This is a genomic window from Agromyces humatus, assembly GCF_021228295.1.
Taxonomy (GTDB): Bacteria; Actinomycetota; Actinomycetes; order Actinomycetales; family Microbacteriaceae; genus Agromyces; species Agromyces humatus.
The window spans coordinates 55,152-110,086 of record NZ_JAJQPD010000012.1; the positions used below are offsets into that span (position 1 = coordinate 55,152).

Annotated in this window: 57 protein-coding genes and 3 tRNA genes (2 of these 60 cut by a window edge); 29 read left to right on the forward strand and 31 right to left on the reverse strand. The window is 70.1% G+C overall.

The window, feature by feature from the left end:
* Positions 1–963: the 5' portion of an ABC transporter ATP-binding protein gene (locus LSF15_RS17115; RefSeq protein ID WP_232499777.1), read on the reverse strand. It extends 138 nt beyond the left edge of the window; 963 of the gene's 1,101 nt are visible here — the first part of the coding sequence; the start codon lies at positions 961–963; its stop codon lies off the left edge, out of view.
* 271 nt (positions 964–1,234) lie between these two features.
* On the opposite strand from LSF15_RS17115, the gene LSF15_RS17120 reads away from it, so the two are divergent.
* The 3 genes from LSF15_RS17120 (at position 1,235) to LSF15_RS17130 (ending at position 3,381) form a co-directional block, all read left to right on the forward strand.
* Positions 1,235–2,161 carry a DsbA family protein gene (locus tag LSF15_RS17120; RefSeq protein ID WP_232499778.1) on the forward strand — a complete coding sequence of 309 codons (927 nt, stop codon included), beginning with the start codon at positions 1,235–1,237 and terminating at the stop codon, positions 2,159–2,161.
* A 78-nt stretch (positions 2,162–2,239) separates the two neighbouring features.
* Positions 2,240–2,312, forward strand: a tRNA-Thr gene (locus LSF15_RS17125).
* A gap of 1 nt (position 2,313) precedes the next feature.
* Positions 2,314–3,381 carry a DMT family transporter gene (locus LSF15_RS17130; RefSeq protein ID WP_232499779.1) on the forward strand — a complete coding sequence of 356 codons (1,068 nt, stop codon included), beginning with the start codon at positions 2,314–2,316 and terminating at the stop codon, positions 3,379–3,381.
* Here LSF15_RS17130 and LSF15_RS17135 read toward each other — a convergent pair.
* Positions 3,365–3,913 (reverse strand): nitroreductase family protein, encoded by a 549-nt coding sequence (locus LSF15_RS17135; RefSeq protein ID WP_232499780.1) that lies wholly within the window; start codon positions 3,911–3,913, stop codon positions 3,365–3,367. The two genes, LSF15_RS17130 and LSF15_RS17135, sit on opposite strands and share 17 nt — an antisense overlap.
* 2 nt (positions 3,914–3,915) lie before the next feature.
* Positions 3,916–4,317 carry a peptide-methionine (R)-S-oxide reductase MsrB gene (msrB, locus tag LSF15_RS17140; protein ID WP_232499781.1) on the reverse strand — a complete coding sequence of 134 codons (402 nt, stop codon included), beginning with the start codon at positions 4,315–4,317 and terminating at the stop codon, positions 3,916–3,918.
* A 210-nt stretch (positions 4,318–4,527) separates the two neighbouring features.
* Between msrB and LSF15_RS17145 the strand changes: the two genes are divergently transcribed.
* From LSF15_RS17145 to groL, 4 genes are all read left to right on the forward strand, one after another.
* The gene (locus LSF15_RS17145; RefSeq protein WP_232499782.1) at positions 4,528–4,824 is read left to right on the forward strand and encodes a DUF3263 domain-containing protein; all 297 of its coding nucleotides are present in this window, start codon (positions 4,528–4,530) and stop codon (positions 4,822–4,824) included.
* 30 nt (positions 4,825–4,854) lie between these two features.
* Positions 4,855–5,397, forward strand: coding sequence for a LytR C-terminal domain-containing protein (locus LSF15_RS17150; RefSeq protein WP_232499783.1), 543 nt, complete (start codon positions 4,855–4,857; stop codon positions 5,395–5,397).
* A 226-nt stretch (positions 5,398–5,623) separates the two neighbouring features.
* Positions 5,624–5,827: a cold-shock protein gene (locus LSF15_RS17155; RefSeq protein WP_232499784.1), complete on the forward strand. Its 204-nt coding sequence runs from the start codon at positions 5,624–5,626 to the stop codon at positions 5,825–5,827.
* Positions 5,828–6,036: 209 nt separating this feature from the next.
* Positions 6,037–7,656 carry a chaperonin GroEL gene (groL, locus tag LSF15_RS17160; protein ID WP_232499785.1) on the forward strand — a complete coding sequence of 540 codons (1,620 nt, stop codon included), beginning with the start codon at positions 6,037–6,039 and terminating at the stop codon, positions 7,654–7,656.
* A gap of 186 nt (positions 7,657–7,842) precedes the next feature.
* Here the strand turns inward: groL and LSF15_RS17165 are convergent, their stop codons facing one another.
* The 4 genes from LSF15_RS17165 to LSF15_RS17180 all read right to left on the reverse strand — a co-directional run bounded on the left by LSF15_RS17165 (position 7,843) and on the right by LSF15_RS17180 (position 11,535).
* Positions 7,843–8,133: a WXG100 family type VII secretion target gene (locus LSF15_RS17165; RefSeq protein ID WP_232499786.1), complete on the reverse strand. Its 291-nt coding sequence runs from the start codon at positions 8,131–8,133 to the stop codon at positions 7,843–7,845.
* Positions 8,134–8,253: 120 nt separating this feature from the next.
* Positions 8,254–10,083 carry a sensor histidine kinase gene (locus LSF15_RS17170; RefSeq protein ID WP_232499787.1) on the reverse strand — a complete coding sequence of 610 codons (1,830 nt, stop codon included), beginning with the start codon at positions 10,081–10,083 and terminating at the stop codon, positions 8,254–8,256.
* 31 nt (positions 10,084–10,114) lie between these two features.
* The gene (locus LSF15_RS17175) at positions 10,115–10,807 is read right to left on the reverse strand and encodes a response regulator transcription factor (RefSeq protein ID WP_231048755.1); all 693 of its coding nucleotides are present in this window, start codon (positions 10,805–10,807) and stop codon (positions 10,115–10,117) included.
* A 59-nt stretch (positions 10,808–10,866) separates the two neighbouring features.
* Positions 10,867–11,535: a helix-turn-helix transcriptional regulator gene (locus tag LSF15_RS17180; protein WP_232499788.1), complete on the reverse strand. Its 669-nt coding sequence runs from the start codon at positions 11,533–11,535 to the stop codon at positions 10,867–10,869.
* 154 nt (positions 11,536–11,689) lie between these two features.
* Between LSF15_RS17180 and folE the strand changes: the two genes are divergently transcribed.
* Genes folE through LSF15_RS17200 form a run of 4 tightly spaced genes read left to right on the forward strand, consistent with a single transcriptional unit; the run spans position 11,690 to position 15,240 of the window.
* Positions 11,690–12,352, forward strand: a complete 663-nt coding sequence (folE, locus tag LSF15_RS17185) for a GTP cyclohydrolase I FolE (RefSeq protein WP_232499789.1) — start codon at positions 11,690–11,692, stop codon at positions 12,350–12,352.
* 1 nt (position 12,353) lies between these two features.
* A complete protein-coding gene (locus LSF15_RS17190) occupies positions 12,354–13,598 on the forward strand; it encodes an NAD(P)/FAD-dependent oxidoreductase (protein WP_232499790.1) in 1,245 nt (414 codons plus the stop codon).
* Positions 13,595–14,521 carry a dihydropteroate synthase gene (gene folP, locus LSF15_RS17195; protein ID WP_372460056.1) on the forward strand — a complete coding sequence of 309 codons (927 nt, stop codon included), beginning with the start codon at positions 13,595–13,597 and terminating at the stop codon, positions 14,519–14,521. Before LSF15_RS17190 ends, folP begins: the two co-directional genes overlap by 4 nt.
* Positions 14,518–15,240, forward strand: a complete 723-nt coding sequence (locus LSF15_RS17200; protein WP_232499791.1) for a pyrimidine reductase family protein — start codon at positions 14,518–14,520, stop codon at positions 15,238–15,240. Before folP ends, LSF15_RS17200 begins: the two co-directional genes overlap by 4 nt.
* Before the next feature lie 58 nt (positions 15,241–15,298).
* Here LSF15_RS17200 and LSF15_RS17205 read toward each other — a convergent pair whose 3' ends face one another.
* The 3 genes from LSF15_RS17205 to LSF15_RS17215 are packed head-to-tail and all read right to left on the reverse strand — an operon-like array spanning position 15,299 to position 19,126.
* Positions 15,299–16,942 carry a DNA repair helicase XPB gene (locus LSF15_RS17205; protein WP_232499792.1) on the reverse strand — a complete coding sequence of 548 codons (1,644 nt, stop codon included), beginning with the start codon at positions 16,940–16,942 and terminating at the stop codon, positions 15,299–15,301.
* Between the two features lie 32 nt (positions 16,943–16,974).
* Complete coding sequence (locus tag LSF15_RS17210) at positions 16,975–18,840, reverse strand: helicase-associated domain-containing protein (RefSeq protein WP_232499793.1); 1,866 nt, start codon at positions 18,838–18,840, stop codon at positions 16,975–16,977.
* 10 nt (positions 18,841–18,850) lie between these two features.
* On the reverse strand, positions 18,851–19,126 hold the full coding sequence (locus LSF15_RS17215; protein WP_232499794.1) for a multidrug ABC transporter ATPase: 276 nt from the start codon (positions 19,124–19,126) through the stop codon (positions 18,851–18,853).
* 209 nt (positions 19,127–19,335) lie between these two features.
* Here LSF15_RS17215 and LSF15_RS17220 point away from each other — a divergent pair, with 209 nt between their 5' ends.
* Positions 19,336–19,716, forward strand: a complete 381-nt coding sequence (locus tag LSF15_RS17220; protein WP_232499795.1) for a cold-shock protein — start codon at positions 19,336–19,338, stop codon at positions 19,714–19,716.
* A complete protein-coding gene (locus tag LSF15_RS17225; RefSeq protein ID WP_232499796.1) occupies positions 19,709–20,440 on the forward strand; it encodes a DUF3027 domain-containing protein in 732 nt (243 codons plus the stop codon). The genes LSF15_RS17220 and LSF15_RS17225 overlap by 8 nt, the downstream gene beginning before the upstream one ends.
* On the opposite strand, the gene LSF15_RS17230 is transcribed toward LSF15_RS17225, so the two are convergent.
* Together LSF15_RS17230 and serC are read right to left on the reverse strand one after the other, a co-directional pair.
* On the reverse strand, positions 20,413–20,679 hold the full coding sequence (locus tag LSF15_RS17230; RefSeq protein WP_232499797.1) for a DUF2530 domain-containing protein: 267 nt from the start codon (positions 20,677–20,679) through the stop codon (positions 20,413–20,415). The two genes, LSF15_RS17225 and LSF15_RS17230, sit on opposite strands and share 28 nt — an antisense overlap.
* Before the next feature lie 5 nt (positions 20,680–20,684).
* Positions 20,685–21,800, reverse strand: a complete 1,116-nt coding sequence (gene serC / locus LSF15_RS17235) for a phosphoserine transaminase (protein WP_232499798.1) — start codon at positions 21,798–21,800, stop codon at positions 20,685–20,687.
* A 71-nt stretch (positions 21,801–21,871) separates the two neighbouring features.
* Here serC and LSF15_RS17240 point away from each other — a divergent pair, with 71 nt between their 5' ends.
* From LSF15_RS17240 to LSF15_RS17255, 4 genes are all read left to right on the forward strand, one after another.
* On the forward strand, positions 21,872–22,564 hold the full coding sequence (locus LSF15_RS17240) for an iron-dependent transcriptional repressor DtxR (protein ID WP_232499799.1): 693 nt from the start codon (positions 21,872–21,874) through the stop codon (positions 22,562–22,564).
* Between the two features lie 397 nt (positions 22,565–22,961).
* Positions 22,962–23,642, forward strand: a complete 681-nt coding sequence (locus LSF15_RS17245) for a C40 family peptidase (RefSeq protein WP_232499800.1) — start codon at positions 22,962–22,964, stop codon at positions 23,640–23,642.
* Positions 23,643–24,007: 365 nt separating this feature from the next.
* Positions 24,008–24,505: an HNH endonuclease gene (locus LSF15_RS17250; RefSeq protein WP_232499801.1), complete on the forward strand. Its 498-nt coding sequence runs from the start codon at positions 24,008–24,010 to the stop codon at positions 24,503–24,505.
* A gap of 191 nt (positions 24,506–24,696) precedes the next feature.
* Positions 24,697–25,614, forward strand: coding sequence for a CHAP domain-containing protein (locus tag LSF15_RS17255; protein WP_232499802.1), 918 nt, complete (start codon positions 24,697–24,699; stop codon positions 25,612–25,614).
* Between the two features lie 232 nt (positions 25,615–25,846).
* Here the strand turns inward: LSF15_RS17255 and LSF15_RS17260 are convergent, their stop codons facing one another.
* Complete coding sequence (locus LSF15_RS17260; RefSeq protein WP_232499803.1) at positions 25,847–26,968, reverse strand: lactonase family protein; 1,122 nt, start codon at positions 26,966–26,968, stop codon at positions 25,847–25,849.
* Positions 26,969–27,041: 73 nt separating this feature from the next.
* On the opposite strand from LSF15_RS17260, the gene LSF15_RS17265 reads away from it, so the two are divergent.
* Positions 27,042–27,113: transfer RNA gene (locus LSF15_RS17265), tRNA-Arg, on the forward strand.
* A 58-nt stretch (positions 27,114–27,171) separates the two neighbouring features.
* Here LSF15_RS17265 and LSF15_RS17270 read toward each other — a convergent pair.
* Positions 27,172–30,540: a DEAD/DEAH box helicase gene (locus LSF15_RS17270; RefSeq protein WP_232499804.1), complete on the reverse strand. Its 3,369-nt coding sequence runs from the start codon at positions 30,538–30,540 to the stop codon at positions 27,172–27,174.
* 89 nt (positions 30,541–30,629) lie between these two features.
* On the opposite strand from LSF15_RS17270, the gene LSF15_RS17275 reads away from it, so the two are divergent.
* Positions 30,630–31,703, forward strand: a complete 1,074-nt coding sequence (locus LSF15_RS17275; protein WP_232499805.1) for an ATP-dependent DNA ligase — start codon at positions 30,630–30,632, stop codon at positions 31,701–31,703.
* 49 nt (positions 31,704–31,752) lie between these two features.
* Here LSF15_RS17275 and LSF15_RS17280 read toward each other — a convergent pair whose 3' ends face one another.
* Positions 31,753–32,268, reverse strand: coding sequence for an Lrp/AsnC family transcriptional regulator (locus LSF15_RS17280; RefSeq protein ID WP_232499806.1), 516 nt, complete (start codon positions 32,266–32,268; stop codon positions 31,753–31,755).
* 130 nt (positions 32,269–32,398) lie between these two features.
* On the opposite strand from LSF15_RS17280, the gene ald reads away from it, so the two are divergent.
* On the forward strand, positions 32,399–33,499 hold the full coding sequence (gene ald / locus LSF15_RS17285) for an alanine dehydrogenase (protein WP_232499807.1): 1,101 nt from the start codon (positions 32,399–32,401) through the stop codon (positions 33,497–33,499).
* A 47-nt stretch (positions 33,500–33,546) separates the two neighbouring features.
* Here ald and LSF15_RS17290 read toward each other — a convergent pair whose 3' ends face one another.
* Genes LSF15_RS17290 through LSF15_RS17310 form a run of 5 tightly spaced genes read right to left on the reverse strand, consistent with a single transcriptional unit; the run spans position 33,547 to position 36,469 of the window.
* On the reverse strand, positions 33,547–34,002 hold the full coding sequence (locus LSF15_RS17290; RefSeq protein ID WP_232499808.1) for a YdeI/OmpD-associated family protein: 456 nt from the start codon (positions 34,000–34,002) through the stop codon (positions 33,547–33,549).
* Between the two features lie 4 nt (positions 34,003–34,006).
* Entirely contained in the window at positions 34,007–34,696 is a 690-nt protein-coding gene (locus tag LSF15_RS17295) for a DUF998 domain-containing protein (RefSeq protein WP_232499809.1), read from the reverse strand.
* Positions 34,693–34,998 (reverse strand): dihydrofolate reductase family protein, encoded by a 306-nt coding sequence (locus LSF15_RS17300; protein ID WP_232499810.1) that lies wholly within the window; start codon positions 34,996–34,998, stop codon positions 34,693–34,695. Before LSF15_RS17300 ends, LSF15_RS17295 begins: the two co-directional genes overlap by 4 nt.
* Before the next feature lie 11 nt (positions 34,999–35,009).
* Positions 35,010–36,326, reverse strand: coding sequence for an FAD-binding oxidoreductase (locus LSF15_RS17305; protein WP_232499811.1), 1,317 nt, complete (start codon positions 36,324–36,326; stop codon positions 35,010–35,012).
* Complete coding sequence (locus LSF15_RS17310) at positions 36,323–36,469, reverse strand: hypothetical protein (RefSeq protein WP_232499812.1); 147 nt, start codon at positions 36,467–36,469, stop codon at positions 36,323–36,325. Before LSF15_RS17310 ends, LSF15_RS17305 begins: the two co-directional genes overlap by 4 nt.
* 131 nt (positions 36,470–36,600) lie before the next feature.
* On the opposite strand from LSF15_RS17310, the gene pdxR reads away from it, so the two are divergent.
* Entirely contained in the window at positions 36,601–38,016 is a 1,416-nt protein-coding gene (gene pdxR, locus LSF15_RS17315) for a MocR-like pyridoxine biosynthesis transcription factor PdxR (protein ID WP_232499813.1), read from the forward strand.
* 19 nt (positions 38,017–38,035) lie between these two features.
* On the opposite strand, the gene LSF15_RS17320 is transcribed toward pdxR, so the two are convergent.
* Positions 38,036–38,338, reverse strand: a complete 303-nt coding sequence (locus LSF15_RS17320; RefSeq protein ID WP_232499814.1) for a rhodanese-like domain-containing protein — start codon at positions 38,336–38,338, stop codon at positions 38,036–38,038.
* A gap of 153 nt (positions 38,339–38,491) precedes the next feature.
* Here LSF15_RS17320 and LSF15_RS17325 point away from each other — a divergent pair, with 153 nt between their 5' ends.
* Together LSF15_RS17325 and LSF15_RS17330 are read left to right on the forward strand one after the other, a co-directional pair.
* Positions 38,492–42,271 (forward strand): AAA family ATPase, encoded by a 3,780-nt coding sequence (locus LSF15_RS17325; RefSeq protein ID WP_372460057.1) that lies wholly within the window; start codon positions 38,492–38,494, stop codon positions 42,269–42,271.
* Complete coding sequence (locus LSF15_RS17330; RefSeq protein ID WP_232499815.1) at positions 42,268–42,498, forward strand: hypothetical protein; 231 nt, start codon at positions 42,268–42,270, stop codon at positions 42,496–42,498. The genes LSF15_RS17325 and LSF15_RS17330 overlap by 4 nt, the downstream gene beginning before the upstream one ends.
* Before the next feature lie 88 nt (positions 42,499–42,586).
* Here LSF15_RS17330 and mscL read toward each other — a convergent pair whose 3' ends face one another.
* The 3 genes from mscL to LSF15_RS17345 are packed head-to-tail and all read right to left on the reverse strand — an operon-like array spanning position 42,587 to position 44,018.
* Positions 42,587–43,012, reverse strand: a complete 426-nt coding sequence (gene mscL, locus LSF15_RS17335; protein WP_232499816.1) for a large conductance mechanosensitive channel protein MscL — start codon at positions 43,010–43,012, stop codon at positions 42,587–42,589.
* A 43-nt stretch (positions 43,013–43,055) separates the two neighbouring features.
* Entirely contained in the window at positions 43,056–43,406 is a 351-nt protein-coding gene (locus LSF15_RS17340) for an FmdB family zinc ribbon protein (RefSeq protein WP_232499817.1), read from the reverse strand.
* Between the two features lie 33 nt (positions 43,407–43,439).
* The gene (locus LSF15_RS17345; RefSeq protein WP_232499818.1) at positions 43,440–44,018 is read right to left on the reverse strand and encodes a 5-formyltetrahydrofolate cyclo-ligase; all 579 of its coding nucleotides are present in this window, start codon (positions 44,016–44,018) and stop codon (positions 43,440–43,442) included.
* 66 nt (positions 44,019–44,084) lie between these two features.
* Here LSF15_RS17345 and galU point away from each other — a divergent pair, with 66 nt between their 5' ends.
* The 5 genes from galU to LSF15_RS17370 all read left to right on the forward strand — a co-directional run bounded on the left by galU (position 44,085) and on the right by LSF15_RS17370 (position 48,569).
* Positions 44,085–44,984, forward strand: a complete 900-nt coding sequence (gene galU / locus LSF15_RS17350; protein WP_232499819.1) for a UTP--glucose-1-phosphate uridylyltransferase GalU — start codon at positions 44,085–44,087, stop codon at positions 44,982–44,984.
* A gap of 2 nt (positions 44,985–44,986) precedes the next feature.
* Positions 44,987–45,649: a GNAT family N-acetyltransferase gene (locus tag LSF15_RS17355; protein ID WP_232499820.1), complete on the forward strand. Its 663-nt coding sequence runs from the start codon at positions 44,987–44,989 to the stop codon at positions 45,647–45,649.
* Between the two features lie 52 nt (positions 45,650–45,701).
* On the forward strand, positions 45,702–46,736 hold the full coding sequence (locus LSF15_RS17360) for a hypothetical protein (RefSeq protein ID WP_232499821.1): 1,035 nt from the start codon (positions 45,702–45,704) through the stop codon (positions 46,734–46,736).
* A 141-nt stretch (positions 46,737–46,877) separates the two neighbouring features.
* Positions 46,878–46,950 (forward strand) — tRNA-Ala (locus LSF15_RS17365).
* Between the two features lie 131 nt (positions 46,951–47,081).
* Positions 47,082–48,569: an MFS transporter gene (locus LSF15_RS17370; protein ID WP_232499822.1), complete on the forward strand. Its 1,488-nt coding sequence runs from the start codon at positions 47,082–47,084 to the stop codon at positions 48,567–48,569.
* Positions 48,570–48,606: 37 nt separating this feature from the next.
* Here the strand turns inward: LSF15_RS17370 and LSF15_RS17375 are convergent, their stop codons facing one another.
* Together LSF15_RS17375 and LSF15_RS17380 are read right to left on the reverse strand one after the other, a co-directional pair.
* Positions 48,607–49,302 (reverse strand): DNA alkylation repair protein, encoded by a 696-nt coding sequence (locus tag LSF15_RS17375; protein ID WP_232499823.1) that lies wholly within the window; start codon positions 49,300–49,302, stop codon positions 48,607–48,609.
* A 100-nt stretch (positions 49,303–49,402) separates the two neighbouring features.
* Positions 49,403–50,041 carry an NADPH-dependent F420 reductase gene (locus LSF15_RS17380; RefSeq protein ID WP_232499824.1) on the reverse strand — a complete coding sequence of 213 codons (639 nt, stop codon included), beginning with the start codon at positions 50,039–50,041 and terminating at the stop codon, positions 49,403–49,405.
* Positions 50,042–50,250: 209 nt separating this feature from the next.
* On the opposite strand from LSF15_RS17380, the gene LSF15_RS17385 reads away from it, so the two are divergent.
* Positions 50,251–51,333, forward strand: coding sequence for an LLM class flavin-dependent oxidoreductase (locus LSF15_RS17385; RefSeq protein WP_232499825.1), 1,083 nt, complete (start codon positions 50,251–50,253; stop codon positions 51,331–51,333).
* A 58-nt stretch (positions 51,334–51,391) separates the two neighbouring features.
* On the opposite strand, the gene LSF15_RS17390 is transcribed toward LSF15_RS17385, so the two are convergent.
* The 5 genes from LSF15_RS17390 to LSF15_RS17410 form a co-directional block, all read right to left on the reverse strand.
* Positions 51,392–52,576, reverse strand: coding sequence for a cation:proton antiporter (locus LSF15_RS17390; protein WP_232499826.1), 1,185 nt, complete (start codon positions 52,574–52,576; stop codon positions 51,392–51,394).
* Positions 52,577–52,588: 12 nt separating this feature from the next.
* Entirely contained in the window at positions 52,589–53,083 is a 495-nt protein-coding gene (locus tag LSF15_RS17395) for a cation:proton antiporter regulatory subunit (RefSeq protein ID WP_232499827.1), read from the reverse strand.
* A 44-nt stretch (positions 53,084–53,127) separates the two neighbouring features.
* Positions 53,128–54,006, reverse strand: coding sequence for an alanyl-tRNA editing protein (locus tag LSF15_RS17400; protein WP_232499828.1), 879 nt, complete (start codon positions 54,004–54,006; stop codon positions 53,128–53,130).
* A gap of 7 nt (positions 54,007–54,013) precedes the next feature.
* Positions 54,014–54,187: a hypothetical protein gene (locus LSF15_RS17405; protein ID WP_232499829.1), complete on the reverse strand. Its 174-nt coding sequence runs from the start codon at positions 54,185–54,187 to the stop codon at positions 54,014–54,016.
* 88 nt (positions 54,188–54,275) lie between these two features.
* On the reverse strand, positions 54,276–54,935 hold the 3' portion of the coding sequence (locus tag LSF15_RS17410; RefSeq protein WP_232499830.1) for an acyl-CoA dehydrogenase family protein. 504 nt of this gene lie beyond the right edge of the window; 660 of the gene's 1,164 nt are visible here — the last part of the coding sequence; its start codon lies off the right edge, out of view — the gene reads right to left on this strand; it ends in the stop codon at positions 54,276–54,278.

Sequence of the window (54,935 nt, forward strand, 5' to 3'; positions counted from 1 at the left end):
GGTGCGCTTGCCCTCGACCGTCGAGTGGCCGTAGAGGTAGCCGTCGGCGCCGAGCTCCTCGACGAGGTCGACGTCGACCGCGAGGCCCTCGCCCTCGTGCGGCGACACGACGATGTCTTCGGGGCGCACGCCGATCGTGGCGACCTTGCCGCTCGACTCGGCGAGCGTCTCACGGTCGACCGGCACCGTCGCGGTGCCGAACTTGATGCCGTCGTCGACGAGTTCGGCGTGGAATAGGTTCATGGCCGGTGAGCCGATGAAGCCCGCGACGAACACGTTCTGCGGCTTCTCGTAGAGGTCGCGCGGGGTGCCGACCTGCTGGAGCAGGCCGTCCTTCAGCACGGCGATGCGGTCGCCCATGGTGAGCGCCTCGGTCTGGTCGTGGGTGACGTAGACCGTGGTGACGCCGAGGCGGCGCTGCAGCGAGGCGATCTGCGTGCGGGTCTGCACACGGAGCTTGGCGTCGAGGTTCGACAGGGGCTCGTCCATGAGGAACACCTGCGGCTGGCGGACGATGGCACGGCCCATGGCGACGCGCTGGCGCTGGCCGCCCGAGAGTGCCTTGGGCTTGCGGCTGAGGTAGGGCTCGAGGTCGAGCAGCTTCGCCGCCTCGAGCACGCGCGCCGCGCGCTCGTCTTTGCCGACACCGGCGATCTTGAGCGCGAAGCCCATGTTCTCGGCGACGGTCATGTGGGGGTAGAGCGCGTAGTTCTGGAAGACCATCGCGATGTCGCGGTCCTTCGGGGGCACGTCGGTGACGTTGCGGTCGCCGATGAGGATGTTGCCCTCGTTGACCTCTTCGAGGCCGGCGAGCATGCGGAGCGAGGTGGACTTGCCGCAACCCGAGGGGCCGACGAGGACGAGGAACTCGCCGTCTGCGATCTCGAGGTCGAGCTTGTCGACGGCCGGTCGGGTGCCGCCCGGGTAGAGGCGGGTGGCCTTGTCGAACGTGACTGACGCCATGGTTCTGTATCTCCTTCACCGGCAGGTACGTGCCGGACGATCCGTAGTGAATGGACTTGCGTCGACGCTGACGCCTCCTCAGTATCGCATGTGCGCGAGGGTGGTCCGCACCGTCGGCGGATGCCCCGGGGCCGCGGCCGTCGCGAGCGGGCCCGCGTGGGGACATCCGTGTTCAGCGTTCGTTTGGGGGATTCCCAGACGCCGTGCCTACTATCGTGTTTGCGTTCGCGTGCAGACACGCGCGCCCACACAGCGACCGGAGTGACCATCGATGAGCATTGGCGGAGCAGACCAGCCACGCCCTTCCCGTAACGAGCAGCGCGAAGCAGCGCGCGAGAAGGCACGGGCCCTGCGCGAAGAGCAGAAGAAGCGTGAGCGCCGCAATCGTTGGCTCATCCAGGGCGGTGTCATCGTCGCCGTGCTGGCGGTCGCGGGCCTCGTCGCCGGGCTGATCTTCAACAACGTGCGCCCCGCGGGACCGGGCCCGGCGAACATGGCGAGCGACGGCATCGTGCTCACGGGCGCCGAGGGGGTCGTCACCCCCGTCGAGACGCCCGCACTCAAGGCCGGTGCGACGCCGACGGCGACCGTGCACGACGAAACCGGCACCGTCGCGAACATCGTCACCTACATCGACTACCTCTGCCCGTACTGCGGCGACTTCGAGTCCACCAACGCCGAGTCCATCCGCGCGATGGTCGAAGAGGGCGCGGCGACCCTCGAGGTGCACCCGATCGCGATCCTCAAGAACAAGTCCGCCGGCACCCAGTACTCGCTGCGTGCGGCGAACGCGGCGGCGTGCGTGGCCGACACCTCACCCGCCTCGTTCCTCGACTTCCACGACCTGCTGTTCGAGAACCAGCCCGAAGAGGGCACCGAGGGTCTCACGAACGATGAGATCAAAGCCCTCGCGAAGCAGGCCGGCGTCTCCTCGCCGTCGACGATCGAGCGGTGCATCGACGACAAGCAGTTCCACACGTGGGTCGACGAAGCCACCAATCGTGCGCTGACGCAGCCGGTGCCGAACTCCGAACTCCCGTCGATCACCGGCACCCCCACGGTGCTCGTGAACGGCAAGCAGTACGTCGGCTCACTCACCGACCCCGCCGAGTTCCAGTCGTTCGTGCTGCAGGCGACCGGCGAGACCTTCTCCGAGTCCAACGCGTCACCCACGCCCACGCCGACCCCGGCGCCGTAGGCGAATCGGCACCGCCCGCCCGGTATCCGACGGCGGCCGGTGCCCCGCGAGCCCCGGTAAGATGGCCGGGGCACGCATGCCGGCTTGGCGCAATTGGTAGCGCACCGCTCTTGTAAAGCGGTGGTTGCGGGTTCGAGTCCCGCAGCCGGCTCTTGACAGAACTCTCGATCACCGACGCCGCGCCCCAGGCGCCGGGTTCGGGCGAACCGCATCGCCATGCCCATGCCGAACGCTCGCGCATCCCGACGTGGCTGGCGATCGTGCTGGCCGTCGTCTTCGGTGCCGGGGTCGCACTGCAGTCGCGGGTGAACGGCCAACTCGCGGCGGCGATCGACGATCCGTACACTGCGGCGGCGATCTCGTTCGGGTCCGGCCTCGTGATCCTGCTGGTCGTGCTGGGCTTCTGGCGTCCGGGCCGCGTGGGCGTCACGCGAGTGCGCGAGGGACTTCGCGCCGGGCGCATCGCGTGGTGGATGCTGCTCGGCGGCCTGGCCGGTGCGTGGTTCGTCACGACGCAGGGCCTCTCGGCCGGTGTGCTCGGCGTCGCGCTGTTCACCGTCGCGATCGTCGCCGGCCAGACGGTCGGCGGCATCCTCTTCGACGTCGTCGGCCTCGGGCCCGGCGGGCGACGACCGCTCACGATCATGCGCGTCCTCGGTGCCCTGATCGCGCTCGCCGCCATCTCGTGGGCGGTGTCGGCGCAGCTCGCTCACGACGTTCCGCCGGTGCTCATGCTGCTCCCGTTCGTCGCGGGCGTCGGAGCCGCGTGGCAGCAGGCGGTGAACGGCCGGGTGAAGGTCGAGGCCGGCAGTGCGTTCACCGCGACGCTCATCAACTTCGCCGTGGGCACCACGGCGCTCGTCGTCGTGATGCTCGTGCACGCGGCGATCGCCGGCTGGCCCGAGGCGCTGCCCACCGAGCCGTGGCTGTACCTCGGCGGCGCGATCGGCTGCGTGTTCATCGCCGGGCAGGCGGTGCTCGTGCGTGTCGTGGGCGTGCTGCTGCTCGCGCTCTGCGGAGTGGCCGGTCAGCTCGCCGGGGCACTCGCCCTCGACCTGCTGCTGCCGACCTCCGAGCGGCCCGTCGACGCGGCGACGATCGGCGGCACGGTGCTGGCCGTCGTCGCCGTGGTCGTCGCGTCCATACGGTGGACCCGGCACAAGCACGTCGCGCTCGCGCCCCAGCCCGCCGGCGACCGGTCGGTCAGTCGAGCGAGCTGAACCGCGGTGCGGGCGGCCGCGAGTTGCGCGCTGCGCGTGCGCCCGCGGGCAGCCCGCCGACGTAGAGCCAGCCCAGCAGGTGCTCGTTCGGGCCGAGACCGTGCGCCGCCTCGACGAGCGGATCCCTCGTGTACGGCCCGGTTCGCCACATCACGCCCCACCCGGCGTCGTCGAGCAGCAGGCTCAGCAGGTGGGCGACGCCGGCCGCCGCCGTGTGCTGCTCCCACTCGGGAACCTTCGGGTGCTGGGTGCTCGAGGCGACGATCGCGAGCAGCAGGGGAGCACGTTCGGGCTTGGCGGCGAGCTTCGATGCCGCCTCGCCCGTGAAGCCGGATGCCTCGGCCAGCGCCGCACCGAGACGCGAGCGCGCATCGCCGCGCAGCGCGATCACGCGCCACGGGCGCAGCGCCGCGTGGTCGGGCACGCGTTCGGCGGCCCTGAGCAACTCGATGATCGCCGCGTCGTCGGGAGCGACATCCGTCACCTTCGGCGCCGAGCGCCGCGCGAGCACCGCCTCGCGAACCGATGCCACCGTCAGGCCTCGGCGGTGAAGCCGAGTGCGAGTGAGTTCATGCAGTAGCGATCGCCGGTGGGCGTGCCGAAGCCGTCGGGGAACACGTGGCCCAGGTGCGAGCCGCAGTTGGCGCAGCGCACCTCGGTGCGCACCATGCCGAGCGACGTGTCCTCGATGAGCTCGACGGCCTCGGGGCGGACCGATTCGTAGAAGCTCGGCCAGCCGCAACCCGAATCGAACTTCGTGCCGCTCTTGAAGAGCTCGACGTCGCAGGCTGCGCAGGTGTAGATGCCCGCGCGCTCCTCGTCGAGCAGCTCACCCGTCCACGGGCGTTCGGTCGCCGCTCCGCGCAGCACGGCGTACTGCTCGGGGTCGAGCTCGGCACGCCACTCGTCGTCGCTCTTCTTCACGCTGTAGGACATGCGCATCCTCTCGGGGGCTTCGGATCTCGTCTTCCATCGTCGCAGGTCGGGCGACGAGGTTACGGATTCGTACGTCGGATGCAACGCACGACGGATGCCCCGTGTTCCGTGCGGGGCACACGCCGCGGCTGCTCGCCGTGCACTCGGGTCGCCGTGCCTAGGATGTGCAGCACAGGGCGCGTGATCGCGCGGCCTCGACGGGAGATGGACATGGCCGCAGAGCGCGTACCGACCCGGCCCGACGATGCCGACCTCGACGAGCGGCAGCGACATGTGCTCGCGTTCGAGGCTCGCGCCTGGCAGCGGCCCGCGCGCAAGGCCGAGGCGATCCGCGACGAGTTCGGCATCTCGGCCACGCGCTACTATCGGATACTCGGCGAGCTCATCGACTCGCCGGCGGCCCTCCGGCACGATCCCATGCTCGTCAAACGCCTGCAGCGCATGCGTTCGGCGCGCGCGGAGGCCCGCAGCAGGCGTTCCCTCTCGCTCGGCCGACCGCTCGACTGAGCGCGGCCCCGACACTCGATACCTGGACACATGGCGCAGAAGTTCCCCCGCGATCGGTTCGACTCGATCCCGCACGGCATCGACCGAGTCGGTGCGCACCGCGCACCCGCGCGCCGCGGCGCCAAGTGGATCGCCTTCGGCTGGGCGGCGTTCGCGACCGTCGTGCTCGTGGCGATCGGCATCGGCGCCGTCATGCTGCTGAACGATCGGCTGAACTTCGCCGCGCCGACGGTCACCCCGACCCCCTCGCCCGTGGTGACCGCCGAACCGACGCTCGCACCCGACGTGCCGGTGACGGTACTGAACGGCACGACCACGTCGGGACTCGCGGCGAACGCCGGCGAGTTGCTCACGGCCGGCGGCGTGACCGTGGGCGCGACGGCGAACGCGAGCGCGAACGACCTGGCCGAGACCGTGGTGTACTACGCGACGGCCGACCTCGAGGGCGCGGCGCGAGGTGTCGCCCAGTTGCTGCCCGAGGCCGAAGTGCGGCTCTCCGAGCAGTTCGCCGCGACGGGCACGCCACTCGTCGTCGTACTCGGCTCCGACTACGCCGCGAACGTCGCAGGCTGATCGCCGCGGGCCGATACGCCCGTTCGTGCCGAATCGTTGCCATTCTGCGATCATTCGTTGCGTCGACCCCCTTGTGCCCGCGTGTCACCTCGTTAGTATCTGGAATTGGCCGCTCGAATCCCGTGTGACGCCGGCGCCGCTCTCGGCTCCACGTCTGCACGGCCCTGTGGCCCGGTACAGGCGACAGGCACGTGCTGATCCACACACAGCAACATGGGAGCAACGCATGGCGAACGGAACCGTCAAGTGGTTCAACGCTGAAAAGGGATACGGTTTCATCACCGTCGACGATGGCGGCCACGACGTCTTCGTGCACTACTCCGCCATCGACATGGCCGGGTACAAGGTGCTCGAAGAGGGTCAGCAGGTCGTGTTCGAGGTCGGCACCGGCTCGAAGGGGCCGCAGGCAGAGGGTGTCCGTCCCGCCTGATCGCACCGCGACATCCGAACGCGCCGCCGGCCCTCCGGCGGCGCGTTCGTCGTTTTCCGCGCCGCCTCTCGGCTCCCACGCGGGGTGTCGTGCGTCACGCTCGCTTGCACTCGTGCCGGGAGAGTGCCAGAATCGTCTTAGCACTCACTCGTTTTGAGTGCTAAATCCACGAATCTTTGAAGACGTCCGGGAAAGGACGAGAAACACACATGGCAAAGATCATTGCTTTCAACGAGGAGGCCCGCCGTGGTCTCGAGCGTGGCCTGAACACGCTCGCCGACGCGGTCAAGGTGACCCTCGGCCCGCGCGGACGCAACGTCGTGCTCGAGAAGAAGTGGGGCGCGCCCACGATCACGAACGACGGTGTGTCCATCGCCAAGGAGATCGAGCTCGACGACCCGTACGAGAAGATCGGCGCCGAGCTCGTCAAGGAGGTCGCCAAGAAGACCGACGACGTTGCCGGTGACGGCACCACGACCTCGGTCGTGCTCGCCCAGGCGCTCGTGCGCGAGGGCCTTCGCAACGTCGCCGCAGGCGCCGACCCCATCTCGCTCAAGCGCGGCATCGAGAAGGCCGTCCAGGCCGTCGAGGCCGAGCTCCTCGCCAACGCGAAGGACGTCGAGACCAAGGAAGAGATCGCCGCCACCGCGTCGATCTCGGCTGCAGACGAGCAGATCGGTGCGCTCATCGCCGAGGCGATCGACAAGGTCGGCAAGGAGGGCGTGGTCACCGTCGAGGAGTCGAACACGTTCGGCACCGAACTCGAGCTCACCGAGGGCATGCGCTTCGACAAGGGCTACCTGTCGGCGTACTTCGTCACCGACCCCGAGCGCCAGGAAGCGGTCTTCGAAGACCCCTACATCCTGATCGTCAACAGCAAGGTCTCGAACATCAAGGACCTGCTCCCCATCGTCGACAAGGTGATCCAGACCGGCAAGCAGTTGCTGATCATCGCCGAAGACGTCGACGGCGAGGCGCTCGCCACCCTGATCGTCAACAAGATCCGCGGCATCTTCAAGTCGGTCGCCGTCAAGGCCCCCGGCTTCGGTGACCGCCGCAAGGCGCAGCTCCAGGACATCGCGACCCTCACGGGCGGCCAGGTCATCTCCGAAGAGGTCGGCCTCAAGCTCGAGAACGTCACGCTCGACCTGCTCGGCCAGGCTCGCAAGGTCATCATCACCAAGGACGAGACGACCATCGTCGAGGGTGCCGGAGACGAAGAGGCCATCGCCGGCCGCGTTGCGCAGATCCGCAAGGAGATCGACAACACCGACTCCGACTACGACCGCGAGAAGCTGCAGGAGCGCCTCGCCAAGCTCGCCGGCGGCGTCGCCGTCATCAAGGCGGGCGCGGCCACCGAGGTCGAGCTCAAGGAGCGCAAGCACCGCATCGAAGACGCCGTGCGCAACGCCAAGGCCGCCGTCGAAGAGGGCATCGTCGCCGGTGGTGGCGTCGCCCTCATCCAGGCCGGCAAGACCGCCTTCGAGAAGCTCGACCTCTCGGGCGACGAGGCGACAGGTGCGAACATCGTTCGCGTCGCGATCGACGCGCCGCTCAAGCAGATCGCGCTGAACGCGGGCCTCGAGCCGGGCGTCGTCGCCGACAAGGTGCGCAACCTCCCCGTCGGCCAGGGCCTCAACGCCGCGACCGGTGAGTACGTCGACATGCTCGCCGCAGGCATCAACGACCCGGTGAAGGTGACCCGTTCGGCGCTGCTCAACGCCGCGTCGATCGCGGGCCTGTTCCTCACCACCGAGGCCGTCGTCGCCGACAAGCCCGAGAAGAACCCGGCCCCGGTCGGCGACCCCACGGGCGGCATGGACTTCTAGTCCGACCACTCTCGCAACTCGCGAACACACGATGGGCGCCTCCTCCGGGAGGCGCCCATCGTCGTCGTATGCGGCTGCCCGCACGCTCGGCGATCGTCTGATCGCCGAGCGCGTCGAACGTCGTCGCGAACGTCGTCGCGAACGTCGTCGCGAACCACACGGCCGTGTGAGCGGGGTTCGTGCCCGTCAGCGCAGGAACAGCCGCGCGTTCGACTGCTCGGCATCGAGGTACTGCGTCGCTGCGACGCCGAGTGCCTGGTTGAGACCGGTGAGACTCTGCTCGACCTGCATCTGCGTCGCGCGCCAATCGGCGACGGCGCCCTGGAATGCCGACGACGCCTGACCCGACCACGACGACTGCAGCCCGGTGAGCTGGCCGAGCAGCGCTGAGACCTCGGACTGGATTCTGCCGATGGTGCCCTGCACGGTGTGGGTGGCCGCCGAGACCTGCTCGGCGTCGACCTGGTAGCTGGTCATTGGTGTCCCTTCGTTCGGTGTGCAACCGACGCTAGGGGGCGTGAGCGCGGGCGTTGCGGCGCGAACGATGAACCGGGCAGGGCGCACGCTCGGTGCGAACTGTCGAGGACGAGTGACCGATCATGCCTCGATCATCGACTGCGGCGCGGACGACGAGCCCGCGAGCGGCAGCATGACCCGGAACGTCGCACCGCCGCCGGGCGTCTCGACGACGTCGACCGTTCCGTTGTGCGCTGCCACGATCGACGAGACGATCGCGAGCCCGAGTCCGGAACCGCCGGTCTCACGGGTGCGCGAGGTGTCGGCCCGCCAGAACCGCTGGAAGATCTTCTCGCGGATCTGGGGCGGGATTCCCTCGCCGTGGTCGATGACCTCGACGACGGCGCGCTCGTCGTCGTCGTCGATCGTCACCCGGATCTCCAGCGGGCCGCCGTCTGAGGTGAACCGGATCGCGTTGCCCATGAGGTTCGTGATGACCTGGCGGATCTTGTTCTCCTCGGCGAGCACGATCGCTCGCCGCACCGGCTTCGCGGCGCGCTCGGCGGCGGAAGCCTCCGCGCTCGTCACGCCTTCCACGCCGACGGACAGGTCGCCGGTGATCTGGAGGCCGGCCTGTGCCTTCGCTGCGGCCCGCTTGGCCGACGCGGATGCCGCTGCCGCCCGCTTGGCGGCCTGTGCGTCGCGGCGGGCCGCGACGGCGGCGTCTCCGCGGACGCGTCGCCCGCGAAGGCGGGCGAGGGTCGCTCCGGCGAACGAGATCGGCGGGGCAGCCGGCGTCGACGCCAGGTCGAGCTCGACCTCGAGCTCGGAGGGGATGTCGCCCGGGACATCCCTCGCACCCTGTTCGGGTGCGATCACCGTGACGACCCGATCGGGGTGCGCCGCCATGGTGTCGAGTGCGGCGTCGCGCGCGAGCGGCACGAGGTCGACCTTGGCGAGTTGGAGCGGCTTCGCCTCGTCGAGTCGGGCGAGGGCGAGCAGGTCTTCGACGAGTCCGCCCATGCGGATCGCCTCTTTCTCGATGCGCTCCATGGCCTGTGCGACATCGTCTTCGGTCTGCAGGGCGCCCATGCGGTAGAGCTCGGCGTAGCCGCGCACCGAGACGAGCGGGGTGCGCAGTTCGTGCGAGGCGTCGCCCACGAAGCGTCGCATCTGGTCGATGGTGCGCGCGCGGTCGCGGAACGCCCGGTCGATGCGGTTGAGCATGGTGTTCAGCGACCGGTTGAGCCGGCCGACCTCGGTGTTGGGCGTCGCGCCGCCGAGCCGCTGGCCGAAGTCGCCGTCGGCGATCGCGGCGGCCGTGCGCTCGACCTCACGCAGCGGGGTGAAGGTCGACGTCACGAGCATGCGCGTGAGCAGCGCACCGACGAGCACCACGCCGAGGCCGAACCCGAGGAAGATCGTGAGGTAGACGCCGAGGAGGCGCTCGGTGTCTGCCGACGAGATCGCGATGACGATGGGCACGAACGTGCCGTGCGCGTCGGCCGACATGAGGGCCGCGACGGCGCGGAAGGTCGGTGCGCCGTCGGCGTCGTCGAGCGGGAAGGTGACGTAGCGCCCGGCGTTGAGCGCGGTCACCTGCGCCTGCGTGAACGTCGCGGGGAATGCGGGCAGTGCGGCCTCGTCGCGATGGTCCCAGTTGTTGCGCTCGTACTCGCCGTTGGCGTTGTAGACGGCGACGAACACCTCTTCGGACGGAGAGAAGTCGAGCTGGTTGAGGTTGATCTGCGAGCGGGGATCGGCGTTGTCGATGGAGAAGTACCGCGACATGTCGCCAGAGGCGATGCCCTCGAGCTTCGCTTCCATCTGGTCTTCGACGTATGAGCGCAGCATCGCAGCCGTGCCGATGCCCGAGACCAGCAGTCCGAGGGTCAGCATCAGCACTGTCACACCGGTGATCTTGGTGCGCAGCGAGATGCGGTTCCACCGCTCGAACAGAGTCTGGTTCATTGCGGGCCGAGTCTAGGCTGCGAAGCCTGAGTCAAGGCTTGGAGGACTTCAGCATGTACCCGAATCCGCGCTTGGTCTGGATGAGCGGCTCGGTCGAGTGCTGGTCGAGCTTGCGGCGCAGGTACGAGATGTAGCTCTCGACGATGCCGGCGTCGCCGTTGAAGTCGTACTCCCACACGTGGTCGAGGATCTGCGCCTTGGAGAGCACTCGGTTGGGATTCAGCATGAGGTAGCGCAGCAGCTTGAACTCGGTGGGGGAGAGTTCGACGGGCACGTCGCCGACGAGCACTTCATGGGTGTCTTGGTCCATCGTGAGCTCGCCGGTGCGGATCACGGCATCTTCTTCGGCGTGCATCGTGCGCCGCAGGATCGCCTTGATACGGGCGACGATCTCGTCGAGGCTGAACGGCTTGGTGACGTAGTCGTCGCCGCCGACGGTGAGGCCGGTGATCTTGTCTTCGGTGTCGTCTTTCGCCGTGAGGAACAGGATCGGCGCGGTGTAGCCGGCCGTGCGCAGGCGCTTCGTGACGCCGAATCCGTTCATGTCGGGCAGCATGACGTCGAGGATGATGAGGTCGGGCTCCTCTTCGAGCACGGCCGAGATGGTCTGCGCGCCGTTGCCCACGGCGCGGACCGCGAATCCTGCGAACCTCAGGCTCGTCGTCAGGAGGTCGCGGATGTTGGGCTCGTCATCGACGATGAGAATGCGTGGTCCATCGCTCATGGGTCGATTCTCTTGACGTTTGCTGAAACCTGCCTGTGAGTCGTGTGGGTGGCCGTCGATCACGGCGCGGGGGAGATGCGGATGCAGCATCCGCCCGCTCCGGCATCGAGGTGCACACGGCCGGGATCGTCGCCGACCGCCTCGGCCATGCCGCACAGCATCGCGTGGTTGAGTTCGCACACGACGCCCGGGTTCCCGCGCGCAAGGCGGTGGAAGGGGCACGTGCCGAGCACGGTGTCGTCGCCGTCGATCCTGGGCTCGAGCCCGGCTCGCTCGAGAGCGTCGTCGAGATCGGCGGATGCCCCGGCGAGCCGCCGCCCGCCGCGGAGGGCCGCCTCGTGCAGGGCGTCGCGCACTGGCACGTCGCCGCCGACGGCCCGGCCGATCGCCTCGGCCATGACCTCGCCCGCGAGTTCGTAGTGTCGCCGGGGGACCGACACCGACAGTTCGGCCTCGGGACGCACGTAGACCTTCGCCGGACGCCCGGAACCGGGCCCGGTGCGGCCCGTGAGTCGCCGGAACTCGACGGCGAGCAGCCCGGCGTCGGCGAGTCGCTCGAGGTGGAACGCGGCGGTGCTGCGCGGAATCGCGAGGAGCGTGGCGACGTGGTCGCGGCTCACGGGCTCGGCACTACGCGCGACCGCCGTGTAGACGCGACGCCGGGTCGGGTCGCCGAGTACCCTGACGGCGATCAGGTCGTCCTCGTAGCCGGACTCGTCGGTAGCCATGGCCTCATCGTAACTCTAAAAGCAATACATATTGACAAAAGAATTCTCCCGGCCTAGCGTCGTCATGACGGGAGATGCCGCGCACGGGCCATCCGATTGCGGGAAGCGCCGTGCGACCGCGTCGACCGGCCCGACCGCGATCCGAGGAGCAGCCATGACGTCGACCGAACTCGCCGCATCGGCGACCAGCGCGCGGCGGCTGCACGCGGTCGCGCCCGACGAGCCGGTCGACGGGGCCATCGATCGGGCCGGGGCCATCGATCGGGCCGGGGCCATCGAGGCGATCGAGTCGCTGCTCGCAGCGCTCGGTCGCGACCCAGGGTCGACGCACCTCGCCGAGACGCCTCGCCGCGTCGCCGACGCGTTGATCGAGCTGCTGACGCCGCACCCGTTCGCGGCGACGACGTTCGCGAACGACGAGCACTACGACGAACTCGTCGTGGTCGCCGACATCCCGTTCAGCTCGTTGTGCGAACACCACCTGTTGCCGTTCCGCGGCGTCGCGCACATCGGGTACGTGCCCGGCGACCGTCTCGTGGGACTGTCGAAACTCGCGCGCGTCGTCGAGCTCTTCGCACGCGACCTGCAGGTCCAAGAGCGGATGACCCGCCAGATCGCCGACTGGATCGGCGAGACCCTCGAACCGTCGGGCGTCGGCGTGGTGCTCGAGGCCGAGCACCTCTGCATGTCGCTGCGTGGCGTGCAGGCCGAGGGAACGCGCACGGTAACGAGCTCGCTCGTCGGCTCGGTGCGCGACGACGATCGCACCCGCCGCGAGTTCCTCGCCCGCGCCGGCCTGCGCGGAACGGAGGCGTGACATGGATTCGTCGAGTGGGCTCGTGATCGTCGGGGGCGGACTCGCCGGCGCGCGGGCGGCCGAGGGTGCGAGAGACGCGGCATACGACGGGTCGATCACGATCATCGCGGGCGAAGACGCGATGCCCTACATCCGTCCGCCCCTGTCGAAGGAGTTCCTGATCGGCAAGGACGACCGCGCATCGATCGACGTGCACCCCGAGGCGTGGTACGCCGAGCAGCGGGTCGAGGTTCGGCGCGGCCTCCGGGCCTCGTCGATCGATCCGGCCGCGCATACGCTCACGCTCGGCGATGACGAGGTGCTGCGCTACGACCGCCTGCTGCTCGCGACCGGTGCGTCGCCCCGCCGGTTCCGCGGGCCAGGCGCCGACCTCACGGGCGTGCACCTGCTTCGCACGGTCGACGACTCGATCGCGCTGCGCGACGCGATCGCACCGGGTGGGCGACGCGTCGTGATCGTCGGGGCCGGATGGATCGGGCTCGAGGTCGCGGCGGCCGCGAGGGGCTACGGCAACGACGTCACCGTGCTCGGCCTCGAGACGGTGCCGCTGAATGCGGCGATCGGCGACACGGCCGGCTCGGTCTTCGCCGAACTCCACCGCGCGCACGGCGTCACCCTGCGCATGTCGACGAGCGTGGCGGGCATGGTCGGCGCCGAGGGTCGGGTCACGGGTGTCGAGATCGACGGCGGCGAGGTGGTGCCGGCAGAGGTCGTCGTGGTCGGCATCGGCGCGATCCCCGAGACGGGGCTCGCCGAGGCCGCTGGTCTCGAGGTCGACAACGGCGTGACGACCGATGCCGCGTTCCTGACGAGCGCCGTCGACGTGTACGCCGTCGGCGACGTCGCGAGCGTGTTGCATCCAGTGCTCCGCCGGCCGATCCGCATCGAGCACTGGGCGAACGCCGACGTCGCAGGCAAGGCGGCGGGTCGCTCGATGGCCGGCCAGAAGGTCGAGTACGACGAGATCCCGTACTTCTACACCGACCAGTACGATCTGGGCATGGAGTACTCGGGCTACGGCACACTGACGGCGGGCATCGACCCGGTGTTCCGGGGCGATCGCGACGCACGCGAGTTCGTGGCCTTCTGGGTGAATGCGGGCAAGGTCGTCGCGGGCATGAACGTCAACGTGTGGGACGTGAACGAGACCGTGCAGCGCCTCATCCGCGACGAGGTCGTCGTCGAGCCCGCGCGGCTCGCCGACCCGGCGGTTCCGCTCGAGGCGTTCGTCGGGACATCCGGGTGATCGAAGGATCGCCGCTCGGCTGGGTCGAACCGGCGATCACGCGCCCGGTGCGCCGCATCGCCGGGCGCGAGGTCGACTTCCGCCGCACGATCGCGGTCATGGCGGTCGTCAACCGCACGCCCGACTCGTTCTACGACCGGGGCGCCACCTTCGGCCTCGAACAGGCCGTCGGCGCCGCGCGACGCGCGGTCGAGCAGGGCGCCGCGTGGGTCGACATCGGCGGTGCCAGGTTCGGGCCGGGGCCTGCGATCCCCGTGGCCGAAGAGATCGACCGGGTCGTGCCCGTCGTCGAAGCGCTGCAGGGCGTCGACGCCGCGATCTCGGTCGACACCTTCCACGCCGAGGTCGCCGCGGCGGCCATCGCCGCGGGCGCCCACGTCGTCAACGACACCACGGGAGTGCACGACCCGGCGATCGCCGAGGTCGTCGCCTCGAGCGAGGCGACCCTGGTGATCACGCACAGCCGCGCCGAGCCGCGACAGTGGTTCCCGCGACCCGAGTACGACGACGTCGTCGGCGAGGTCGCCGCGTTCCTCGAGGAGCGCGTCGCGCTCGCCGTGCGGCACGGCGTACCCGAAGACCGCATCGTGCTCGACCCCGGCCACGACCTCAACAAGAACACGCGGCACTCCCTCGAGCTCACGCGCCGGTTCGGCGAGCTCGCCCGACTCGGCTTCCCGCTGCTGGCCGCGGTGTCGAACAAGGACTTCATCGGCGAGACCCTCGACCGCCCGCGCGACGGCCGGCTCGCCGGGTCGCTCGCGGCCGCCGTGTTCTGCGCCATGCAGGGCGCGCGCGTCCTGCGCATGCACAACGTGCCCGAATCGGTCGACGCCGCCCGCACGGTCGAGGCGATCCTCGGGTGGCGCGAACCCGTCTACCTGAAGCACAACATGGTCGACGGTCCCAACGAGGAACCGTGACCGCCGCGCCGGCGGGGCTCCGCCGCGACGAACTGCTCGCGGCGTACGCGATCGACGACCGCGCGACCCCGCGCGTGCGCCTGAACTTCGTGATGAGCCTCGACGGCGCAGTCACGCTCGACGGGCGCAGCGGCGGGCTCGGCAACGCCGACGACCGGCGAATCATGGGCGTGCTGCGTGCGCTCGCCGACGTCATCCTCGTCGGGGCGGGCACGGTACGTGTCGAGGGATACGGCGGCGTCCGGCTGCCCGACGATGTCGCGGCGTGGCGGGCCGGCCGGGCCATGGCACCGCAACCCCCGCTCGCGGTCGTCTCGTCGCGGCTCGACCTCGAGCCGGGGCATCCCTTCTTCACCGAAGCGACCATGCGTCCGATCGTCGTGACCCACTCGGCGGCACCCGCACACCGGCGGGCCGAACTCGCCGAGGTCGCCGACCTGATCGTGAGCCCCGGTGACGCGGTCGACCTGCGACACGCGGTGGCCGAGCTCGCCGGGCGCGGGCTGCCGCAGGCGCTCTGCGAGGGCGGGCCTCACCTGTTCGGCGCGCTGCTCGCCGCCGACCTCGTCGACGAGCTGTGCCTCAGCCTGTCATCAGTGCTCGTTGCGGGCGACGCCGGGCGCATCACGGCGGGTGCCGAGGTGCCGCCGCGGCACATGCGGCTCGTGCACGCGTTGCCCACCGACGAGATGCTGTTCCTGCGCTACTCGCGCGCCTGAGCGCCGAGTCGTGAGCGCCGAGTCGTGAGCGGTGCGGCCTGAGCGGCTCCGCCGGCCGTCAGGCGGCCTCGAGCGCGTGGGCGTCGAGGATCGTGTAGCTGTAGCCCTGCTCGGCGAGGAAGCGCTGCCGGTTCTGCGCGAAGTCCTGGTCGACGGTGTCGCGCGCGACGAGCGTGTAGAAGTTCGCCGAGAGGCCCGACTCCTTGGGGCGAAGCAGCCGTCCGAGTCGTTGGGCCTCCTCTTGACGAGAGCCGAACGAGCCCGACACCTGGATCGCGACCGTGGCCTCGGGGAGATCGACCGAGAAATTCGCGACCTTCGAGACCACGAGCACGGGGGTTCGCCCGTCACGGAACTCCTGGTAGAGCCGCTCGCGCTCGTCGACCGGGGTCGCGCCGGTCAGCTTCGGGGCGCCGAGTGCATCGGCCAGCTCCTCGATCTGGTCGAGGTACTGCCCGATCACGAGGATGCGCTCGCCGTCGTGCCGCGCGACGAGCTCTTTCACGACACCGAGCTTCGCGGGTGCCGTGGCCGCGAGCCGATAGCGTTCGTCGTCGGCGGATGCCGCGTACGCGAGCCGCTCGGACTGCGGCAGGTCGATGCGCACCTCGTAGCAGGCCGCGGGCGAGATGAAGCCCTGGGCCTCGATCTCCTTCCACGGGGCGTCGAATCGCTTGGGCCCGATGAGGCTGAACACGTCGCCCTCGCGGCCGTCTTCGCGCACGAGCGTCGCCGTGAGCCCGAGACGGCGGCGCGCCTGCAGTTCGGCCGTGAGCTTGAACACCGGCGCGGGCAGCAGGTGCACCTCGTCGTAGACCACGAGGCCCCAGTCGAGCGCGTCGAGCAGCGCGAGGTGCGCGTACTCGCCCTTCCGTTTCGCGGTGAGGATCTGGTAGGTCGCGATCGTGACCGGCTTGACCTCTTTCACCTGACCCGAGTACTCGCCGATCTCGTCAGCCGTGAGGCTCGTGCGCTTCAGCAGCTCGTCGCGCCACTGGCGTGCCGAGACGGTGTTCGTGACGAGGATGAGGGTCGTGGTCTTGGCGGTCGCCATCGCCCCAGCGCCGACGAGCGTCTTGCCGGCGCCGCACGGCAGCACGACGACGCCCGACCCGCCGTCGAAGAAGTTGTCGACGGCCTTCTGCTGGTAGTCGCGCAGGTGCCAGCCGTCTTGCTCGAGGTCGATCTCGTGCGGCGTGCCCGGGGTGTAGCCGGCGAGATCCTCGGCGGGCCAGCCGAGCTTCACGAGCTCCTGCTTCAGCTGCCCGCGGGCCCACGGCTCGACCAGGAAGCCCGTGTCGTCGATGCGTTCGGTGAGCAGCGGCGCGATGCGCCTCGCGCCCGCCACCTCGGTGAGCACGGGGAGGTCGTCGGAGTGCAGGCGCAACCTGCCGTCGCCGGTGCGGTCGATGACGAGGCGGCCGTAGCGGCCGACGGTCTCGCGCATGTCGACCGACACCGTCTGCGGCACGGGGAACTTCGCGTACTTCTCGAGGGTGCCGAGCATGTCGTCGGCGTCATGGCCGGCGGCGCGCGCGTTCCACAAGCCGAGTCGGGTGATGCGATAGGTGTGCACGTGCTCGGGTGCTCGCTCGAGCTCGGCGAACACCGCGAGGTCGTGCCGTGCGTCTTCAGCTTGCGGGTGCGCGACTTCGAGCAGCACGGTGCGATCGCTCTGCACGATGAGTGGGCCGTCTGACATAGCGTTCGAGTCTACGCCCGCTCGCTGCACCGTCACCCGGCGGGCGCGGGTGCGACCGACGCGATGGCCGAGAGCGGCAGGGTGCGTTCGATGTCGGCCTTGCGGTCGCGGGCGCGCAGCCTGCCGTTCGCGACGCTCGCCGGCGCGAGGAGGTAGTCGGCGGTGTCGCCGCCGGGCATGCGCACCGTGACGGTGAGCGTCTCTTTGGCGCGGGCTGCCGCCTCGAGCTGACGTGCCAGCCACGCCTGCTCGGTCGCTGCGCCGCCGGGCTCTTCGAGTACACGGTCGAGCAGCGCCGTGATCGGGTCGGCCTTCGCCACGACGACGGGTGCGGGTGCGAGCCGGTGCCGGCGCAACCGCACGATGTTGCCGGCGGCGTCTTCGGCGGCGACCGGGTAGCGCGCGTCGGAGAGCGCCCAGAACACCACGTCGGGGGTGAACCGCGAGAGCAGCCGGTGCGGTCCCGCCTGGCGCAGGCCGATCGACGCGAGCGACTGGTCGACGGCGAGGGTGCGCACGAGCTGCTCGTCGTCGGATCGGATCGACGCCTTCGCCGGGACATCCGATTCGGCGGCGGCGCCGACGCGCACCGCACCGAACCGCACGGCCGCCTCGCCGACCAGGTACGCGAGCGGCTGCGGAATCCCGCTGAGCGACAGGTCCCCGAGGAACTCGAGGATCGTCTCGGCGGATTCGCCGGCGGCGAGGGCGCGGTTGACGGATGCCGCGCTGACGCGATAGGTCGAGGCGAGATCCCGACCCTCGACATCGGCGATTCCACGCAGTCGGGCGTCGAGCGACGGTTCGAGCGGGCCGGGCGAGACGATCGTGAGGTCGTGCTGCAAGTACACCTTGTCGACCTGGGCGGGGAAGTACGCGGCGAGCCGGTCGGCGGCCACGTCGAGTTGGCCGGCGAGCACGAGCCGCCCCGACTCGACGGGTTCACCGGCGACCGCGAGCCCGAGCGCCTCGGCCTCGCCGAGCAGTCGGTCGAGTCCGTCGTCGAGCCAGTGCCCGCCCGCCGGGTAGTACCAGCGCACGTCGTCGCGCAGCGCCACCGCCGTGAGGGTGTCGGTGCGGCGGGCGACGAGATCGCGCAGCGGCGCGGGGATGCGGTCGCGCCAGCACTCGGCGAGACGCAGCCACCGGCCCTTCGCCGACTCGAGCGCCCACGTCGCACCATGATCGGATTCGAGCCAGAACGCACCCTCGCGCGCGACGAGCCCGGCCTCGTCGGCGCGGTGGAACAGGCGGGGCAGGTCTTCGAGCGCTGTGCCGCTGGCCTCGGCGAGCCGCTTCGAGTCGGGCAGTGCGAGCCCGCCCTTCGCGAGTTCGCGCGCGGGTTGGGTTCCGAGCTCGGCGAGGAGCTCGGCGGTCGCTGCGACGGTGGCGTAGGCGGCCTCGGACGAGCGTCGCTCGAGGATGCTGCGGTCGACCTCGTCGCCGGTGACGAGAACGGGCGGCGCCGGCGCGGCGAGTTCGACCGCAGTCGGGAGGTCTTCGCCGAGGCGCGGCACGACGCGCGAGGTCACCGCGACGGGTACGTGCACGCGCCGGTCGGCCACGACGATGAGCAGGGCGGCGGCCAGTCGGTCGAGCAGCTCCTCCGCCCCGGAGATCAGGTCGTCGGATGCCGCGAGCTGCGCCAGCTCGCCGCGGACATCGTCGACCGTGGTGCCGCCAGCGTTGGCGGCCGCGAGCTCGGCCGCGACCGCGAGCACGGCGAGGCGCCTGCGGTCGAGGCGGCTGATCGCGTGGTCGAGCGAGTCGGGGGAGAGGAGGAGTTCGGCGAGGTCGAACAGGTCGTGCACGCCATTGGGCTCGAACTCGCGCGAGTGCAGCGCTGCGGCGAGTTCTTCTCGCGGCAGCTTCCGAAGTCGTGCGGCCAGTTCGAGCATCGTCTCCTGTTCAGCTCGCTCGGGCTCTGGACTCGCGTGAGCGACGCACCCAGTTGACGACGAGCAGTGCGATGAGCAGCAGGAACCCGATCGGCAGTCCGAACCACGGAAGCATGATGATGAACGGCCAGGCGCCCTGACTGAAGCCGTCGTCGGCCCCGGCCCCGGCTGCGGTGCCGATGATGACCGCGAGGAACGCGAGGATCGAGAGGCCCACCACCGCCGCGAACATGAACGCGAGGACGCGTTCGGCGCGATGCTCGGTGATAGGGCCAGGGTCGCTCACCTCACCAGAATAGGACAGCGGGGGCCGAACCCGCGCGCCCCGGGCGCATCGAGCTCGAACGTACGGCCGAATCGTGCGCCCGAGGGCGTCGTTCTCACCGAGCTCGGCTGGCGACCCAGCAGCGCTGAGCCTGCTGCGAGACCATAGACTGGGGGTTGGACGGGCGTGCCATCTTCGGCGTGCCCGGAGACTCGAGCGAGGTTCACACGATGCCCACCGGCAAGGTCAAGTTCTACGACGACGAGAAGGGGTTCGGCTTCATCACCTCCGATGACGGCCAGGAGGTCTTCCTCCACGCATCCGCCCTCCCCGCCGGCGCGACCGTGCGCGCGGGCGCCCGCCTCGAGTTCGGCATCGCCGATGGCAAGCGCGGAGCGCAGGCGCTCTCGGTGCGCGTGCTCGACGCGCCGCCCAGCCTCGTCAAGATGCACCGCAAGCCCGCCGACGACATGGCGGTCATCGTGGAGGACGTCGTCAAGGTGCTCGACGGCATCGGCGTCGACCTGCGTCGTGGCCGCTACCCCGAGAAGTCGAAGGCCCGCACCGTCGCGGCGGTGCTGCGCAAGGTTGCTGACGACCTCGATGCCTGAGGCTCCCGAGACCGAGCCGGCCGAGGTCGAGGCGGCGCCGACGGCATCGGTTGCGCCCATCGTGGCCGACGAGGTGCTGCTCGCATCGGTCGACCTCGCGCGCCGCGCGCTGCTCGACATGACCGCGCCCGAGACCGTCGGTTCGGTCGTCGGCCACATCGCCGAGGGTGAGCATGTGCTCACCCTGCTGTTCGCCTCCGACCTCTCGGGCTACCCGGGCTGGCGCTGGAGCGTGACCATCGCCCGCGTCGACGGCGGCGAGCCGACCGTGCTCGAGACCGAGCTCATGCCCGGCGAGTCGGCGCTGCTGGCGCCCGAGTGGGTCCCGTGGTCCGAGCGTCTCGCCGAGTATCGGGCGGCTCAGGATGCCGCCGCCGAGGCCGCACGCGAGGCCGCAGAGGCCGAGGGGAGCGCCGACGACGAGCTGCTCGACGGCGATGACTTCGATGACGAAGACCACGACGAACTCGACGACGAGGCCGACGACTTCGACCTCGACGAAGACGATGACCTCGACGAAGACGACGACGACGAAGACGACGACGACGACGACCTCGACGACGGGCCCGAGGGCGACGATTTCGGCGCCGACGGCGACGACGAGTTCGACGGCATCGACATCGACGCGCTCGACGACTCAGCCGAAGAGGGTGACGACCGTGAGGGTGACGACGGTGAAGGCGACGACGACGTCGCTCAGTCAGTCGAGCCGTCGGCCGACTGACGCGCCCGCCGCCTGATCACCTGCACCACGAGCAGCCCGACGAGCCCGAGGCCGATACCCACGACCGCGGCCACCGCGAGCCAGCCGTAGCCGGCCGCCTCGAGTTGCGACTGGAACAGCAGGCACGCCACGAGCACGACGAGCCAGGCGGCGGTGCCGGCAGCGACCGCCTTGCGCGCATCGGCCCGAGCGGGCTCCGGGTCGGGCCGACGCTCCTGCTCGCTCAGCCAGAAGCGCACGCGACTCAGCCGATCTGCTCGAGCACGTAGTCGATCGAGGCGGTGAGCGCCCGCACGTCGTCGGGTTCGATCGCCGTGAACGTGGCGACGCGCAGTTGGTTCCGTCCGAGCTTGCGGTACGGCTCGGTGTCGACGACGCCGTTCGCCCGCAGGATCTCGGCCAACCCCGCGGCATCCGTCGATTCATCGAAGTCGATCGTGACGACCACCTGCGAGCGGGCATCGGGCTCGGCGACGAACGGGGTCGCGACCGACGTGCGCTCGGCCCATTCGTACAGCACCGACGACGATTCGCGGGTGCGGGCGTCGGCCCAGGCGAGCCCGCCCGAGCCGTTCATCCAGTCGAGCTGGTTCTCGAGCAGCAGCAGTGTCGAGAGCGCCGGCGTGTTCAGCGTCTGGTTGAGCCGCGAGTTGTCGACGGCGTTCTTCAGCGACAGGAATTCGGGGATGTACCGATCGCTCGCGGCGATGCGCTCGACGCGCTCGATCGCGGCGGGCGACATGAGTGCGAACCAGATGCCGCCGTCGCTCGCGAAGTTCTTCTGCGGAGCGAAGTAGTAGACGTCGAACTGCGACGGGTCGACCGCGATGCCGCCGGCCGCACTCGTCGCGTCGATCACGGTGAGCGAGCCGGAATCGCCGTCGACTCGGGTGACGGGCGCCATGACGCCGGTCGAGGTCTCGTTCTGCGGCCACGCGTAGACGTCGAGGCCGGCCGCGGCTTCGGGGAGGGCGCGGGTGCCGGCGTCGGCCCTGCGCACGTCGGGCGCCTCGAGCCACGGTGCGGCGGCGGCGGCGGCGAACTTCGCGCCGAACTCACCGAATGAGGCGAGTTGCGCTCGGCGCTCGATGAGACCGGATGCCGCAGCGTCCCAGAATGCCGTCGAGCCGCCGTTGCCGAGCACGACCTCGTAGCCGTCGGGCAGGGCGAAGAGCTCGCGGAATCCGGCTCGCACGCGACCCACGAGGTCTTTCACGGGTGCCTGGCGGTGCGACGTGCCGAGGATCGACGGGCCGACGGCCGCGAGGTGGGCGAGCTGCTCGGGTCGCACCTTGGACGGGCCGCAGCCGAAGCGTCCGTCGGCGGGCAGCAGGTCTCTGGGGATCACGAGGCTCGGCATGCGACCGAGTCTAGCGAGGGGGTGGCGCCCGGTAGGCTGGATGACGGCTGCGACGATTCGGGAGGACACGCGTGACCGATCTGATCGACACGACAGAGATGTACCTGCGCACGATCCTCGACCTCGAAGAGGAGAGCATCGTGCCGCTGCGTGCGCGCATCTCCGAGCGTCTCGGCCACTCGGGCCCCACGGTGTCGCAGACCGTCGCCCGCATGGAGCGCGACGGCCTCGTCATCGTCTCGGGCGACCGGCACCTCGAGCTCACGCCCGAGGGTCGCAGCAAGGCTGTGCACGTCATGCGCAAGCACCGCCTGGCCGAGCGACTCCTCGCCGACGTCATCGGCCTCGAGTGGGAGTACGTGCACGACGAGGCGTGCCGGTGGGAGCACGTCATGAGCGAGCAGGTCGAGCGCCGCCTCATCGAGATCCTCGGCAGGCCGACGGAGTCGCCGTACGGCAATCCCATCCCGGGGCTCGAAGAGCTCGGTGTGCCCGCCGCAGACCCCTTCATGCGCGGCGTCGTGAACGTCGTCGACGTGCTCGCCGAACGCGAGCAGACGGTCCGTGGCACGGTGCGCCGGCTGGCTGAGCCCGTGCAGTTCGATCCCGAGCTGCTCGGCCAGTTGAAGCAGGCGGGCATCATGCCCGGTGCCGAGGCGACCTTCACCAGGAACGGCGGGTACGTGCTCGTGCAGGTCGACGGGCACGACGGCGGACTCGAGCTGCCCACCGAGATCGCTGGGCACATCTTCATCTCCCGGTGATCCGACGGGCCTCGCGCCGCACCGTTATCAGGATGTGACATTCGGGCGGAGGTCGCGTACTGTCGTACGAGTCCGCCGGCACGAAGCCAGTCGGAGGAACAGGGTCGAGACGCCTCCCAAGCCCACCGCTCGATCCGGAACCCGTGAAGCGTCACGCGCGCATCCGGTGGGGCGACATCCGTGTCGTGGGGCGACGGAGGTATACGTTTTGGCTCGATTCTCCCGGCGTCGCCCGACAAGGTCATACGCCCGAGGGGCCGCCACGAAGGCGATCATCGCCTCCAAGGCCCCGAGTTCCCCCAGTCCAACACCGAACGACCTCGCACCGAAGGTCGCCGCGAAGCCGCTTCCATCGACCCGGCGGCTTCGACGCGGCGGTGTCGCGAATATGCTCGTGATGGCGGTCGCCGCCGGCATCGTCGGCACCCTCGCCATCCCCGCGTACGCGATGGCCCCCGGCAGCCTCGGCCCGCAGTTCGGCGCCACCGATGCGACGAAGCTCACGAAGGCGCAGGCGCAGTCGGTCGAGGTCACCGACGACGTGATCGCCGCGCCGATCACGAAAGACGGCTACGCCGCCGTCACCGGTGAAGAGATCCGGGCGGCCGAAGCGGCCGAGGCGGCAGCCGCCGCAGCCGAGGCGGCCCGCATCGCGGCCGAGTCGGCGATGGTCTCGTACGCGGCGTCATACAGCGGCCCGTCTGTCGGCGACTTCCTCGCGAACCCGCCGTACCCGAACTTCGATCTGGCGAGCGTCTACAGCGTCGCGACGCAGTACATCGGCACGCCATATGTGTACGGCGGCGCCACCCCTGCCGGCTTCGACTGCTCGGGCTTCGTCATGTACGTCTATGCGCAGTTCGGCGTGAGCATGCCGCACTCCTCGACCGGACAGGGCGCCATGGGCACCCGCATCTCAGAGGCCGACGCGCAGCCCGGCGATCTCGTCATCATGGACGGCCACGACGGCTTCTATGCGGGCAACGGAATGATCCTGCACGCGCCGTATGAAGGGGCATCCGTTCGTGTCCAGCCGATCTGGACGAGCGATTACCACATCGTGCGCATCGGCATCTGAACGATGAACAACGCGTGACGCACGCCTGCGAACGGCGCGCCGGGATTTCCCGGTGCGCCGTTCGTGCTCTACCCTGAAACCCTGACGATCCGAGAGAACCCGGTAGGGGAGGCCGATGGTCCAGCTGCGCAGCATCCATTCCACGGATGCCCGCGCGCATTTCGACCAACGGCACAGTAGTCAGCCGAGCACGACCCGGGCGAACGCGCCGACGGACACTGTCTTCACGACGGTGTCCGTTTTTTGTTCCCCGGGCGCTGCCCATCCTCGCCGGGCGGCCGCGATACCCGCGCTCCGCGCCGCACTCGCATCGCCGAACCGTGCACGCGGCTGGAAGCCATCCAGCCCCGAACGAAGGGCACCACATGCGCACGCTCGTGCTGAACGCCGGATATGAGCCGCTCGCCGTCGTCTCGTTCAAACGAGCGTTACTGCTCGTCATGAACCAGAAGGCGACCGTGATCCTGCATGACGAGGGCAATCCGGTGTGCGCCGCGAGCGGCGCATGGGAGCGACCGAGCGTGATCCTGCTCACCCGTTACGTGCGCGCGCCGCGTGCACACCAGGTGCCCGTCACCAGGCGCGGCGTGCTGCGACGCGACGAGCACCGATGCGCGTACTGCGGGCGATCGGCGGCGACCATCGATCACGTGCTGCCGCGGTCTCGCGGCGGTCGCGACACATGGGAGAACCTCGTCGCGTGCTGTCTGCGCTGCAACAACACGAAGAGCGACCGTACTCCCGCCGAGATGGGATGGGAGCTGCGATTCACGCCACGAATGCCGCACGGTCGCGGCTGGGTCGTGCGCGGGGTCGATCGCCCGCTGCCGCAGTGGAGCGAGTACCTCGCGATGGCGGCGTGATCGAAGCCCCCGTGTCAGGTGGAATGCGACCCTGACCGTCCGGCTCGCGACAGGCCCGACCGCACCGTGACAATCGCCGGGTCGTGCCCTATCGTGGGACGAGTCCGGAGCACCCCCTGGCTCCGTGACCAGCCAAACCACTCCGTGCTGAGGTCGCCTGCGGCCGTGCGCGGCGCCCGGAGGTCCGACTGTTGAGCGGTGACGAGACGAACGACGCGACCCGACGCGATCGTTCCGGGCGACGATCGAGTGCACGTCGAGTCGCCGACCGGGGCCGCACCGGCCGCGTCGCACCGAAGGGCACGAGCAGGCGTGGTGCACCGCAGGCCGCCACCGCGCCGAAGCCGTCGAACCCCCAGCGGTCGCCGCGCGGGCTGCGCCGCAACGGCCCGACACGCGTCTTCGCGACGATGATCGTCATCCCCGCGATCTTCGGCACCGTGGCCCTGCCGGCGTATGCGCTCATGCCGGGCGGCACAGGGCACGAGGCATCCGGAACCTTCAGCCTCAGTGTCGCGCAGGCGCAAGACGTCGACGTCTCGGCCCTCGCCACCGGCGCGCCGCTCTCGGCCGACGGCTACGCCGTCACGACGAAGGCCGAGATCGAAGAGGCACGGCTCGAGGCCGAAGCCGCCGAGCGCGCGTCGTGGGCTGCAGAGCTCGCCTCGCGCGGCTCGGGCAGCTACGCGGTCTACACCGTACGCGCCGAGGGCGACGACTACCCCTGGTGGAACGAGTTGCCCGACGACTACGGCGGCGGGCTCTCGCCTCTGCGTTACTACTACCGCGAGTGCGTCGACTTCGTCGCCTGGCGGCTCAACCGCGACGCCGGCGTCACGAGCGCGCCGTGGAAGTGGGACTGGTCGAACCTCGCGTCGGGCAGCGCATACGCGTGGGCCGACGCGTGGGCGAGCAAGGGATGGCCCACGTCGAGCACCCCCGTCGTGGGGGCGGTCGCGTGGTTCCCGTACAACCACGTCGCCTACGTACAGTCGATCAACGCCGACGGCTCGGTCAACATCGAGGAGTACAACCAGAACTCCGACCACTCGTACCACCAGCGAACGATCGCCGCCGGTGATGCGCTGTACCTCTACCCGCCCGGCTGACCGGTCCACCGTCATTGTCGACGTCGTGGCGAAACCTGCATCATTTGTTGGACGGGTCGGCCAGTGTGCTCGTCGAGACCGGTCACTACGTTTGAGGTCATCCCCCAGCGGAGACAGGTGACGATGATGACCCAGCCCTTTGACGAATCACGGCTCGAAGAGATCGGGTTCGTCGACGAGCTCACGCCCACGACCTCCGCGATCGTCATCCTCGGCTACAACTGAGGCGCTGCTACGGCACCCGCGCCAGGCAGGCCGGCGCCGGGGTCTCGAGCGTCGCGACCACGTGGGTCGGCACGCCGCCGTCGAGCGCGATCACGGCGATCGAATCCGAGCCCTGATCGGCCACGACGGCGAACCGTTCATCGTGTGTGAGCTCGAGGTCTCGCGGATGCCGGCCTCCGGTCGGCACCGTCGCCACGAGTTCGAGCGTGCGTGCGTGGGCGTCGAACCGCAGTGCGCGGAGCGCGTCGGCGTCGCGGTCGCCGATGAGCGCGATGCCCGTGCTCGTGAGGTGGATCGCCGAGCAGCCGAGCCCGCGCGGCTCGACGTCGTCGCTGATCGGGAACCATGCCGCTTCGCGGCCCTCGCCGAGGTCGATGACACTCGCCGTGCGGTCGAGTTCGTTCGCGGTGATCGCGAGGTCGCCCGAGACGACGAGATGCCGGGGTCCGGCGCCCGCGTGCAGCACGATGTCTGCCGAGTCGTCGTGATCGAGCGCTGCGGGCAGACCCGCGAGGCCGAGCACGCGAACGCGGTCGGTGCCGAGGTCGGGCACGAGCAGGCGGCCTCGTGGCGCGTCGATGACCGCCTGGTGAGGGTGCGGCGCCTCTTGGCGTGATGCGTTCGGGCCGGTGCCGGTGAAGTCGACGGCGAGTGCGGCATCGGCAGCGACATCCGGACCGACCGGGTGCGCCGAGAGGCGGCCGCCCGAGTAGTTCGCAGCGAACAGCAGGTTGCCCGATTCGGCGAACGCGACGTGGCACGGGTCGGCGGCGCCGGTGCCACCGGGCCGGCCGAACGCGGCGAGGGTGTCTTCCTCGATCGTCCACGTCGACACCCGGCCGTCGGCGAGCTCGTGCGCGACACCCAGCACCCCGGTGGCGGGCGATACGGCGAGGAACATCGGGTTCGGGCCGACGTCGACCGGGTCGCCGAGGTTCGCGCGCCCCCGGCTGTCGATGTCGAGCGGTCGGATGCCCCGTGCCGGCGATCCCAGCGCGCCGAGTGTCGACGCCCCGACCCAGAACCTCGTCGCGCCAGCGCCGTGCGAACCGGAATCGACCACGATCGCCTCCACTCCTGCGGCACGGTGCCGCGCCGTGTGCCCGACCGACGTGCGGGCTGAAAGCACGCTACCGCGATCGGGATGCCGCGGGCATGCCCAGACCGAGACCGGCAATCGCAGGAAGTAGACTCGTACGGCCGCCCCCGTAACTCAGGGGATAGAGTGCCGACCTCCTAAGTCGGAAGCGCAGGTTCGAATCCTGCCGGGGGCACCGAATCGTCGACGAACCGCAGCCCGAAGGGTCGGCTGAACTCCCGCGGACGTGCCGCTCAACCCTCGATGAGCCCGCGGATGTCGTCGGCCGAGAGCGACTCGCTGAAGAGGTCGTCGTCGTCCATGAGCGACGACACGAGCGCGGCCTTCCTGGCCTTGAGCGCCATGACCTTCTCTTCGATCGTGCCCTCGGCGACCATCCGGTAGACCATCACGGTCTTCGCCTGGCCGATGCGGTGGGCGCGGTCGACCGCCTGGGCCTCGCTCGCGGGGTTCCACCACGGGTCGAGCAGGAACACGTAGTCGGCCTCGGTGAGGTTCAGCCCGAAGCCGCCTGCCTTCAGGCTGATCAGGAAGACCGGGGCCTTGCCCGTGCGGAACCGGTCGATGACCTCGCTGCGACGCCGGGTCGACCCGTCGAGGTACGCGTAGGGCACGCCCGCTGCGTCGAGTCGGGCCGCGGCGAGCTGCAGGAACGACGTGAACTGGCTGAACACGAGCGCCCGGTGGCCCTCGGCGATGACCTCGTCGAGCTGTTCGAACAGCGCGTCGAGCTTGGCCGACGGCACCTCGGCGTACTGTTCGCCGTCGATGAGTCCGGCGTGCAGGCTCAACATTCGCAGCAGTGTGAGCGAGCGGAACACGGTGAACCGGTTGCGTTCGAGGTCGTCGATGAGGCCGAGCAGCTTCTGCCGCTCACGCTGCAGGAACGTGTCGTAGATGCGTCGGTGGGCCGGGTCGAGCGCGACCGTGAGCACCTGCTCCTGCTTCTCGGGAAGCTCGGGTGCCACGAGCTCCTTCGTGCGGCGCAGCACGAGCGGGCGGATGCGTCGCCGCAGGCGCGCGAGTCGCTCGGTGTTGTGGTCGTTCTCGATCGGCCGCCGGTAGCGCTCGGCGAACGCCCGCGCCGACGGGAACAGTCCGGGCGCGACGATCTTCATGAGGGCCCAGAGCTCCATCAGGTTGTTCTCGACGGGCGTGCCGGTGACCGCGAGCCGGAAAGGCGCACGGATGTCGCGTGCCGCGGCATTGGCCTTCGACGCGCCGTTCTTCACGAACTGGGCCTCGTCGAGCACCAGCCCGGCCCAGTCGAGCGCGGCGAACGCGTCGGCGTCGAGCCTCAGGATCGCGTAGCTCGTGACGACGAGGTCGGCACCCGCGGCGATGTCGGCGATGCGGCGCCCGCTGGCGGCCTGGGTGGCGCCGACCGTCGCCACCCGCAGTCCGGGCACGAAGCGGGCGGCCTCGGCCGACCAGTTCGACACGACCGAGGTCGGGGCGACGACGAGGAACGGCGGAGGCGGGGCATCCGACTGCTCGAACACATGCGCCATCAGGGCGAGCGTCTGCGCGGTCTTGCCGAGGCCCATGTCGTCGGCGAGGATGCCGCCGAGCCCATGCCGGTGCAGGAACGCCAGCCAGCGGAAGCCCTCGAGCTGGTAGGGCCGCAGTTCGAGCGCGAGCCCGGCGGGCGGCGCGACCGGCTCGATGCCGCCGGGATTGTTGAGGCCGGCGACCGTCTCGCGCCACGAGACCGCCGACTCGGACTCGTCGGCGAGGTCCTCGAACTCCGACCAGAGGCTCGCCTGGGTTCGGTGGATGGCGACGCCCGTCTCCCACTCGTGCAGCGATCCGGCCTCGTCGATCAGCTCGCGCAGCGGCTCGAACACCGGATGCGCCAGCGAGAGGTAGCTGCCGTCGATGAGCAGCAGCTTTTTGCGGCCGTGCGAAAGGGCACTGAACAGCGGCCCGAACGGCACCTTCCTGCCCTCGACGGTGACGATGACGCCGAGGTCGAACCAGTCGGTGCGCTCGCTCTCGACCGCGCTGACGGTGAGCTTGGGGGCCTCGACGAGCTCGCGGTAGGCGGGTGCCTCGCCCACGGTCTCGACGCGCAGTCGATCGAGCTCGGCGAGCCGCGGCAGCAGGCGGGCGCCGAACTCGGCCGCCTCGAGGCCCCGCAGCGCCACGCCCGAGCGCAGGCTGGGGTCGGAGTCGCGGGTCAGCAGAGGCGCACCGGCAACGTCGTCGGCGAGGATGGCGACGGCGCGGGCGGCGACGGCGCGTTCACCATCGGGATCGTGGAACTCGGCGTCGGACGCGTCGACCGGGAGCCGATCGCCGCCGTCGCGCTGCCACGCCCATTCGAGCCGCATCACGTGGTTCGGCTCGTGCGTTGCGGTGAGCACGAGCGTCGCGGGTTCGAGCGGCGGCAGCTCGAAGCTCGCGTCGTGGCTCTCGACGCGCAGCGAGCGGGCGAGCGTCGAGTAGTGGTCGGCGACGAAGGATGCGACCTCATCGGCGGGGATGCGCACGGGCTCGCTCCGGGTGATGGCGACGCGCTGCGCCTCGGTGAGCCGGCCGCGAAGCGGGGCGAGCACGATCGACCCCCGCGCGAAGTCGAAGGCGTAGACGCCGTGCGTGCCGATGAGCCGCACACGGTCGGCCGCGACCGAGGTGTCGTCGATGCGCACCATCGCAGCGAGCAGGAGGTCGGCGTCGCCGTTCCCCGCCGACGCGTCATCGCCGCCGGGGTGGCCGGCGTGGTCGCCGTCGCGCGACGCGTCGAGGCCGATCGATGCGTGCGACGCCACCCACACCGTGGATCTGGCGTTGGTGCCGACGAGCGCGATGCCGAGTGACGACGCCTGCTCGAACAGCGCCCAGAGTGTGGGGCTCTCGAACTCGTCGAGCGAGATCCAGGCCGACCCGTAGTCGGCGAAGCCCGCGTGACGGGCGCCCTTCAGCGCCGAGAACTCGCCGAACCATCGTGCCTGCGCCGGATCGAGCCCGTTCGCGGCGCCCTGGAAGCCGACGTTCTGCCACGTGAGCGAGCCCTTGATCCACCCGCCACGGCTGCCGCGGGTGACGGGGCGCACCGCCAACCGATCGACCGACGCCTCGCTCACCGCGGGCGCGTCGCGCGGACCCTGCCAGCGGTTCGGCCCGCGCGAGACCCGCTCGCGCAGTTCGAGTTGCAGCGCGAGCGGCGCCGTGGGCGTCGGGGGGGCGGCGTGCCCGCCGCCCGCGAGTCGAGCGAGCTCGGCCCGCCAGTCGGCGGCTGCGGGAACCTCGGGTGCGGAGCGAGCGGCATCGGCTCGCCGGCGTTCCTCGACGTGACGTTCGCCGCTCGCCAGCAGCACTGCGGCGACGTGCTTGCAGTTGAGGCTCACCGGGCAGCTGCAGCCGGCGCCGAGGATCGACACCCGATCGGCGCGGCCGAGGTCGAGGTTGACCTGCACGCGGTACGGCGAGGGAGCCGTGCCCTGCACATCGGCCGTGAGTCGGAACCGCGCCGGATCCCACGCGAGCGAGCCGACGTCGCCCGCCTTGAGGATCGTGCGCCCACGGCTGAGGGCGAGCGGCCCGACGAGACGCGCGACCTGCAACTCCTCGATGAGGGGGAACGCGGGGTCGACAGGCATCCTTCAATGCTCGCATCTTCCGGTGACCTCGCGCACATCGGCGGTCGCTCGACGCTGCGCGATCGCCTTCACCGGAGCATGATGGTCGGATGGACCTCCCCGTGATGCCGCCGGTCGCGCCGATGCTCTCGAAAGCCGTGAAGGCGATCCCCGATGTCGGGCACGTCGAACCCAAGTGGGACGGATTCCGCACCATCGTGTTCAAGGACGGCGACGAGGTCGAACTCGGCAGCCGCAACGAGCGCCCGATGACCCGCTACTTCCCCGAGCTCGTCGAGGCGCTGCGGCAGAACCTGCCGGCCCGGTGCGTCGTCGACGGCGAGATCATCCTCGTGCGCGAGGGCCAGCTCGACTTCGACGCCCTGCAGCAGCGCATCCACCCGGCCGCGAGCCGCGTCAACATGCTCGCCGAGTCGACGCCGGCGTCGTTCGTCGCGTTCGACCTGCTCGCCCTCGGCGATGACGACCTCATGGACCGGCCGTTCGGAGAGCGGCGCCGTCTGCTCGTCGACGCGCTCGCCGAGTCGGGTGCGACCGACCCCGTGTTCGTCACGCCCGCGACGGCCGACCTCGCCGAGGCGAACGACTGGTTCACCCGGTTCGAGGGCGCCGGCCTCGACGGCGTCGTCGCCAAGCCGCTCGAGGGCACCTATCAGCCCGACAAGCGCACCATGTTCAAGATCAAGCACGATCGCACCGCCGACTGCGTGGTCGCGGGGTTCCGCTGGCACAAGTCGGGCGGCATCGTCGGCTCGCTGCTGCTGGGGCTCTACGGCGACGACGGCCGGCTGCATCACGTCGGGGTCGCGGCGTCGTTCCCCATGGCGCGGCGCGCGAGCCTGGTCGGCGAACTCGAGTCGCTCGTCGAGACCGACCTGTCGCACCATCCGTGGGGCGAATGGGCCGACCAGGAGGCGCACGCGAACACGCGCATGCCCGGCGCCGTGAGCCGCTGGTCGGCGGGCAAGAACCTCTCGTTCGTTCCGCTGCGCCCCGAACTGGTCGTCGAGGTCGCCTACGACCAGATGGAGGGCGACCGGTTCCGGCATACGGCGCAGTTCCGCCGGTGGCGCACCGATCGCACGCCCGAGAGCTGCACCTACGACCAGCTCGAGTCGCCGGCCGGACTCGACCTGTCTGAGATCCTGCCGGTGCGCCGCTGAGTCTGTGCGCGCACGGTTCAGCGCGCACGGATGCCGCTGCTCGCCACGCTCAGAGCACGGTGCGCAGCCCTGCCGACAGTGCGGTGTGATGCTCGAACACGAGGTTGGTCTCGGTGAGTGCGACGGCGGGGTTCGCCGAGAGGTTCTTCAGCACGAACTCGCGCACGTGGGCGCTGTCGCGCACGCGCACGTGGATGAGGAAGTCCTCTGAGCCGCCGAGGAAGAAGAGCTGCGCGACCTCGGGCTGGGTGCGCAGCTCGTCGGAGATCTGCTCCATGAGGTGCCGCGCTCCAGGACGGATGCGCACGCTCACGAGCGCCTGCAGGTGGTAGCCGAGTGCCTCGGGGGCGATCTCGGCGGTGTACCTCACGATGACCCCGCGCTCGCGCAGCGAGCGCACGCGGGCGAGGCAGGTCGACGGCGAGACCCCCACCTCGCGGGCGAGGTCGACGTTCGGGATGCGGGCGTTCTCATGCAGGCGGGCGATGATCTGCCGGTCGATCGCGTCGAGCGCGTATGCGGTGGGATCGGCGCCGGGTGCGCTGATCTGCGGTGAATCGGTCAACAGAACGCCCTCGATTCGCATGACTGCAACAGATTTCGCAATTCTACCGAATTATCGACGGTGAGACTTTCGTATCGGCGAACAAGCGGCGAAAATTGTCAACAACATCCACACAGTCTTCGGAGTAATCATGCACATCGGTGTGCCCACTGAGATCAAGAACAACGAATTCCGCGTCGCCATGACGCCCGCGGGCGTGCACGCGCTCGCGACACGCGGCCACCGCGTCGACATCCAGGCCGGAGCCGGCGCGGGCGCCGGGTACTCCGACGACGAGTACGCCGTCGCCGGCGCCACCATCGTCGCCACGGCAGAAGAGGCCTGGTCGGCCGAGCTCGTGCTCAAGGTGAAGGAGCCCATCGCCGCCGAGTACGGCTTCCTGCGCGAAGACCTCACGCTCTTCACCTACCTGCACCTCGCCGCAGACCTGCCGCTGACCCGGGCGATCCTCGACTCCGGCGTCACCGCGATCGCCTACGAGACCGTGCAGCTGCCCGACCGGTCGCTGCCGCTGCTCACGCCCATGAGCGAGGTCGCCGGTCGCCTCGCGCCACAGGTCGGCGCGGCCGAGCTGCTCGCCTCACGCGGCGGTCGCGGGGTGCTGATGGCCGGCGTGCCCGGCACCAGCCCGGCGAAGGTCGTCGTCATCGGCGGCGGTGTCGCAGGCGAGCAGGCCGCCGCGACCGCACTCGGCCTCGGCGCCGACGTCACGGTCTTCGACATCTCACTGCCCAAGCTGCGCGAGATCGACGCCCGCTACGACCACCGCATCCACACCCTCGCCTCGTCGCCCTATGAGATCGCCCGTCAGCTGAAGGACGCCGACCTCGTGATCGGCGCCGTGCTCGTTCCGGGCGCCGCCGCGCCCAAGGTCGTCACCGACGAGATGGTCGCCGGCATGAAGCGAGGCTCGGTGCTCGTCGACATCGCGATCGACCAGGGCGGCTGCTTCGAAGGCTCGCACGCGACGACCCACGCCGACCCGACGTTCCGCGTGCACGACGCGATCTTCTACTGCGTCGCGAACATGCCCGGCGCGGTGCCGGCGACCTCGACCCCGGCGCTCACCAACTCGACGCTTCCGTACACCCTGAAGATCGCCGACCTCGGCTGGCAGGCAGCGCTGGCCGCCGACCCCGCGCTCGCCAAGGGGCTGAACGCGACGGGCGGGCACCTCACCAACGAAGGCGTCGCCGCCGCGCACGGTCTCGAGTACTCCGCCGCCGGCTGAGGGCCCGACCGCGCGGTGCACCGACCGCGGCGATCTCGTTGGGAGTCTTAGGGTCGCAGTGCCTCGATGACCTTCTGCACTCGCCGCGTTCGGGTGTCGTCAGTCTTGGCGGTCTCAACCGACTCAGCGTGTGCGCGCTGTCTGCTGTACGAGAGCGTCGACCAGGCCTTCGCTGCCGACGGGTCCGTGTCGAGGGCCGCCGCAAGTTCTGTGGGAATGTCGACGGTGCGCGGTGCGTCGTCGACTTCGAGGGTGACCTCGATCTCGTCGCCCGCGCCGCGGCCGGTGGCGGCCCGGGTTTCGGCGTTGAACGAGATCAGGAATCGGCCGCCCATCGATGCGATCGAGTTTCGGTACGTGTAGCCGCCGTCGATGGTGACGACGACGGGCACGCGCTTGCCGCGGCCGAAGCCGAGCACGATGTCCTCGGGGACGACGATGCCGACGTTGTTCCCGCCGGTTGCTCCTTCGTGAATATCGATACAGCTCTCGCGCCGGGTCATCCGTTCAGCGACGGTGCGCGTCAGGATGCGGGACGGTGCGATAGGCGTAGAGGGATGCGCCGAGCAGCCACGCGAACCCGGCCACGACCGAGATCCACAGGAAGAGCACGCCCAGGGGTGAGGAAGACAGTGCCGCGCCGCCGACGAATCCGGCGACGATCGCAACTCCGCTGACGATCGAGAGCACGAATGCGGTGCGGGAGCCGCGTGAGCGCGCCCATGCGGCGACGATGAATGCTGCGATGCCGAGGGTGAGGAATCCGATGGCGCCGAACGCCAAGTGCAGCAACGCGCTGAGCGATCCGTCGCCGCTCGAGCTGCCGGGAGGGAATCCCGCCATCGGGTCGGGTGGGAAGATGCCGCTGCCGACCAGGCACAGTCCGTAGATTCCGAGCAGTGCGCCCACCCATCCGGCTCGTGTGTTGGGCGTGACCGCTCGGGCGAAGCCGACCGCGGCGGCGATGATCATCAGGCCGGTCAGGATCAGGTTGGCCGTCTGGATCCAGCCGGTGTCGGTGAGCATCAACAGGCTGAGCGCATGTCGGCTGAAGTCGAAGCCTGGCTTGAGCGCGGCGTGTACCACCGCCACGATCAGGTAGAAGGGTCCGGCGACCACGCCCCAGCCGAGCAGGGAGCGGGTGACGGCTGCGCGGAGGTCGAATCCCTCGGCCTTCCGGCCGTTCGTCGTGGTCATGGGGTCCCCTTCCTGGATGTGGGCTGGTAGTGCAGGATGACCACGCCCGAGTCGTAGCGGCGCACGTCTGCGAGTTGGAATGGCATCTGGGGTGCGTGGCGAGAGATGAGGTCCGCCAGTTCGGTAGCGCCGACGAAGAGTGGGTGCACCCAGATCTGCAACTCGTCCTCGACCCGCGTGGCCGTGGTGTTGTTCCAGGCCGGGCCGGAGAGGCTGTCGGAGGCCACGAACTTCGGCAGGGTGTTCATCCGGTCGGCCATGCCGGTCTCGTCCGTGAGATTCGGCCACACCTTGCGTCGCATCGGTTCTCCTTCTAAGGGGTGGGCGGGATGTTCTGGTTGAGGTGGAAGACGTTGCCGGGATCCCAGCGGTCCTTCAGAGCGGTCAGGCGGGCGAGCTTGGCCTGCGGGTACGCCGCGCGGATGCCGGCCGCACCCTCGTCCGTGAGCACGTTGACGTACGCGCCGCTGGCGAAGGGGGCCAGGCGTGCTGCCGAGGTCCGTGCTCGCTCGATCCGTTCGGCATCCTCGGCGGGATCGGTCCAGCGGGTCGCGGCGACGTACTCGAAGGAGGTGTCGCGATGGCTGAACGCTGTGTCTTCGTCGGGCACATCAGCGATCGCGCCGCCGTAGGCCTGCAGACTCGCCGCCACGGACGGGTGGTGCTCGAGCAGCGCGTCGAACGCTGCGTCCGGCAGCTCGCGAAAGTAGTGCCCCTTCCAGTAGCGGCGCACCGCGTGGCCTTCGACGGTGTCGTCGCGTCGCTGCAGTTCGACGTAGGAGAGCTCGGCGATCCGCTCCTCGGCCGGACGGCCGAGACCTTGCAGCTCGCGGGCGTGAAGCCGGCCGGCCTCCGGGTCACCGACCCACACGAAGCCGACCGTCACGATTCCGTCGATCAGGGTCGCGGCGAAGGTGGCCTGTCGAGGCGCTGCGGCGTTGAGGTCCCGCCATCCGGTCAGGACGCCGGCGGCACCCTCGACTGGGAAGTCGACCTCGACGCTGAGGGCACGGGTGCCGACGGGGTGGAGTGCGAACTCGAACTCGGTGACGATCCCGAAGTTCCCGCCGCCGCCGCGCAGCCCCCAATAGAGCTCGGGATTCTGATCAGCGGAAGCGTGCACCAGATCGCCATTGGCGGTGACCATCTCGAACGAGACGACATTGTCGCAGGCCAGGCCGTGTTGCCGCGCCAGCCAGCCCATGCCGCCGCCGAGCGTGAGCCCGCCGACGCCGGTGTGCGACACGTTGCCGGCCGTGGTAGCGAGGCCGTGCTCCTGTGCCGCAAGGTCTAGGGCGCCGAGCAGCGCGCCGCCTTGCACCCATGCCCGCCGTCGTTCGGGATCCACTCGAACGGCCGCGAGGGGGGTCAGGTCGATCATCATGCCGCCGTCGGGCGCGGACAGGCCGAGAACGCTGTGCCCACCGCATCGGACGCCGACCTCGAGGCCGAGCTCGCGGGCTGCACGCACGGCGACCCGCACGTCGCCGACGCTCGCGCACCGCACGATCAGTTCGGGCCGGCGGTCGACCATGGCGTTCCAGACCCGGCGCGCGTGGTCGTAGCCGGGATCGTCGGGCAGCAGCAGCTGCCCGTCGAGGTCGGCAGAGGACAAGATCGTGGTCGTCATGTTGTGGCTCCCCTCCGCACGCACGGGTTCACGTGAGACGAGCCGGATTCCTTGTCGTGGTCGACGATGTCGAAGTGCCGGCGTTCCATGTGGTTGACAACGCCGTCGAGGGTGACGATCGTGGAGTCGATGACTGCTCGCATGATGCTGTTCCTTCTCGTGATTCGCGTGCCTCCATACTCGGTCGAGCGGTGATCCCGGTGAAGGTCCACCCGGGCGGCTGGATAGTGGACCACTTCGACCTCCCCGAGGCCGTCTCGGGGGTGGTCCGCTGATGGCGGTGCGCTGGTCGGGACCGGCACCGGAGTTGCTCATCCCCCTCGAGCGTGGCGGCGGCCCTCTGACTGCCCAACTGCAGCGCGAGCTTCGACGCACCATTCGCGACGGCCGCCTCACCGCAGGAGAGCGGCTCCCGTCGTCTCGCTCGCTCGCTGTTCACCTGGGCGTCTCGCGCGGGCTGGTGGTCGAGTGCTACGAGCAGCTCGTCGCCGAGGGATACCTCGTGACGGCGGCAGGCTCGGGCACCCGGGTTGCTCGGGAAGTCGCGGAGGCGACTCGCGAGCCACCGACGGCGGAGGCGGAGGAGCTGCATCCGAGGGTGGACGTCGATTTCGAGTACGGCATCCCCGACCTCGCGTCGTTCCCGACGCACGATTGGCTGTGGGCGATGGCCGAGGCGGCCCGAACCGCGCCGAACGCAGTCATGGGCGACGAACACGGCGCCGGGTCGCCACGGCTCCGAAGCGTCGTCACCGCCTACCATCGCCGAGTCAGAGCGGGAACCGCGGATGCCGGCCACGCGGTCATCGTCGGCGGGTTCCGGCACGGCCTCAACCTCGTGTTCGGCGCCCTCGCGCGGCGCGGTGTCGACCTGGTCGGACTTGAGAATCCGGGCCCTCTGGAGCACGACGTCATCGCCCGGCGGGCCGGACTCAACCCCGCGCCGGTGCGGGTGGACGCCGACGGTGTCGACGTCGATGCGCTGCGCCGATCCGGTGCCCGCGCCGTGCTTGTGACGCCCGCCCACCAGTGCCCCACCGGTGTGGCGCTCACCCCGCGGCGCCGACGCGAACTCATCGCATGGGCAGAGTCGGTCGACGGATGGATCCTCGAGGACGACTACGACGCGGAGTTCCGTTACGACCGCCAGCCGGTGGGCTCGCTCCAGGGCCTTGCACCCGAGCGCGTGGTCGCCCTCGGGTCGGTGAGCAAGACCCTGGCGCCGGGGATGCGGATCGGCTGGATCCTCGCCCCACCGCAACTCCGCGATGACCTCGTACGGGCGAAGCAGTTGTCGAGTCGCGGCGTGCCGGCCCTCGATCAGCTCGCCCTCGCCGAGCTGATCGAGTCCGGCAGGTTCGACCGGCATCTGCGGCGGATGCGCACCGTGTACGCCGCCCGCCGGGCGGTGCTGGTTGAGGCCTTAGCCGAACGTCGGCCCGATCTCGCCCTGGAGGGGCTCGTTGCGGGATGTCACGCGGTGCTCCGGCTTCCGGATGGCGCGGACGAGGCCGCAGTCGCCGAAGAGGCGCTCACGGCATCGGTGATGGTGAAACCCCTCGGGGCGTATCGCCTGCCGGACCCCCTTGATACCGGGCCGCATCGTCCCGCGCTGGTGATCGGCTTCGGGAACGTCGATGAGACGCGGATCAGGCACGGTGTGCGGGTACTCGCCGGAATCGTGCCGTAAGGCCTCGGGGCGGGTTGCCCTACCCCTCGGATCCGGCGAGTGTCCAAGGCAAGCCCGCCCGGTGCCACTCGACGATGCCGCCGTCGATGTTGACGGCGTCGAAGCCCTGCGCCTCGAGGTACTGCGCGGCCTGTGCGCTGCGTCCGCCGACGTGGCACAGCACGTAGACGGTGATGTCGCGCGGCAGCTCGTCGATGCGCGAGACGAGCTCGCCGAGCGGAATGTCGATGGTGCCTTCGATGTGCGCACGCTCGTGCTCGCGCGGCTCTCGCACGTCGAGTATGACGGCGCCGTCGACCGCGTGCACGTCTGCTGGGCTCATTGAGCGCATCGGGATTCCTTCACGTAGGGGTGATTCGAGGCTACCTCGGGTCGCGACGTCCCGGGCCTGCTGCGCAACACGGGGCAGGGCGGAACCGGGACGGATGCGGCGATGCTTCCGAGGATTTCGCGGGTTTCGACTTAGGGTGTCGGTGTGTGGCGGCTGGATCGGAACGACGACGAGGGTGAGTTCCTCGACGCTCAGACCGATGCCGCCGCCGACCAGCTGAACCCGGATCCCATGCCTGAGCACACCACGAGCCCCGACGGACTGAGCCTCGGCGACCCCGAACTCGTCGCGGGCAACGTGGCCGAACCGGCGTGGCGGCGCTGGAACGCCGAGCTCGCCACGGTCGGCGGCCGGTCGCCGCTCGTGCGTTTCGTCGACACGCCGCGAACCCGCATCGAGCTGTCCACGACGCACCCTGGTGGTCTGCCGCAGTTCATCACCGGCAGGTCGACGCTGCTGTCGAGCCTGATCCGCGATGAACTCGCGCTGCGCAACGCCCGACTCGCGGCTGCCGAGATCACGCAGAAGGGCATCGAGCTGCGTTCGGTGCGCGGCATCGAGTCGGTGCACCTCGCCATCGGCCTCGCGTCGTGGCGCAATTCGGGCGCAGACTACCTGGCACCCGTGCTGCTGCGGCCGCTCGCGATCCGTCGCTACGGGCGCGACTTCGAACTCAAGCTCAAGGGGCAGCCGTTCCTGAACCCGGCGCTCGCGCGTGAGCTCCGCGAGCAGTTCCAGATCACGCTCGACGCCGACGCGTTCGTCGCGCTGGCGATCACGAACGGCATGTTCAAGCCCCAGCCGGTCATCGATCGGCTGCGCGGCCTCACGAGCCACCTGCCCTGGTTCAGCGTCGCGCCGAGGCTCGTCGTGTCGTCGTTCGCCGAGGTGGGTCCCGCGATGGCGGCGGATGCCTCGACGCTCGACCACCCCGTCATCGATGCGCTCGCCGGCAACCCGGCCGCGCGCGCGGCCGTCACCGCGGCGCGCGGCGAGCGCGCCAGGCCGGTCGCCCAGGACGAGCGGCCGCCCTCGACCGACACGCTGCTCCTCGATGCCGATCCCGAGCAGGAGCAGGTCGTCGCCGAGATCGAGTCGGGGGCATCCGTCGTCGTGAAGACGCTGCCGGGCACCGGCGGAACCCAGACCATCGTGAATGCCATCGGCGCGCTCGTCGCCGGCGACAAGCGGGTTCTCGTCGTCGGTTCGCGCCGCGCGAGCCTCGACGGCATCGCACATCGCCTCGGGCAGGTCGGGCTCGGCGGGGCCGCGGTCACGACGCCCGGCCTCCGGCGAGAGCTCATCCAGTCGATCTCGCGCAATGAGAAGGCCGAGCGGCCTCGCGTGGCCGATGTCGACGACGCCCTCGTACGCCTGCGAAAGGTGCTGCTCGACTACCGCACGGCGCTCACCCGCCGAGACCCCGAGCTGCACGTGTCGGTGCTCGACGCGCTCGGAGAGCTCGCCCGGCTCGCGTTGTCGCCGGTTCCACCGTCGACCACGGCGCGGCTCGATCATCGGGCACTCGTCATGCTCGCCACGGGCCGAGACCGCGTCGCGCACGACCTCGCCCGAGCGGCCGCGCTCGGCGAGTTCCGCTACGGCCCCGGCGACTCGCCGTGGTACGGCGCCGCGTTCACCACCTCCGAAGAGGCCACGCGGGCGCACGAGCTCGCCAAGCGGCTGAGCGAGCTCGAGGTGCCTCGGCTCCTCGAACGCGGTCGTGCGCTGATCTCGCAGACCCGACTGCGCGAGTTCGAGTCGATCGCCGAGCTCGGCGTGTTCCTCAGGCTCCTCCTCGACGTGCGCGAGACCCTCGACCGGTTCCATCCGTCGGTCTTCGACCGTCCTCTCGGCGAGCTCATCGCCGCGACGGCGCCCCGCCGCGATTCGCCCGGCATGTCGGGTACGAACCGCCGACGGCTGCGACGCCACGCGCTCGAGTACGTGCGCCCGGGCGTGCACGTCACCGATCTCAACACGGCGCTTCGGGGAATCCAGCAGCAGCGCACCCTGTGGCACCGCTACTCCGAGGCCGGGGCGATCCCCGGTGTGCCGGTCGGCATCGACGACGTCCACGTCGCGTTCCAGCGGGTCGCGACCGACCTCGCCACCCTCGACGTGCCGCTCGGCGTCACCGGCACCCCGCGCCAGCTCGCCGCGCGCCCGGTCCGCGACCTCGTCATGACCCTTGCGGGCCTCGCAGCCGAGTCCGAGGTGCTCTCGAACCTGCAGGAGCGCACCGCGATCCTGGGCCGGCTGCGCGAACTCGGCCTCGACCCGCTGCTCCTCGACCTCTCGAAGCGGCACGTCCGCGAGGGCGGCGTCGCCGATGAGCTCGAGCTCGCCTGGTGGCAGTCCGTGCTCGAATCGGTCCTGGCAGGCGAGAAGGCCCTGCTCGGGGCGAACACCACCGTGCTCGATCGCCTCGAAGCCGACTTCCGCCTCGTCGACGACGCGCACGCGTCGGCCGCCGGGCCGCTGCTCGCATGGCGTCTGGCCGAGAACTGGAAGGTCGCGCTCGTCGACCACCCCGAAGAGGCCCAGGCCTTGAAGCGGATGCTCCGTGGCGACCGTGTGCGCGTCGAAGCGCTGCGCGAGGCGACGCCGCACCTGTTCCGGGTGCTCGCGCCCGTGTGGCTCGCGTCGCCGTACGAGGTCTCCGCGGTCGACGACGAGATCCGGTTCGACACGGTGATCCTCGTCGACGCCGGGGCGACGACGATCGCCGAGAACCTCGGGGCCATCCGCCGTGCGAAGCAGGTCGTCGCGTTCGGCGACCCCGTGACCCAGACGCCGACCCTCTTCGAGACGGGCATCGACGATGCGGCGCATCCGACCGAGCGCTCGACCGATCACGGGGTCGACGCACTGCACGCCGACTCGGCGCTCGCCAGGCTCGGCGAGCTCCTGCCGACGCTGACCCTCACGCGCAGCTACCGTGCGGGTGGCGAAGACCTCGCCGAGCTGGTCAACCGCCGCTTCTACGCCGGCCGCATCGTGTCGCTGCCCTGGGCCGGCAGCTTCCTCGGCCACGGCAGCCTCGGCCTGCACTACGTCGAGGGCAACGGCCTCCCCGATGCCGTGACGGGCACCGTCGAATCGACCGACTCCGAGGTCGCGAAGGTCGTCGAGCTCGTCATGGAGCACGCCGTCAAGCGTCCGCGCGAGTCGCTCATGGTGATCACCGCGAGCACGCGGCATGCGGCCCGCGTGCACCAGGCGGTGCTCGCGGCGTTCGCGAAGCGCACCGACCTGTCGGACTTCATCCTGAAGGACCGCGCCGAGCCATTCACCGTGCTCACGCTCGAGCAGGCGGTCGCCCAGAGTAGGGACCGGGTGATCTTCTCGGTCGGCTACGGCCGTACCCCCCACGGTCGGCTGCTGTCGAACTTCGGCTCACTGGGCGAACCCGGCGGCGACCGACTGCTGGCCGTCGGGATGACGCGTGCCCGTCGTTCGATGGACCTGGTCTCGGCGTTCCGGCCCGAGGACATCGACGAGGGCCGCCAGAGCCACGGGGTGCTCGCGCTCGAGAACATCCTCACGCAGACCGAGGCGCGCGCGGCCGAGTCCGGTGCGGGCGGCGTACCCGAATCGATGCTGTACGACCTCGGCAGGCGGCTCGAGAAGCGCGGCATCCGGGTCAGCGTCGGCCACCGCGGCCGGCTGGCGCTCGCGGCGGCGTACTCGGGCAAGGCCGTCGTCGTCGAGACCGACGACGCGCTCGCCGGGCTCAGCCTGCGCGAGTCGCTGCGGCTGCGCCCCGACGTGCTGCGACGTCTCGGCTGGCACTACCTGCGCGTGCACAGCTTCGAGCTCTTCGGCAACCCCGACGCGGTCGCGGCGCGAGTCGCGGCGCTGCTCGGCAAGCCCGATGCGCCAATGCCGACCGACGATGAGAGCGCCACCGCACGGCGATGACCGACGACGCGACCCCGCCGCGACAGCGGATCGAGCGAGCCCCCGGCCGGGCCCGGCGTGCCCGGCTCACCCCCGCGCCGGGCACCGACCCGTCGCCCGAGGCGCCGGTCGCGCCCGACCCCGAGACCGCCCCCGAGACCCCGGCGGCGACGAAGAAGGGCCGGCCCGGGTCATCCGACGATGATCGTCTGACCCGGGACCGGCCCCCTCATTGGAAGCAGACCTAGTCGGTGTGACCCGTGACCGGGCCCTTCATTGGAAGCAGACCTCGTCGGTGTGACCCGTGACCGGGCCGCGCCGCTGCTGGAAGCAGACCTAGACCTCGTCGGTGTGACGGCCCGACGCGGCACCGCGCTGCTCGGCGAGCAGGTCGCGGATCTGCTCGAGCAGCTGGGTCTCGCTCGGCGGCTCGTCGGTGGGCTCGCCGGCAGCGATCTTGGCCTCCTGGCGCTCGCGGTACTTGTTCATGGGCAGCACGAACACGAGGTACACGACCAGTGCGACCGCGAGGAACGAGATGATCGCCCCGAGCACGGCCCCGAACGTGAACTTCGCGCTCCCGATCTGGACGATCGCCGCGGTGTTCAGGCTTTCGGCGTTGAACAGGAGGCCGATCAGCGGATTGATGAGTCCGCCGACGATCGCGTTGACGACCGCGGTGAACGCGGCACCGATGACGACCGCGACGGCGAGGTCGATGACGTTGCCGCGTGTGATGAATTCCTTGAAGCCCTGCAGCATGTTGCCTCCCAGTTCGCCGGGACGCGGCGGGTGCGACCCGTGCTCACGACACGTTAGTGGAAGATCCGCCCTTCGACGGGGAGGAACTCGCGGAAGTCGCGCCTGAGGATGCGCCACCCGAACCCGGGCCCGAGGAACCCGAGCCCGAGGAACCCGAGCCCGAGGAACCCGAGCCCGACGCGCCGCCGCCGGACTCCGGCTTCGATGAGCCGCTGTCGCCGCGCGAGTCGGTTCGGTAGAACCCCGACCCGTTGAACGTGACCCCGATCGTGTTGAAGAGCTTGCGCAGCTTGCCGCCGCACACGTCGCACACGGTGAGCGAGTCGTCGGTGAACGCCTGGTGGATGTCGAAGGCGTTGTCGCACTCGGTGCAACGGTAGGAATAGGTGGGCATGGGATCACTCCGATCGGGGACCGGCGATTCCGGTCAGAACGCGATGATGCGCGTCGGCGTCACGACGCCGTTCACAGGCTGGTCGTGGACCTCGCGCGGCACGTGCTCGACGAACTCGCTGTCGTAGACCACGGCATACACCGGAGGACATTTTCCCATCGAACCGAGGGTCTTGTCGAAATAGCCGCGACCCCAGCCGAGGCGCATGCCGCCGGAGTCGATCGCGGCGGCCGGCACGATGATGAGGTCGACGTCGTTGATGGCCATCGGGCCGAGCAACTCGCCGGCGGCCTCGGGTGTGCCGTGCAGGCCCAGGGTCTCGACGTCGTCTTCGCCGACGGTCCAGTCGAGCAGGCCGTCTTCACGGGTCACGGGGAACAGCACGCGGATGCCCCGTGCCTCGGCCCAGTTCACGAACGGGCGGGTGTTCGGCTCGGACGGCATCGAGAGGTAGCACGAGATCGACTCCGCCTCGGTCGAGCCGATCAGCTCCTGCAGTCGCGAGGTGATGCCCTCGGTGGCCAGCTCGCGCTCGTGGGTCGACTGGTTCTGGCGGCGCTCGCGGAGCTCGGCGCGCAGGATGCGCTTCTGGACGTCGGGATCCTCGGGCATGGCACACATCCTAGGCCGCGCCCTCGCGGCGTACGCCGCGTCGGGACATCCGGATACGCTGTGTGAATGACGAAACGCATCACGAAGGCTGTCATTCCGGCGGCCGGTCTCGGCACCCGCTTTCTTCCCGCGACGAAGGCGATGCCGAAAGAGATGCTTCCCGTCGTCGACAAGCCGGCCATCCAGTACGTCGTCGAAGAGGCCGTGAACGCGGGCCTCACCGACGTGCTCATGATCACCGGCCGCAACAAGAACGCGCTCGAGAACCACTTCGACCGCGTCGCCGAGCTCGAGGCGAGCCTCGAGGCGAAGGGCGACACCGCGAAGCTCAAGAAGGTGAACGAGTCGACCGAGCTCGCCGACATGCACTACGTCCGCCAGGGCGACCCGCTCGGCCTCGGGCACGCGGTGCATCGCGCCAACATGCACGTCGGTGATGAGCCGTTCGCGGTGCTGCTGGGCGATGACATCATCGACGCGCGCGACGAACTGCTCACCCGCATGCTCGACGAGCAGGTCAAGCGCGACGCGTCGATCGTGGCGCTGCTCGAGGTCGACCCCGACTCCATCCACCTCTACGGCGCAGCAGCCGTCGAGCTGACCGACGACCCCGACGTCGTGCGCATCACCGGCCTCGTCGAGAAGCCCGCCAAAGAGGTCGCACCGTCGAACTACGCGGTCATCGGCCGTTACGTGCTGAAGCCCGAGGTGTTCGAGATCCTCGCGAACACGGCACCCGGCAAGGGCGGCGAGATCCAGCTCACCGATGCGCTCATGACCATGGCCGGCGATGTCGACGGCACCGGCGGCGTCTACGGCGTCGTCTTCCGCGGGCGTCGCTACGACACCGGCGACAAGCTCGACTACATCAAGGCGGTCGTCCAGCTCGCGAGCGACCGCGACGACCTCGGCCCCGAGCTGCGGCCGTGGCTCATCGAGTACGCCGCCGGGCTGCAGAAGGACTGACGATGCCCGCTGCCGCCGTGCCGACGCTGCGCGACGGCGATGTCACGCTCCGCCCCATCCGGGCGCGCGATGCGAAGGCGCTCGAGAAGGTCCTCATCGCCAATCGCAACTGGCTGCGCCAGTGGGAGGCGACCTACCCCGGCGGCGGCACGTTCATCGACACGCGGGCGAGCATTCGCAACCTGCTCGCGCACGCGCGTTCGGGGCACGCCCTGCCGTTCATCATCGAGGTCGACGGCGAGCTGGTGGGGCAGCTGAACGTGTCGTCGATCACGTACGGCTCGCTGTCGTCGGCGACGATCGGATACTGGGTGGCTCAGGATGTCGCGGGGCGCGGCATCACCCCCACCGCCGTGGCGCTCGCCACCGACTACTGCTTCGGCGTGCTGCGGCTGCACCGTATGGAGATCTGCATCCGACCCGAGAACGGCCCGTCGCTGCGCGTCGTCGAGAAGCTCGGGTTCCGGTACGAGGGGTTCCGGCGCCGCTACATCCACATCAACGGCGACTGGCGCGACCACTTCGCGTTCGGGCTCGTGGCCGAAGAGGTGCCGCGCGGAGTGCTGCGCCGGTGGCGCGAGGGCAGGGTCCAGCCTGATGTCGCGCGAGTCCCCGACGGTGATCGTGCCGCGTCGGGGTATCCTCTGCCGCTCGCCGATCGGTGAACACGCCTGCGCCTGCGAGGGCATGCGGACTCCGGTGTCCTAGCGTTGTCGCATGGATGTGATCGGTGGGGGGATCCTGGTCGCGGTGGCGGCCGCGCTCTGGATCGCGTACCTCCTGCCGAGCTGGCTCGGGCGCCGGCAGTACCTCGCGACCGAGCGCAACGCGGTGCGCCTGCAGCAGACCCTGCGCATCCTCGCCGAGACCGCCGAGACCCCCGAGCCTGTGCGCATCGAGGCGACGGCTCGCGAGGTCGTGTCGCAGCAGCGCATCCTGCACGAGCATCAGGAGACCGCCCGGCTCGCCGCCGAGGCCGCTGAGCAGCTCGCGATCGCCGAGCGGATCGAGGCCGAAGAGGCGGCCGATGCGGCGCGCGCGCGTGCGACGGCGACCCTGGCCGCGCACGCGTCCTCGACCGAACCCATCGCGATCGTGGCGAATCCCGCGTCGGTTGCCGACAACCCCGGCCCCGGCTCCGCGCTGAGGACCGCTCGTGCGGCGAGGCGTTCGCTTCGACGCAAGCGTGCCGCATGCTCGCTGACGTTCCTGCTCGCGTTGCTCACTGCGGTCGGCGGACTCATCGCGACGGCCTTCGGCGCGTCCCTGCTGATCGCCGCGAGCGCCGGGGGAGTCGCGGTCGCGGCGTTCGCCGGCATCGTCGCGCTCGCACGGGTGCGAATGCCGAGTGCGCCCGCCGTGGCGTCCGCAGACGTGGCGCCCGAGGAGTTCGAGCCGATCGAACTGCCGCAGGAGGAGACCGCCGAGGGCTGGACGCCGCAGCCGCTGCCGCGCCCCCTGCACCTCTCGCGCGGCACGATCGCGGCGACGGCGATGGCGTCGATCGAGGCGGCGGCAGAGCTCAAGCGGGTCGAGGCCGCGGCAGCCGTCGCCCGCCGCGCCGAACAGCTCGCGCCCGACGTTCCGAAGCTCCGCCCCGCAGCGTCCGCGCCGGCGCCGGCGCACGCGTCGGCGGCACCCAACGCGAGCGAGCCGGCCAACCCGTATGCGCGCATGGGCATCGTCGACGACGCCCGGCCGGCGTTCGACGACCTCGACGCCGTGCTGCGTCGTCGCCGCGCGGTGGGCTGAGCCCTGCCGCGAACGTTCCGGGGGTGCTTTCGCGCCGGAATCAGGCTCGAAACCCGCTCGAAATGGCGCGAAAGCACCCCCGGAACGTTCGCAGCGCTGGTCCGGACCACTCCTCACGGGATGATAGGCTCGTTCTCGCTCGGGCCCATGGCGCAGTTGGTAGCGCGTCTCGTTCGCAATGAGAAGGTCGGGGGTTCGAATCCCCCTGGGTCCACAGATTCCGAGGCCGGTACTCACTCGAGTGCCGGCCTTCGTGGTTTCCCGACGTGCTCACCCGCGCGCAGGTTCATGAGCGCGAACCGCGCCTGCCGGGCTTCGTGCGGCCCGGGCGTAGGCTGAACCCCGATGACTGAATCAACCGCCACCCGGTCGATCCCGATCTCCGAACAGCACCGTTGGCGTGCGTACTGGGTGTGCGTGTCGGTCGCGGCCCTCACGATCATGGACCTCTCGAAGGTCAATGTCGGCCTGCCGGCCATCGAAGACGCGTTCAACGCGGGATCGACCGAGCTGCAGCTCATCGTCGCGGGCTACGTGCTCACGTTCGGTCTCACGCTCGTGCCCGCCGGCCGCATCGGCGACCAGCGGTCGCGCAAGACGCTCTTCATCGTCGGCCTCAGCCTCTTCACCCTCACGAGCCTCGTCGCCGCACTCGCGCCCAATGCGACCGTGCTGCTGATCGCGCGATTGCTGCAGGGCGTTGCGGCGGGCATCCAGATGCCGCAGGTGCTCGGCCTCATCCAGGAGCTCTTCCAGGGCAAGGAGCGCGGCAAGGCGTTCGGTCTCTTCGGGGCCACCATCGGGCTCGCGACCGCGTTCGGGCCCACGCTCGGCGGGCTCATGATCGCGATCGGCGGGCCCGAAGACGGCTGGCGCGGCATCTTCTGGATCAACGTGCCCCTCGCCCTCGTCGCCATCGCCCTCGCGATCTGGTTGCTGCCCCTGACGCGGCATCCGTCTGACAAGCCGCTCTCGCTCGACCCGGTCGGCCTCGTGCTCTTCGGCGTCAGCGTGTTCTCGCTCATGTGGCCGTTCCTGTTCACGACCGGGTCGCCCGACGACGACCCGCGCAGGTGGTGGGTGCTCGTCGTGTTCGTGCTCGCGTTCACCGCCTTCCTCGTGTGGGAGCGGCGGTACGCCGGCAGCGGCAAGCACCCGCTCGTGCCGCTCAACCTGTTCGGCATCTCGTCGTACCGCAACGGCACGGCGCTCTCGAGCGTGTACTTCGCGGCCCTGCCGCCGATGTTCCTGCTCACGACCCTCTACCTGCAGCACGGGCTCGGCCTCGCGGCGGTCTACGCCGGTATGGTCACCATCGGCTTCGCGCTCGTCAGCGCCGTGACGTCGTGGATCGGCGGCAACCTCGTCAACCGGCTCGGTCGACCGCTCGTGGTCTGGGGCCTCGTGCTGCTGCTCGTCGGCATCGGCCTGTCGGTCCTCGTCGCATTCGTCACCCCGCCCGAGATCACGCCGTGGGCGATGGCGGCCGCCATGATCTTCAGCGGCGCCGGCGGCGGGTTCGTGATCTCGCCGAACCAGACCCTCGCGCTCGCCGACGTGCCCGTGAAGCAGGGCGGCCTCGCCGGGTCGGTCGGCCAGCTCGGTCAGCGCATCGGCACCGCCATCGGCACCGCGATCACCCTGTCGCTGTTCTACTCGACCATCTATCGCGAGACGGGCACGACCACCGACCTCGCGGTCTACCGCGATGCCTACGCGGTGGGCATGCTCGCGGTCGCCGTGCTCGTGGCGATCGCCTTCGCGATCGGCGTGCTCGACCTGAGTGCGCGGGGGCGGCAGCGAACCGCGTTGGGCGCGTCAGCAGAAGATTGACGGGTCGATCGAGATCGAGTCGGCCCAGAGCTGAGACTCAGCGCATCGCCAGGATCCGCGCGCGCTCGTCCTTCGGCACGTGCTCGATCGACGCGCGGAGCGCGACCCGCGGCATCGTCGCGGCGTGCGCCTCGACGAACGCGATGAGTCGTTGCCGGTCGATGTCGCCGGCCGAGCGCAGCACCCAGCCGAGCGCCTTCTGCACGAACGGCTCGGGGTCGTCGGCGAGGGTCTCGGCGAGGCCGAAGGCGTCGTCGACCTCGCCCCGCTTCAGGAACGCGAAGGTCGCCAAGAGGGCCGTGCGGCGCTCGGGCCAGAAGCCGGATGCTGCGAGCCGTGCCAACGGCGTCCGGTCGCGGTCGATCAGGTGGCGCCCGACGACGTCGCGCGCAGCCAGGTCGACGAGGTCCCACTGGTCGATGCGGTCGTGGCGGCGCAGGTACAGCTCGTAGAGCTCGGTTCTGCGATCGTCGGTCGTGCGCCGGTGCGCCGCAGACTTGCCCATGATGCTGCACGCGAGCGCGCGCACCTCGTGCGTCGGCTGCTCGAGCAGGGCTTCGAGCTCGGTCGCAGGCAGCTCGAGTGCGGTCTTGGCGAGTTCGAACACGGCGCCCATGCGCACGCCGATGAACGGGGCGGTGGCGTCGGGCGGGAAGTACCTCGTGTACTTCTCGCGCTCCTCTGGCGTTGCCATCGCCTCGAGCGTGGCGACGAGCGTCGCAGCAGCGGTCATCCGTGCCCCCTTCGGCCATCGATCGGTCGCAGACGCCCCCAAGATACGCGCTCAGCGGGCGAGGCCGCGACGGTTCGACGGACTCAGGGCGGGGGCACGCTCAGGCCGCGAGGTTCGCAGCGGGGGTGAGCAGTGCGGCGAGTTCGGCAGCCGAGAGTTCTCGTCCGAAGGCCGGATGACCCGGTTGCAGCGCCTCGCCGTGCTCGAGCGCACCGCCGTCGACCGGGTCGAACCCGATCGCATCGATGAGCGCGGCCACCTCGGCGCGCGCGTCGGGGTCGTCGCCGACGACGGCCAGGGCGCGGCGCAGGCGCGAGCCGGCGGGCATGCTGTCGTCTTCCATCTCGTGGTAGCCGAGGTGATTGAGCGATTTCACGACTCGGGCGCGGGCATTGCGGGCGGCGTTCTGCTCGCTCGTCGAGCGGGGGTCCGCGTCGACCTCGGCGATGTTGCCGTCGACGGGCGGCCAGTAGTTCATGGCGTCGACCACGATGCGGTCGTCGAACCGGTGCCAGGGCACAGTGGGGGCCTTGCCGAACGGCACCGCCACGATGATGATCTGCGCGCGGTCGGTCAGTTCATCGGGCTGCACGACCCGGGCTCCGGGCGCGACGACGCCGACGAGCAGGTCGAGTGCGGTCTGCCGAGGCGAACCGGCGATGAGCACCTCATGACCGGATTCCACGAGCAGACGAGCGAGCGCGGTGCCCACCTTGCCCGCTCCGAAGATTCCGATCACCGGTCGATCCGTCACAGTTCCATGCTCCCACTTCGTGCGCAGACCTCGATATCGGATGCCCCGGCGCGCGGTCGATGCGTTGTCATGGGTTGGAACGTCGGGTGAGTTCAGGTCATTCCCCGGCGCGGCTCGAGGGAATAGTCTCGGCTCGTCGGGAGTTGGCCGCACATGGATGCGAACGCATCGAAGCCGTGGAAATGGGGACTGCAATGACCGAGCGCTACGAATTCGGACTCGACACCTTCGGCGACGTCACCGCCGGGGCCGACGGCGCTCCGCTGTCGCACGCGCAGACCCTGCGCAACGTGGTCGAAGAGGCGCAGCTGGCCGATCGGCTCGGGCTCGACTTCTTCGGCATCGGCGAGCATCACCGCCACGAGTTCGCGGTGTCGGCGCCCGAGGTCGTGCTCGCGGCCATCGCGAGCCGAACCGAGCGCATCCACCTCGGCTCGGCGGTGACGGTGCTGAGCTCCGACGATCCCGTGCGCGTGTTCCAGCGCTTCTCCACGCTCGACGCGATCTCGAACGGCCGCGCCGAGGTCATCCTCGGTCGTGGCTCGTTCATCGAGTCGTTCCCGCTGTTCGGGTTCGAGCTGAACCAGTACCAGGAGCTCTTCGAGGAGAAGCTCAACCTGTTCTCGGCGCTGCTGCCTCAGGAGCCGGTGACGTGGACCGGCGAACTGCGGGCGCCCCTGACCGATCAGCTCGTCTACCCGCCCATCGAGCACGGCCGACTGAAGACCTGGGTCGGCGTGGGCGGAAGCCCCGAGTCGGTCGTGCGCGCCGCGCACTACGGTCTGCCCCTCGTGCTCGCGATCATCGGTGGCAGCCCTGCCCGGTTCACCCCGCTGGCCGACCTGTACCGCAAGGCGCTCGAGCAGTTCGAGCAGCCGTCGCAGCCCATCGCGATCCACTCGCCCGGCTACATCGGCGAGTCCGATGAGCAGGCCCGTGACACCCTCTGGCCGTGCTACAAGGGCTACATCGACCGCATCGGCCGGGAGCGCGGATGGGCGCCGGCGACGCGCGAGCACTTCGAGGGCGAGGCCTCGGCCAACGGGTCGCTCTACGTCGGATCGCCCGAGTCGGTCGCGCAGAAGATCGCGGGCGCCATGCGCACGCTCGGCGCGACGCGCTTCGACATGAAGTACTCGAACGGCCCGCTGCCGCACGACGAGCTGATGCTGAGCATCGAGCGCTACGCGACCCAGGTCGTCCCTCGCGTTCGCGAACTGCTCGCGCTCGCCGACGCGGCGGACGCGGAGGTCGACGCCGCTGCCGCGGGCAGCTGACGCAGCTGACGCGGTTGACGCTGCTGCGACGGACAGCTGACGCCTCCGCGGCGAACCGTCAGGTCGCTGTGCCCGTCCGGCGCTTGCGCAGCACCGCCGCGCGGAACCATCCGACCTCGGGAAGCCGCGCGAGGAAGGTGCCCGCGAGAATCGTGATGAGCACGTAGGCCGTGGCGAGCGGCGCGAGCTCGGGGGCGACGCCCGCGCCGACGGCGAGGCCCGCGATGACGATCGAGAACTCGCCGCGGGGCACGAGCGAGAGGCCCGCGCGCCACTGGCCGAGCGTGCCGACCCCCGCACGCCGGGCAGCGTACGCACCCGTGATGAGCTTCGTGATGATCGTGACGATCGCGAGGGCGAGTGCCGGCAGCACCACCGAGACGAGAGCCGTCGAATCGGTCGTGAGGCCGAAGAACACGAAGAAGATCGCGGCGAACAGGTCGCGCAGCGGCGTGAGCACGGTGCTCGCGTTCTCGGCGACCCTGCCCGACAGCGCGATGCCCACGAGGAACGCACCGACCGCGGCTGACACGCCGACCTCGGCGGCGACGCCCGCGACGAGCATCGTGAGCCCGAGCACGCCGAGCAGCAGCGGCTCGTACTGGTCGGCGGGGAACAACCGCGACACGACGTGCCCGTGCCGAAGCGCGACATAGAGGATCAGCGCCACGACGCCCACCGCGACCGCGACCGCGATCGCGCCCTGCAGCAGGCTGACCCCGATCACGATCGCCGACAGCACCGGCAGGTAGAAGGCCATCGCGAGGTCTTCGATCACGAGCACCGCGAGGATCGCCGGCGTCTCGCGGTTCGAGAGCCGGCCGAGGTCGCGCAGCAGCTTGGCGATGACGCCCGACGACGAGACCCAGGTGACACCCGCGAGTGCGACCGCCGCGACCGGCCCCCACCCGAGCAGCAGTGCCATGGCCGCGCCCGGGAGCGCATTCAACAACGCGTCGAACAAGCCTGCCGTGCGCGCCGACTTCAGGCTGCCGAACAACTCTGCCGCGGTGTACTCGAGCCCCAGCAGTGCGAGCAGCAGGATGACGCCGATCTCGGCGCCCGCCTGGAAGAACTCGGCGCTCGCGTCGAGCTCGACGAGCCCGCCGTTGCCGAACGCGAGGCCGAGGACGAGGTAGAACGGGATCGGCGAGATGCCGAGCAGGAGCGCGAGGCGCCCGAGCAGGCTCATGGCGAGAAGCAGCGCGCCGACTTCGATGAGGAGCAGCGTGGTCTCGTGCATGCAGGCCGCCGCTCAGTCGGGGCCGTTGGCGAGCAGCCGGGCTACTCCATCGAGTCCTTCACGGGTTCCGACGACGACGACGACATCGCCCGCGCGCAGCGGTTCGGCCGGCGTGGGAGATGGGATGATGGCGCCGTCGCGCACGATCGCGACGATCGACGCGTGCGTGCGCGTGCGTGCCTTCGTGGCGCCGAGGGTGCGGTTCAGGTAGGGCGAGTCGGTCGGCAGCGCGATCTGCTCGGTGTACAGCCCCGCCGTCTCATCGCTGAGGCTCGTGAGCCGGCTGAGCATCACCGAGGCGCCGAGCACGTCGGCCAGCGCCGCTGCCTCGTCGTCGCTCAGCGGAATGCTGTAGCGACATGCGTCGGGGTCGTCGATGTCGAAGAGGCCGAGGTCGCGCTCGCCGTCGCGGTGCGAGACCACGCTGATTCGTCGACCGCCTTCGGTGACGAGGTCGTGCCTGATGCCGATGCCGGGCAGGTCGACCTTCTCGATATGAACACCCACGCACGTATCGTAACCCCGCGCGGGGGTGTCGTCGCCGGTCGGACTCAGCGATCGGCGCGGACTCTGGTGCGCATGCTGAGGACCGGCGTCCCCTGGTCGTCATCGAGCTCGAACGAGACCTGGGCACCGGCCATGTCGGCGAGGGACGCGACGTGGGTGCCTCCGCAGTCGATGCGCGCCACGCCTGGCGGGAGATCGGCGACCCAGCGGCGGCGGTCGGTGAGCAGGTCGCCGTCGCGTTCGACGTGCACGGATGCCCCGGCCGCGGCCCATCCCGCCATCGTCTGTGTGACCGTGTCGCCGAGTGCCGCGAGGTCGTCGGCGAGGCCGGCGACATCGAAGCCGGCCCGGCGCAGCGATTTGTTGAGCCGGTAACGGTCGACCGAGCCGTTCGGCTCGATGCGGCTCGAGGCGATGGCGATGCCGTCGAAGTCGGGATTGCCGAGCGGGTCCTCGCGCGCCGGCTTCGACCAGCGCCCTGCGAGCGTCTGATTGAGGGCGAGGGATGCCGCGTGGCACGCCGTGTGGCCGAGCGAGAGGGATCGGCGGGTGGCGGCATCCGCTCGAATGACGACCTCGTCGCCCTCGGCGATCGCGGCGCCATCGTCGACGAGGTGCGCGACGAGGAACGCCCAGCCCTCGGTGCCCTTGCGCACCGGGATGTCGGCGCCGAGTGCGAGCGTCTCGCCGTCGGTCGCGGCGACGACCGCGTCGCGCACGGCGAGCTCGGCGCCGCCCACGCTGATCGTGCCGGTGTCGGCGGGCTGGTCGGGCCAGGCCGCGTCGACCGGGTGGAAGCTCGTGACGTCGGTGATGATCGCGAGCCGCCCGTCGCCGGCAGGGGCGACGTGCACGACGCGCGCGGTCGCCTCGAGTTCGCCGGCGGGGTAGGTGACGCGGGTGTCTGCAGCGGGCAGGGTCACGCGGGACTCAGCTCTCGGAATGGCCGAGCAGCGTGGTCGGGATCGCGACCGCGAGCGCGACGCTCAGGATTCCCCCGAAGAACACGGCGGCCTGGAAGTCCGCCAGCTCGGGCGCGGTGCCCATGAGCCACATGCCGAAGACGAAGAATCCCATGGCGATGATGGTGGCGACGACGTTCACAACGACCTCCAGTATGCGCTGGCGGCCGATCGCCGCCCACGACAGTCTAGCCGCGGCGCGCACGTCGGCCCGGCGGCGTCGGGTCGGATCAGGCCTCGATCGGTCCGAGCCACGCGTTCGCGACGGTCGAGTGCGCCGACTCGTCGTCGGAGGGGTGGAAGATGCCCGCGAGCACGTCGCGGTAGAGGCGCCCGAGCTCGGACCCTGCGAAGTACGTCGAGCCGCCGCCGACGCGCACGGACTGGTCGACCACGTGCTTCGCGGTCTCGGTGGCGCGCACCTTCATGCTGCTGAGCTTCGCGTACCAGAGAGGTCCGTGGTCGACCTGCTCGTCGACGTCGCGGGCCAGTGCGACGAGCTGCGGCAGGAGCGCGTCCTGCGCGATCGCCGCGTCGGCGATGCGCCACCTGATGTCGGGGTCCTGCGAGAGCGGGCGGCCGTCGTGCTTCATCGAGGTGCGGCGCCGGGCGGCGGCGACGGCGAGCTCGAGCGCCCGCGCGCCGATGCCCGCATACACGCCCGCGATCAGCAGCTCGAAGCTCGCGAAGATGCCGAAGATGAACGGGTCGGCGTTCGGTCCCGGTTCGAGGCGGCGGACGATGCGATCGGATGCCGCATACGCGCCGTCGAGCACGGTGGTGCGGCTCTGCGTCGCCCGCATGCCCATCGTGTCCCAGTCGTCGAGGACCTTTACATCGGGGTCCTCGCGGTCGATGAAGCCGTAGACGATCTTCGGCGCGTCGGCGGA

What these genes read in the sequence shown, in the direction of transcription:
- folE (WP_232499789.1), top strand. Translation starts at nt 11,690, where the DNA reads ATGACGTCGACCGAACTCGCCGCATCGGCGACCAGCGCGCGGCGGCTG.
- galU (WP_232499819.1), top strand. Translation starts at nt 44,085, where the DNA reads ATGACGAAACGCATCACGAAGGCTGTCATTCCGGCGGCCGGTCTCGGC.
- LSF15_RS17390 (WP_232499826.1), bottom strand. Translation starts at nt 52,576, where the DNA reads ATGCACGAGACCACGCTGCTCCTCATCGAAGTCGGCGCGCTGCTTCTC.
- ald (WP_232499807.1), top strand. Translation starts at nt 32,399, where the DNA reads ATGCACATCGGTGTGCCCACTGAGATCAAGAACAACGAATTCCGCGTC.
- msrB (WP_232499781.1), bottom strand. Translation starts at nt 4,317, where the DNA reads ATGTCCTACAGCGTGAAGAAGAGCGACGACGAGTGGCGTGCCGAGCTC.
- LSF15_RS17205 (WP_232499792.1), bottom strand. Translation starts at nt 16,942, where the DNA reads ATGTCAGACGGCCCACTCATCGTGCAGAGCGATCGCACCGTGCTGCTC.
- LSF15_RS17155 (WP_232499784.1), top strand. Translation starts at nt 5,624, where the DNA reads ATGGCGAACGGAACCGTCAAGTGGTTCAACGCTGAAAAGGGATACGGT.
- LSF15_RS17375 (WP_232499823.1), bottom strand. Translation starts at nt 49,302, where the DNA reads ATGACCGCTGCTGCGACGCTCGTCGCCACGCTCGAGGCGATGGCAACG.
- LSF15_RS17225 (WP_232499796.1), top strand. Translation starts at nt 19,709, where the DNA reads ATGCCTGAGGCTCCCGAGACCGAGCCGGCCGAGGTCGAGGCGGCGCCG.
- LSF15_RS17330 (WP_232499815.1), top strand. Translation starts at nt 42,268, where the DNA reads ATGACCGACGACGCGACCCCGCCGCGACAGCGGATCGAGCGAGCCCCC.
- LSF15_RS17355 (WP_232499820.1), top strand. Translation starts at nt 44,987, where the DNA reads ATGCCCGCTGCCGCCGTGCCGACGCTGCGCGACGGCGATGTCACGCTC.
- LSF15_RS17175 (WP_231048755.1), bottom strand. Translation starts at nt 10,807, where the DNA reads ATGAGCGATGGACCACGCATTCTCATCGTCGATGACGAGCCCAACATC.
- LSF15_RS17220 (WP_232499795.1), top strand. Translation starts at nt 19,336, where the DNA reads ATGCCCACCGGCAAGGTCAAGTTCTACGACGACGAGAAGGGGTTCGGC.
- LSF15_RS17295 (WP_232499809.1), bottom strand. Translation starts at nt 34,696, where the DNA reads ATGACCACGACGAACGGCCGGAAGGCCGAGGGATTCGACCTCCGCGCA.
- LSF15_RS17150 (WP_232499783.1), top strand. Translation starts at nt 4,855, where the DNA reads ATGGCGCAGAAGTTCCCCCGCGATCGGTTCGACTCGATCCCGCACGGC.
- LSF15_RS17270 (WP_232499804.1), bottom strand. Translation starts at nt 30,540, where the DNA reads ATGCCTGTCGACCCCGCGTTCCCCCTCATCGAGGAGTTGCAGGTCGCG.
- LSF15_RS17320 (WP_232499814.1), bottom strand. Translation starts at nt 38,338, where the DNA reads ATGAGCCCAGCAGACGTGCACGCGGTCGACGGCGCCGTCATACTCGAC.
- LSF15_RS17145 (WP_232499782.1), top strand. Translation starts at nt 4,528, where the DNA reads ATGGCCGCAGAGCGCGTACCGACCCGGCCCGACGATGCCGACCTCGAC.
- pdxR (WP_232499813.1), top strand. Translation starts at nt 36,601, where the DNA reads ATGGCGGTGCGCTGGTCGGGACCGGCACCGGAGTTGCTCATCCCCCTC.
- groL (WP_232499785.1), top strand. Translation starts at nt 6,037, where the DNA reads ATGGCAAAGATCATTGCTTTCAACGAGGAGGCCCGCCGTGGTCTCGAG.
- LSF15_RS17300 (WP_232499810.1), bottom strand. Translation starts at nt 34,998, where the DNA reads ATGCGACGCAAGGTGTGGCCGAATCTCACGGACGAGACCGGCATGGCC.
- LSF15_RS17290 (WP_232499808.1), bottom strand. Translation starts at nt 34,002, where the DNA reads ATGACCCGGCGCGAGAGCTGTATCGATATTCACGAAGGAGCAACCGGC.
- LSF15_RS17165 (WP_232499786.1), bottom strand. Translation starts at nt 8,133, where the DNA reads ATGACCAGCTACCAGGTCGACGCCGAGCAGGTCTCGGCGGCCACCCAC.
- LSF15_RS17180 (WP_232499788.1), bottom strand. Translation starts at nt 11,535, where the DNA reads ATGGCTACCGACGAGTCCGGCTACGAGGACGACCTGATCGCCGTCAGG.
- LSF15_RS17310 (WP_232499812.1), bottom strand. Translation starts at nt 36,469, where the DNA reads ATGCGAGCAGTCATCGACTCCACGATCGTCACCCTCGACGGCGTTGTC.
- LSF15_RS17305 (WP_232499811.1), bottom strand. Translation starts at nt 36,326, where the DNA reads ATGACGACCACGATCTTGTCCTCTGCCGACCTCGACGGGCAGCTGCTG.
- LSF15_RS17190 (WP_232499790.1), top strand. Translation starts at nt 12,354, where the DNA reads ATGGATTCGTCGAGTGGGCTCGTGATCGTCGGGGGCGGACTCGCCGGC.
- LSF15_RS17345 (WP_232499818.1), bottom strand. Translation starts at nt 44,018, where the DNA reads ATGCCCGAGGATCCCGACGTCCAGAAGCGCATCCTGCGCGCCGAGCTC.
- LSF15_RS17120 (WP_232499778.1), top strand. Translation starts at nt 1,235, where the DNA reads ATGAGCATTGGCGGAGCAGACCAGCCACGCCCTTCCCGTAACGAGCAG.
- serC (WP_232499798.1), bottom strand. Translation starts at nt 21,800, where the DNA reads ATGCCGAGCCTCGTGATCCCCAGAGACCTGCTGCCCGCCGACGGACGC.
- LSF15_RS17370 (WP_232499822.1), top strand. Translation starts at nt 47,082, where the DNA reads ATGACTGAATCAACCGCCACCCGGTCGATCCCGATCTCCGAACAGCAC.
- LSF15_RS17210 (WP_232499793.1), bottom strand. Translation starts at nt 18,840, where the DNA reads ATGCTCGAACTGGCCGCACGACTTCGGAAGCTGCCGCGAGAAGAACTC.
- LSF15_RS17170 (WP_232499787.1), bottom strand. Translation starts at nt 10,083, where the DNA reads ATGAACCAGACTCTGTTCGAGCGGTGGAACCGCATCTCGCTGCGCACC.
- LSF15_RS17250 (WP_232499801.1), top strand. Translation starts at nt 24,008, where the DNA reads ATGCGCACGCTCGTGCTGAACGCCGGATATGAGCCGCTCGCCGTCGTC.
- LSF15_RS17340 (WP_232499817.1), bottom strand. Translation starts at nt 43,406, where the DNA reads ATGCCCACCTATTCCTACCGTTGCACCGAGTGCGACAACGCCTTCGAC.
- LSF15_RS17245 (WP_232499800.1), top strand. Translation starts at nt 22,962, where the DNA reads ATGGCGGTCGCCGCCGGCATCGTCGGCACCCTCGCCATCCCCGCGTAC.
- LSF15_RS17275 (WP_232499805.1), top strand. Translation starts at nt 30,630, where the DNA reads ATGGACCTCCCCGTGATGCCGCCGGTCGCGCCGATGCTCTCGAAAGCC.
- mscL (WP_232499816.1), bottom strand. Translation starts at nt 43,012, where the DNA reads ATGCTGCAGGGCTTCAAGGAATTCATCACACGCGGCAACGTCATCGAC.
- LSF15_RS17360 (WP_232499821.1), top strand. Translation starts at nt 45,702, where the DNA reads ATGGATGTGATCGGTGGGGGGATCCTGGTCGCGGTGGCGGCCGCGCTC.
- LSF15_RS17385 (WP_232499825.1), top strand. Translation starts at nt 50,251, where the DNA reads ATGACCGAGCGCTACGAATTCGGACTCGACACCTTCGGCGACGTCACC.